Raw genomic sequence first — 55401 nt, 5'->3', positions numbered from 1 at the left:
TTGTCGTCGCCGCCGGACGTCGAACGGATCGTCGGGGCGGCCGAGTCGCGACGCAGCGGCGAACGAGGCCGACCGTCCGCTCCGTCGTCGATCAGTCGGAGCATATTCGCGGTATGGACGTGATAACAAATTGAATGAAGCCCAATGTGTGTGTATTCGGATCGCACTGCCACGGAGGAGGCGAGCAAACCGCTGTTGGATAACGAGACTATGTTATGAACACGACGGAGGAACTCACAAAGGACGAGGTATTCGAGGTGCTGAGCAGTTCGCGACGCCGGCGGATACTGTATCACCTCCACCGGCGTGGCGGAGCTGCCGACCTTCGAACGCTCGCTCGGGACACGGCAGTCGACGAGACGGGTGAATCGGTCGAAGACGACGTAGTAAAGCGGTTCTACATCTCGTTGTATCAGACGCACGTCCCGAAACTCGAGGAGGTCGGGATCGTGGAGTACGACAGCGACGACAAGTCGGTCTCGTTGACGGACCGCGTCGAGGAGATCGCCCGCGTTCTGAATCACGACGTCGGCCCCGACCGACAGTGGGCGTCGTACTACGGGGGGCTCGCGCTTCTCGGTGGACTCCTCGCGGTCGGGCAGATCGTCGGGGCGCTGCCGCCGGGGGCCAGCCTGCTGTTCGCGGGAGCCGTCCTGGCACTGGCGCTGTATCAGTACTACGAGACGCGGGTCAAAGCGAGAGAGTACTCGTTTCTCGAACACCTCATCAACGACTGATACTGAGTACTCTCGTCTCTTCCCGCCGAGCGCCACCCCCGTGTACGGCGCTCGGCGGTGAAAAGTGAGAGTACTCAGTATGAAGCGTAAGCGCGCGACCGGTGGTCCGACGGTCCTGACGGCGCGCAAAACGTCGCTCGATCGGGGACCGTCGCGCGATCGGATGGCAAGGAGTACGCGAACAGTCGCGAACGAAGAACGCGATCAGTCACGAACGCGACGACCGACGAACGCCCGCGCGCGCGTCACTGCAGGTACTGGATCCCGACGATGAAAGCGATCCCGGCGACGCTCACGAGCGTCCACCCCGTCGGCGGCACCGCCGAGAGCGGACCGACGCCGAACGTGCCCAGAGAGACGACGACGACGAGAAACGCGGCGACCGCCGGAACCGTCCAGCTCCACTCCAGGCCCTCGTCTTCCTCTACCGGTTCGATGTACTGAAGCAATTGGGCCACCGAGTCCTGGAGTTCGATCGTTCCGCGGTTCTTGTCGTACTCGACGACGCCGAGTTTGTCCATCTTCGGGAGGTGACACTGGTACAGACCGATGTACACGCGCTTTCGCTGATCGGAGGAGAGCTGTCTGACCGTCGTGTCGTTCTCCTCGGCCGCGATGTGTTCGGCGATGTCTTTCAGTTCCGCGTTGCCCCCGTGCTCTCTGAGATATCGAATCGTACTCCGCCGACGGCTGTTTTTCAACAAGTCGAAAATCTCGCCTTTATCCAGACTCGAACCGTTCGACCGGGAGGCCTGGCCGATCATCTCCAAGTTGGAATCGTCGTCGACGTCCGTTTCTCCCCCGTCCGTCGAGTTTCCTGTTCGAGCGAGCGAGCCCTCATCGATTGACCCCGATTTTCCCGCGCTCATAGAACCCCTTAATCATCCTACTACTATAGATATAACGAACTTAATGGCTGAGCAACAATTGAGAGATGTTCTCACACACTGAGAAGGGGGTCAGCAGAGTGCCCCGAGAACCGGAAGGCGTACGGCACTTTGGAGAAGGTAGGAGCCGATTAACGCCCGCAAGCCCCCGATCGGAGCGTGACCCGAGTCGTCGTAGCAGGGTTCCGACAGACGAGCGGGAGCCGCGCGACCGTTCAACCGGCGTTAGATCGAGTAAAGCGACGGTATCGGAAGCGTTCCGGCGTTAACGGGAGAGAAACCTCACCCGTGGTCGCTTCCGGGCCGCGCGCAGTCGTGGGCCGTGAGAGAACGCCACCGCCGCGGATGTCACACCGCGAACGTGAGCAGGGAGACGTCGTCCGTTTTCCCCTCGACCGGGGCGCGGTCGCGACGCCGGAGCGTTAGCAGACGTATACTATTCTTTCGACCCGAAGAGCATCCGACGATGACCTACCGTGTCGCGATAATCGGGACCGGACCGGATCCCGAGACCCAAGACCGTGGCGGATACGCGATGGCGTACCGACACGCCGCCGGCTACCAGCGGCTCGATTCCTGTTCGCTCGTCGCCTGCGCGGACATCGTCCCCGAGAACGCCCAGGCGTTCGCCGACCACCACGACCTCACGGCGGTCTACGAGGACCATGAGGCGATGCTCGAAGCCGTCGAACCGGACATCGTGAGCGTCTGTGTCCCCCCGGCGGTCCACGCCGACCTGGTCGTCGACAGTGCCGAGACCCCCTCCGTCGACGCCGTCCACTGCGAGAAGCCGATGGCGACCACGTGGGGCGACTGCCGCCGGATGGTCTCGACGTGTGACGCCGAGGGCGTCCAGTTGACGATCGACCACCAGCGACGGCTGTCCGAGCCCGTGCAACGCGCCAAGGGGCTCCTGAAAGGCGGCGAGATCGGCGGTCTCAAACGCCTGGAGTGGTCGGAGGTCAACCTCTTCGACGCCGGGTCGCACCTCTTCGATCTCTGTGATTACTTCGTCGGCGGCGCGCGCGCCGAGTGGGTGCTGGCCGGGATCGATTGCTCTCACGAGAACCGATGGTTCGGGGCGCTCAACGAGACGCGAGCCATCGCCCGGTGGCGGTACGCCGACGGAACCATCGGATTCGCGTCGACGGCGGAGGACGGCGAAACCGTCGTCGACGCGTACCTCCGAATCGTCGGGGAGGACGGCGTGATCGAGATTCAGTCCGAGGACGGGACGCCGCTCCGAATCCGTACGGACGGGGAGTGGACGGAGATCGACACCGACGAGAACGTCTACGGGCCGACGCCTGGCCTCCTCCATCGCGGACTCGACGAGGTTGCGAGTCTGATACCCGGAGCCCCGTCGCCCACACCGCCCCCGAACCACTACGAACGAGCGATCGAACATCTCGTCTCCTCTCTCCAGCGCGAGACCGAGCCCCTCTTTTCGGGTCGCCGGGTCCTCCGCGGAACGGAGCTGATCTTCGCCAGCTGGGAGTCCGCCCGACGGCGCGGCCGCGTTCATCTCCCGCTCGACGTCGAGGGGAATCCGCTCGAAGAGATGTACGAGGCCGGACAGCTCGGCGGGCTGAGAGAGCACGCGGAGACGACACCCACGCAGTAACAAGAGACGGCACCCGCGCAGCAGTCGACCACACCGCCCGCGGAAGCGGGGGACCGCCGACGAACGTATCGAGCTGAGAGACATTCACCAGTGGATGAACGTGTAAATTTCCAAATACTTATTGCGATTAATGTCGCATTAACGCTCGCATGGCACGCAAGCTGGCACACGATCGAAAGTCCGACGAAACCGAAGGGGAATCAAACGGGAGCGATCCGCCCGCGGCGCGAGGAGCCAGCGGGCGCACTCTGGAACGCCGAACGTACCTCCGTCTCGGCGGCACGGTGGTCGCAGCGGTCCTCTCCGCTGCTGGGGCCGTTCCGACGGCCGTAGCGGCCGCCGTCGGGAGCGACGACGACGGGCATCGCCTGCGGATCAGCGGCTCGGGGACCGCATCGACGTACAAACTTACCGTCGACGGGGAACTGACGCCCGGTGCGGACGCGAGTCGGGACGCCGAGGCCCGCATCTCCGAGTGCACGGCAGAAGGAGCGATCACGACCGGCGAGCGGCGGTATCGATTCAGCGGTGAACTCCGCGACCTGCAGGTTGATGGCAATGCCGCCGTCACGATCGACGGCGACAAGGTACGCCGTTCCATCGCTTCGAAAGGGGAGCGCCGGTGAGCGTCGGCAAGACAGGTGGGGCGAGGTCGGGTACGTCATCAGTCGCGGTACAGATTTCTCGCTCCAGAGCGGCTCATCGAGCGTCAGCCGACGTCATAGCGCACCGCAACTGATTCCGACTGATGACCAGCATCCCGACGACGATACCGAACGGGCGCGACGGCGTCAGCAGCACGTAGCTTCCTACTAACAATGACATAGAACACAGTACGGGAACCTAATGAATTCGCCTTCGAACGGCTTCCGGGATGGTAGAACGCCTCGGGGACTCGCGAACCGAATCCTCGATTGGACCGCGAGAGCGTCCGGTGGGAGCCCGCGGGCGACGGAGAACGCGAACGGCGTGACCGGCCCGGAGCACTCGCGGCAGGACGGCACGAGGGACCGACCCCGACTGGCCTTTTATATCCCGACCCTCTCGGTGGGGGGCGCAGAGCAGGTGACCGTCGACATCGTCAACGGTCTCGCGGCACGCGGCCAAGACGTCGAACTGATCATCTCGCACGCCACGGGTGAACTGCTGCCTAAGGTGTCCGACGAGGTGAGGGTAACGATACTTGGATCGACCCGATTGCCGGTGGTGGGTATCGCGGCGCACGTCCCCGCTCTCGCGCGCTACCTCCGTCGGGTCGAACCGGCGGCCATCTTCCCGCAGATGACGCACGCGAGCGTCACCTGCCTCGCCGCCCGCCGATTGGTGGACGTCGAGACGGCCGTCTTCCCGACGAAGCACTGCGCGTTCGGCGAGTCCAACGATGTGACGCTGAAGTCCGAAGCGCTCAGGCGCTTGGCGACAGCGCTCTTCCCGACGGCTGACGGCATCATCGGCGTCTCTCGGGGCGTCGCAGACAGCCTCATAGAGAAGATGGACCTCGACCCCGACCGGGTCAGCGTCCTGCACAATCCCGTCGAAATCGAGTCGATTCGGGAACGAGCGAACCAACCGGTCGATCACGAGTGGATTGAGGACGACGACGTCGACGTCGTGCTGTTCGTTGGACGGCTCGAACGGCAGAAGGACCTCGAGACGTGGCTCAGGACGTTCGCGCGCGTCCAGGAGCGGAATCCCGACACGAGGGGTGTCGTGGCCGGGAAGGGGTCCCAGCTCGAGGCGCTCCAATCTCTGGCCGCCGAACTCGGTATCGAAGACGTGGTGTCGATCCCGGGGTATGTCGAGAACCCCTACCGATTTATGCACAAGGCCGGGACCTTCCTCCTCACCTCGCGGTACGAAGGACTCCCGACGGTCATCATCGAAGCGCTCGCCTGCGGGTGCCCCGTAGTGGCGACGGACTGCCCCAGCGGGCCCCGCGAGATACTCGCCGACGGCGAGTACGGACGTTTGGCGGCAGTCGGCGACGTGGACGGACTCGCCGACGCTGTCGTCCAGACACTCGCGGATCCCCTTTCTGCCGCGGTTCTCAGAGGTCGGGCGGAAAACTTCGCGCCCGGCCCGATACTCGACGAATACGAGCGGTTCATCCGGACGCACGTCGTCGAGAAGCGTCCGGTGCCAGAAGCAGCGTGAGCAGATTCGAAACCGGCGACGGCGTCGGATCGAAAACGGATCGGAAATCGGTATCAGGCGGAGTCGGCCGCGCTACGCCAACTGCTCCAGTCGCGGTCCAGTTTCAGTACGTCGCCTTCGGTCTTCCCGAAGTTCTCGTCGAGCGGGACAGCGGGGCGTGCCAGTTGACCACCTCCGCTTCGGGCTGGACGTATCTGCCGTAAGTTCTTGACCGAAGCCCCGAGACAGCCGTACCGGACGACGGCTTGACGCAGATACCGAGGTGGGCGTCCGTCTGGCCGCTGACCTCCAGAAGTCTCGTCTTCGCCGGGCCGGCGTTAGAAGGTCAATCCGCCCTGATCCTCCGTGAGACGGATAGGAACCCGGTCATACTCCCCGATGAGGACGTCGTCCTCGTGGAGGTACACCGTCCCGTTCGGGGCAGCGGGGGCGATGGCCCGGTTTATCGCCTTCGTGTCGTCCATTCCATCGACAGTTGCGCCGTGGTCACGGATACCGACGACCATCAGCGACTCGTCCCTATCGCGGCGGCCCGCGCGGTTGGTTCTTCGTCTCGTCCCGTCTGCGGGGCGTCGTGTAGTTCCTCATCTCGTCCGGATCCGACACGTCCCTCCTCCGCAGTTTCGACCGAGGACAGCGATACTGACGCTTTTTTGCAGAAGGTGTGATTTGCTTCCCAGTTAGGTATCAAATAGTCGTGATTTGTTCTCCAATCGGCTACTAGGTAGTTATTTTATGTCCGAATTCGCGGGGAATCTGAGGAAGGAAAACGCACGTTACAACGTCTCGAACAGCCGTCGTCAGTTATTTTTCGAGTATTATGTGGCGTATTATTATCCACGTCGTCGACGAAGGCCGAGCGTATGAGTGGAATCTGCGGCGGCGAGATGGATTCGGGCGAACTCGCCGATACGGTCTCTCAACTCGACGGGTGGAACGCAGAGACGAGGTGGGAGTACGAATTCGACGACGACGCGCTCGCAACCACCAGCCCGTCCATCGATTCGAACGGCTACACGACGTGGAGCGACGGGAGGCACGCGGGCGTCGTCTACGGAACGGTCACGAACCTCGACGAACTCGGCTACGACGAGCGGGCGCTGTTCACCGCGGTGCTGTCGGACCCGGTGACGGTGGCGGCGGAACTCGAAGGCGAGTTCCTAATCGCCTGTTATGACGGGTCCGGGGACCGCCACGTCGTGGTAACCGACAAGTTGGGGGCTCGAACCTGTTTTTACACCGCCGACGGTCGTTTCCTGTACTCGACGTCGATGAATTCGCTGGTGCCCCTCCTCGAGGACCCGACCGTCGATATGCAGGCCGTGAACGATATGCTGCTGATGGGTCATATGTGGGGCGAACGGACGCTCCTCGGGAAAGTTCGGGCGATGCGGGCCGCCACCGTACTCGAAGTGGCCGACGGAGAGCGATCGGCGACCCGGTACTGGAAGCCGGATTACGAGGCGCACGGCGGCGACAGCGACGGCTACTTCGACGAACTGGCCGACCGCTACGAACAGGCCGCGAGGCGGGTGGCCGGGACACTCCCCGAAGAGGCCGGAATCTGGCTGTCCGGCGGGCTCGACAGTCGGACGACGGCGGCAGCTCTCCTCCAAAACGCCCCACCCGGCCACCTCGACCGCCTCCTCGCTTACGGGTACGATGCGAACCCGCCGACGGAGGACAACCCGAAGATAGCGTCGCAGATAGCCCGCGAGTTGGGCATCGAGTATTCGCAGATTCCGCTGACTGCAGAGACGTTCGCCGAGGACATCGAGCGAGTCATCGACGTGACCGACGGGATGCTCCAGTGGAACACGACGGCGAACCTCTCCCCGTCCTACCACATCGAACGCGACGTGCCGGTGCTGATGGAGGGCGTGCAGGGAGAACTTATCGGCGATCATCTCCTGCGGTATCACTTCGACGAATCCCGGTCCATCGTCGAGACCCAGTTCGCGAGCGAAGCGTCTGCCAGCAAGGAGCAGGTGAACAAACTGCTCACCGAAGACGTTGATCCGATGAGGACGTTCAAAGAGGAGGCAGAGAAGAGTCCCGAGACCACCCACCGCGGGAAGGTGCTCGATATCCACTACCAGAACTACTACGCTCGTGCCGGACTCGAAAGCAACCGGCTGATGCGCGACCGGACGGGGAGCCGTTCGATGCAGGTTGACGGCGGCTACCTCGAGTGGTGCGCGAAAATGCCCCGTTACTACCGGAAAGGGTCGTTTCCGCTATCGCACCACGTGTTCAAGTCCGACGCAGGCGGCGTTCCGTACGGGACGTCGATAGCGAAGTTGGAGCTGTGCCGGCGAGTATCGCCGAGCCTCTCCGAGATCCGGTACGAACGGACGAAGACGAAGCCGGCGCGGCCGTACCGGTTTCACGTCGCGGGATTCGTCGGCAACGTCGTCCTCAGCCGCCTCCAATCGAAAGCCACCTACGCGGGCGGGCAGCTACAGGACTTTTGGATTCGGGACACCGATACGTTCGTCCACGAGTGGGTGTCTCAGTACGTCGGCGACGCCACAGACCGGTCCTTCTTCGACGCCGACGCGGTCGAGTCGGTGTTTGAACGGCATATGAACGGCAGCAACAACGCCTCGATGCTTGCACGGATAACGACGCTGGAGTACTGGCTTCAAAATCACCTCGACTGAGTGCGAGAGAGAAGCGACCTACGCCGAGAGGTCGAACGCTCCGACGTACGCCCGCGTCGAACAGCCACCCAGTCCCTCCGTTGGCGACCTGTTCGGAAATTCCGCCGACACACTAAATGAGACGGGGTTGCACTCGCCGTCGCCTCGTCGATCGCCGTCGGCTACCCCTCGGAGTAACTGGGAAGGATGAACCACTATCGGACCGTACGGGACCCCGCTTCCAGAGGGCTCGGCCACGAGTCTCCGCTCGCCGTAGGCGGAGACGATGCCTACCGAATGGCGCTCTCGTGGCCGGTGGGATGCAGAAACTGAAACGCCGAAGAGACGCTTCAGGAGTTATTTACTGGACGTTACACCCCGAAAACTGGTTCAGGTAATTCGTCGGCGTCTGGACGTCTGCCTAACTTACCGAGACGAGGAAGAGACAGGCGCACGGGAGTCGACAGGCTATTATTCCTGCGAGCGCCTCACCTCCGTATGTGGCCCTGGGAGCACGTTTTTTTCGCGTACGTACTATTCTCGCTGTACGTGCACGGCCGTCACCGCGAGCGACCGACGGACGCGGCCGTGGTGGTGCTCGCGTTCGGGGCGGTGCTCCCGGATCTCATCGACAAGCCGCTCGCGTGGCAGTTCGGCCTGTTCGAGACGGGATACGCCGTCGCACACTCGGTGTTCGTCGTCGTTCCGGCGCTGTTCGGCCTCGCCCTTCTCGCGCGTCGGAGAGGGTCAGAGACCCTGACCGTCGCGTTCACCGTCGGCTATCTCCTCCATCTCGTCGGCGACGTTCTGCCCGCCTCGCTGTCCAGGCGAACGGTGGATCTCTCTCCGGTCCTGTGGCCGGTCTCGAATCGGCCCCCGATCGACGCGGGGGGAACGTTCGCCGAGAGCACGCTCACGCTACTGGTCCGGTACGTCGCACAGCTGCTCACCCTCGAGCTCACACTGGTCGTCGCGCTACAGCTCGGGTCGGTCCTCGTCGGGACCGTCTTGTGGCTTTCGGACGGCAGTCCGGGTCTCAGGGTACTCACGTCCCCGCTCCGATGGCTTCGCGAGGTGTGAAACGGCGATCTCGCGATTGGGGGAAGTCCTCGGACGGGAACCGCAAGCGAGCGGTACCCACTGCCTCGCCGGCTACCGGTCGAGTACCGAGCGACCGTGGTCGATCGCCGCCGCGGGATCCTCGGGGTCGTCGTCTTCGTAGACGAGCCAGCCGACGTCACTCCGGCGAGCGGCGTCGAGCACCCGGTCGAGATCGAGGATTCCCGTGCCGGGCGGGACAGACCGGTACGCCGGCGGGAACCGCTTCACGCGTCGAACGTCGGCGACGTGGATCAGCGGCATCCGATCGCCGAGACGCTCGAAGACCGCCACCGGATCGTAGCCACCGGCGGCGACCCAGCCGACGTCCACCTCGAACGTCAGCTCGTCCGTTCGGGAGACGAGTCGATCGAACGCCGTGACGTCGAGTGTGCGAGACGAGCCCCTGATCGTGAGATCGATCGTCTCGGCGGCGAGTCGCCAGACGATCCCCGGCGAGGGGAGGCGCGCGGGCGTCGCGAGGCCGTAGCGGTCGAGTAGCGGGAGAAACGGCTCTCGCGAGACGTGATAGGAGAGCTGGATGCCGTAGTTGTCGAGGCGCCCGGCGAGTTTTTCGAGACGGAGCGCGAGCGCGTCGACGTCGGCTTTCGACCGGAAGTGTCCGCCGCTGAGGTGCGGTATGATGACGTGTCGGCACCCGACGTGGCGCATCCGGTCCGCGAGGGCCTCGACGTCCGCCTCGATCCGCGCGAGGTCCACGTGGGCGGCCACGGGCGTCACGCCGGTGTCGTCGAGGGTCTCCCGGACGGCGTGCGGGTTCGTTTCGAGAAACGTCCCCGCGAACTCGACGCCCTCGAAACCGGCGTCGGCGACGCGCCGTATCCGCTCTGAGAGCGGGGCGTCCATATCACGAAGCGTGTGCAGTTGGATGGCTGCCCGGGGTCGCGACCCCGAGACAGAGCTCCTGGCGGTGACCTGAGCCATTACCGGCGGTTCGGTGGAACGCGAAGAGGTAATGAACCGCATATCCGGTCGGTAACCGCCGCCTATAGTCTCGACCGGGGCACCTTCGGGGTCGAACGACCGTGGTGCGAACCGGCCGAGACGCGAGCCGACTCACTCCACGTACACGTCGAGCAGGAGCTCACACGTTCGATCCCAGTTCAGGGCGCGAGCACGCTGGTAGTTCGCCCGACCCACCCGGTCGAGATCGGTCGACTCGTAGGCCTGTCGCAGCGCCCGGGTCAATCCGTCGGCGGCGGGGTCGTAGAGGAGGTCGTTCTCGGGCGGGACGGTCTCCGGGAGACAGCCGATCTTCGGGGCCACGATCGGCGTCGCGAAGGAGAGCCCCAGGTGCGCCGAACCGGAGTTGAGTATCTTCCGGTAGGGGAGAACGAGCACGTCCGCCGCGTTCAGGTAGTACTGGATGCGGTCGTCGGGGACGAACGCGAGCCTCGTCTCGATCCGCGGGTCCGACGCGGCGAGCGCCGTGACTTGGGCTTCGATGTCGTCGGTGTGCGGGCTCCCGACGATCCAGAGTTCCGCCTCGGGAAGATCGAGCGACGAGAACGCCTCGACGAGTTTTGGGACTCCCTTGTACGGTCGGATCTGCCCGAAGAACACGAACACGAAGGACTCCCCATCGATCCCGAGATCTGACCTGGCGGTCGCCCGCGAGACGTCGTTCTCGTACGCGTCGATGTAGTTTCCGTCCGGGACGACCGACAGCTCTTTCGCCTCGGGAACGCGATACGCGGCGGCGATCTCGTCGGCGGCCGCCGAGCACTTGACCGTGACGGCGTCGGCGACCCAGAACACGCACTCGCTGACGATCCGTTCGGTCCGGGGGTAGATCCCCTCGTGGCTCCGCTTGTTGTGAACCGTGCGTACGATCCGCACGTCAAACAGTGAGACGGCGAGGAGGTCGAAGAGGAACGCGGCCGCCCGCAGGAACGACACTAGGTCGTTCAGGCGCCGGGAGTCTAAGTCGTCCGTCGCGTAGTAGTCGTATATCCAGTCGAGTTGCATCACGTCGGCGTCGCGGTTCCGGAGCGCCGTCCGGGTGAGCGGGAAGAAGAGCAGGAGGTCCGGGGTTCGCACCTCGACCCCGTGGTCTCGGAGTGCCCTCGACAACAGCGTCATGTACGCGTTCCCCCCGTACCAGCTGCCGCTCATCAGTAGTACAGTGAGTTCGTCGGTGGGTTTCATCGGAGCGAGCGGTGGCCGAGAGCGAATCGTGACGATCGGGGACCGCTCTCGTCTTTCGGACCAGTTACTGCGCCGGTGCGTGCAGCGATCATCGTATGCCGGAGACGGATGAGAGCCGGATAATTATACCCTGAATACCGGAACTCGTGCGCCCTCGTTCCGGTCCGGGGCCGACTTAGTAACGACACTCGTCGGCTCGATCCGGCGATAGCGACCCGTATCGATGCGTTACCCACGGAATAACAATGCCCGCTTCCGTCGCTATGCGGAGTAATGGGAACTCGTGGAAGGGGCGTATCACCGATCGGTAATAGACGAATCACACGGAGATGAGAGACCGACTTCGGGAGTTCGTGAGACGCCTCGTTCCGTCCGGCTCCGTCGTCCAGCGGACGATGAAGAGCGGCATCTGGGTGTCGGTGACGACGGTCTCGGTCCGGTTCTCACAGATACTGATGCTCATCGTCCTCGCGCGGCTGCTCTCGCCGCGGGACTTCGGGCTGATGGGCATCGCGCTCCTGACGGTCTCCGCGACGAGGCGGTTCACCGACATCGGAATCAACGCCGCCCTCATTCAGGACGTCGAGGAAAACGTCGACAAGTATCTCAACACGACGTGGAGCCTGGAGGCCGGGCGCGGCCTCCTCATCTTCGCCGTGCTGTTCGTCGCGGCACCGTTCATCGCCGACCTGTTCAGCGAGCCCGGCGCGACGACGCTCATCCGGGTACTGGGACTCAGCCCGTTCCTGATCGGACTGCGGAACCCGGGCGTGGTGTACTTCCAGAAGGACCTCTCCTTTCACAAGAACTTCGTCTGGCAGAGCAGCGCCGCCCTGACGCAGTTCGTCGTCGGCGTCGCGTACGCCCTGTACTCGCCGACGGTCTGGGCGCTCGTGTTCGCCTCGCTGAGCCGGTCGTTCGTCAAGTTCGCCCTCTCGTACGTCCTCCACGACTACCGTCCCTGGCCCGCGTTCGAGATCGAGACCGCGCGGAAACTCATCGACTACGGGAAGTGGATCACCGGCGCGTCCATCGTGGGGTTCATTTACAGCGAGGGCGACGACGCCTTCGTCGGGTGGTTCCTCTCCGCGACGGCGCTTGGGTTCTACCAGTACGCCTACCGGCTGGCCGACACGCCCGCCTCGGAGTTCTCCGGGATCATCTCACAGATCACGTTCCCCGCGTACTCGCAGTTGCAGGACGACCTCGACGAGGTGCGGGAGGCACTCATTCAGACGACCCGTCTCACCGCGTTCGTCGCCTTCCCGCTCGCGTTCGGAATCGCGCTCGTCACGCCGAGTTTCGTCCCGGTCGTCTTGGGCGAGGAGTGGGAGCCGATGATCGTGACGATGCAGATCCTCGCGCTGTACGGACTGATGCACGCGATCACGCGCAACTTCGGTGCCGTCTGGAAGGCGCTCGGGCGGCCCGACTACATCGCGAAACTCGGGTTCCTGCGGGTTTGCTGCATCGCGCTCTTGATCTGGCCCGCCACGGCCAGGTGGGGCATCGAGGGAACGGCGCTCGTCGTCGTCGGCGTGTACATCCTCCCGATGTTACCGATCGACGTCTACCTCGCCGCGCGGATCGTGAACGGCCGGTCGATGCAACTCTACACCGAGTACGTGTACCCGCTCGTCGCCGCCACCGTGATGTTCGGATCGCTGCGGTATGCGACCTCCGTGACCGATCTCTCCCCGCTCGTCGAACTCGTCGTGCTCGTCCCGATCGGTGCCCTGCTGTACTTCGTCGTCGCCTACCTGCTCGAACGGCAGTTCGACTGGGGCATCGAGCACAACCTCCGGATGATCAGGGACGGACTCCGTGGGTGATACGTCAGTGCGGTCGTCCGAGTGGGTCCGAACCCGAAAGCCGACGCTCCGACCTCTCCTTGCAGCCGCATAGCTTGAAGTAGTCAGTTCGCGTATAGGACGGTATGAGCCGAGAAGTACACTTCAGCGACGTCAGCGAAGCCCTCGAAGAACTAGAGTACCCGATCGAGCGGTCGGAGGCCGGCGCGGAACTGGCCGACGTGACGCTCGTTCTGGCGGACGGGCGCGAGGACTTCGGTGACCTGATCAGCCAGACCAGCAGCGACGTCTTCGAGTCGGCCGAAGACCTCGAATCCGAACTGCACAACACGCTCCCGCGGGGGGCCGTTGGCGAACCCTTCCAGTCGGAGGGCGACGCCTGAGGTCCGCGACGCCAGCGGTCCACGGCGTCCGGAAAGCCTGCGCAACGCCGATCGGTGTCTAATCGAGCGTGTACCGACGGTACCGTCGGACGGCGTACCGGTAAGACCCGTAGGAGAGACCGACCGTCACCAGCAGATACAGGGAGAGTCCGCCGGCGACGAGCGGCGTCACGACCAGCCGCCCCGAGACGGCGAACCACGTCGCGAACAGCCCGACGACCGTCCCGCCGGAGACGACGAACAGGTAGGCCATCATCACCAGCGTGGAGGGCACGACCGTCTCCGCGCCCCAGAATTCGCGCTCCTCGTAGATCGGATACGAGGTTCCGAGCCCGACGGCGAAGAGCGACGCGGCGACGCACATCGGGAGGCCGACCCCGGCGAACGCCGCCGCCAGTTTCGGGGCGGTTCCCAGACCGAGAGCGGCCGTGGGGACGAGAACGGCGACCGGCGCGGCGATCGCGACGCCGGCGGCGATCCGACCGCGGACGAGGGTCCGGGGAGCCGTCCCGGTGAGGAGCACGAGCGGGAGTTGCGGCCGGTCGTCGCCGATCGGGTTCAGCCCGAACGTCGCGCCGGCGAGGTACGTCGCGAGACCGACGCCGGTCGCGGCCGCGAGCGGCCCGAGCGCGTCGCCGGAGGACTGCACGAAGGTGGTCCCGACCGGGCCGAGGAAGAAGACGATCATCACCAGGTGGCTGAACTCCTGTGGGTGGCGGACCGCGCGAACCAGGTGGCCCCACGCGATGCGTCCCGGTTTCGTCGCCGCGAAGGGAGGGGGCGCGGCGAACCCGCCGGTCGACTTCTCCGATCGCGTCGCTCGTTCCGGTCTCGACGCGTCGCCGAACCAGAGCGTCGTCGCCGAACGGGTGGCGACGGCGAGTCCGAGGGGTGTGAGCGCGACAGCCAGGAACAGGACGCCGAGACCAGTCGGCGAGAGTGGCTGGGCGAGCGGCGTGCCGACGAACGCGAGGGCGACGTACTCCGACAGCGGGGCGAGCGTGACCGCGTCCAGAATCCCCCGGGCGGAGAGCGACCCGTCGGCGACGAGGCGGCCGATCGACTGCGAGGCCAGGACGAGCGCGAGCATCCCGAGGAAGCCGCCGACCTTCACCGCACGACCGAGCGCCGGGAGCCGGCGGAAGAGGCGCAGGAGCCCGATCCCGATGGCGTACCCCCAGACGGCCGCCCAGCAGACGAGCGGGAGCACGACGACCGCGACCGTCAGCGGGAACGTCGCCGACCCGAGTCCGAGCGCGAACGCGGCGACGACCGCGGCGATCGGGATCCCGAACCACGCGAGCAGTCGAGCGATCTCCGCGCAGATCAGTCCGACGACGGCCGCACGCGGGTGGACGGTCGAGAGCAGGAGTTCCTCGGCCTCCGGACTCCCGATTCGCTCCAGCGTCCGCAGGGCGGCCAGCGAGAGGAGGAGAAACGGGAGCGCGGTCGCCGCGGGCCCGAGAAACGGAACCGCGTCCGCCGACCGAACCGTCCGCCCGAGCAGGTACGCCGTCGGGAGCGAGAAGACGAGGTTGCCGCCGAAGAACAGGACCGCCGCGGCGAGTCCGAGGAGTCGCCGCCGGTCGCGGGCGTACCCGCGGAGGCTGCGGACGAACTCGGCGCGGGCGATGCGAAGCCCGTATCGGAGGTCAGATCGAAGGCTCATGGCTCAGACGCGTTCGGACCGGTCTCGTCGCCGTCGGCGACGTCGTCTTCGCCGCCCGTGACCGCGAGGAAGGCGTCCTCCAGCGACCCGCTCTCGCCCGTCGCCGCGCGCGACGTCACCGCGTCCGGCGGGCCTTCGGCGACGAGTCGACCTTCGTAGAGGACGCCCACCTCGTCGGCGACGGCCTCGACGACCGGCAGGATGTGCGTCGAGAGGAAGACCGTCGTGCCAGCGTCGGCGAAGGCCAGTATCGACTCCCGGATCCGCCGCGCGGCGCGGGGATCGAGCCCCGAAGTCGGTTCGTCCAAAAAGAGCACGTCGGGGTCGTGGAGGACGCTCTGCACGAAGGCGGTCTTCTGTTTCATCCCCTTCGAGTACGCGTCGATGCGCCTGTCGGCGTCGTCGAGCAACTCGAACTGCGTCAGGTACCGCTCGATTCGCTCGGCGGCGACCTCGTCGGATACGTCTCTGAGGTCGGCGACGTACTCGAGTTGTTCGCGCGCGCTGAACTCCTCGTACAGCGGCGGGGTCTCGGGGAGGTAGCCGACGTGAGGAGTGAGCGCGCGGCGGTCGGAGACGTCGACGCCGCAGACCCGGACGGTCCCGCTCGACGGGCGCGAAAGCCCGGTGAGGAGCCGCATCGTCGTCGTCTTTCCAGCGCCGTTCGGCCCGAGAAACCCGTACACTGTCCCGGTCGGGATCGAGAGCGAGACGCCGTCGAGCGCGACCTCCGAGCCGTACCGTTTCCGGAGGTCGTCCGCTTCGATGGCGGCAGCGTTCGTGGAGGGCATCGCGTGGGTGAGCGTTCGGGGGCCATCGCCTAACGGTTGTGGATGACACGCCGTCCAACCCGACCGAAATTGTTATTTCGTTGTGAGTTAGCAGTGGACAGACGATGGCCCGGATTGGTCCCTCCCTCCGAGGACGTGCTCGAATCGATACCGGACGACGCGACCGCGGTGTCGACTCCGGCGATCCGCACCGAGACCGGCTCGATCACGGGCGAGCCGCGCGGGGGCGAAGCCGATGACGCTGTACGCCCTCGACGCGATCGACGACGCCCTCGACGCGGCGCGGGCGTTCCTCTGGCCGTTCGACCTCGGCCGGTGGGCGCGGCTCGCACTCGTGATGTTCTTCGTCGGTGGCGCCGGCGGAACGCCGCCGTTCCAGTTCGGCGGCGGCACGCCGAGCGGGACGGGGTCCCAGACGCCCGACGTCTCCGGGATACCCGGGACGATACCCTCGCCCGGCGGGACGGAACTCGCGGTGATCGCGGCGATATTCGGGATCGTGCTGGTCCTCGGCCTCGCGTTCCTGTTCGTCGGATCGGTGATGGAGTTCGTGTTCGTCGAATCGCTCCGGCGCGAGGCCGTGACGATCCGGCGGTACTGGGGCGAGCGCTGGCGGCAGGGCGCTCGGCTGTTCGGGTTCCGGATCGTCCTCGGAGCGCTCACGATCGGAATCGTCGGCGCCCTCCTGGCGGCGATCCTCTGGCCCGTACTCGTCGGCGAGGGCGCACTCTCGATCGGACTGCTGTTCCTCGCAATTCCGGTTTTCGTAGTCGTGAGCGTGATCAGCGGCCTGGTCGGCGGATTCACGACGATGTTCGTGGTGCCGGTGATGGTCGCCGAGGACAGGGCGTTGCTCTCGGCGTGGCGGCGGTTCTGGCCGACGCTGACCGGCCAGTGGAAGCAGTACGCGGCGTACGCCGTCTTGAGCTTCGTCCTCCAGTTGGTCGCCGGGATCCTCGCGAGCGTCGTGACGGTGCTCGCGGCGGTGGGAGTCGCCGTCCCGATCGGTCTGTTCGGACTCGTCGGCGTGGGGCTGTTGAGCGTCTCCGAACTCGCCGGCTGGGGACTCATCGGCCTGGCGGTAGCGCTCTTCGTCGTCGCCGTCATCGTCATCGGACTGGTCGTGGCCGTGCCGATCCAGACGTATCTCCGGTACTACGCGCTGCTCGTCCTCGGCGACACGGAGGCGGCGTTCGACCTGATTCCGGAGCGGCGAGCGGCGGTCCGAGAGTAAGCCCGGTCCGACCGGTCGCGTCCCGGCGATCCGGTGGTTCCAGCGGCGTGGGAACGTCCGGGAGTTACAGGACCCCGGACGCCGAACTCCCGACCGGACAGATGAGTTCCGCACGCCGATTCGAAGACCGGACCGAGGCAGGTGAACGGCTCGGAGAGACGCTTCGAGAGCGGGAGATCGCTGCGGATATCGTGCTCGCGATCCCCCGTGGCGGCCTGCCCCTCGGACGGGCCGTCGCGGACGCACTCGACGCACCGCTCGACGTCGTCGTCGCGTCGAAAATCGGCGCGCCGGGGAACCCGGAGTACGCCATCGGTGCCGTCGCCGCCGACGGGAGCGTCTGGCGTAACGAGCGGGCCTTCGAGGGGGCCGGTGCCGACGAGGAGTACTTCGAGCGGGAGCGGAAGCGAGAAGCGGAGAACGCCCGCGAGAAGGCCGAACGGTACCGAAGCGGACGGTCGGAGCCGGATCTGACGGGGAAGGACGTCGTGGTCGTCGACGACGGCGTCGCGACGGGATCGACCGTCAGAGCGTGTCTCCGGACGCTCGCCGACGCGGGTGCCGAACGGATCGTACTGGCGGTGCCAGTCGGCCCGCCCGACACGATTGCGGAGTTGCGATCGATGGCCGACGAGGTGGTCTGTCTGCAAACGCCGGGGGACTTCAGGGGCGTCGGCCAGTTCTACGACCGGTTCGATCAGGTGTCCGACGAGGAGGCGATGACGTACCTGGATGAGCATCCGTGACCGCGGCGGGGAGCCACGCCGGCCGCGCCCGATCGGCCGCTCGCCGATACCGACACCTCGATCACCGTCTGACGTTTTCGAGAGTTGAGAATCGTTGACAGGAATTATCACGTCGGTCGTCGTACCTCCAGACACAGATGACCGACCGAAAAAACCCGTTCCGCGAGCTCGACCGGCTGTTCGAACAGATGCAGGAGAACGTCGAGGAGGCCAGTCGGTGGTGGGAGTCGGAACCGCTCGTGCGGAGCGACGACGGGTCGTCGCCGATGCGGGTCGACCTCAGAGACGCCGGCGACGAGTTCGTCCTGACGGCCGAACTCCCCGGATTCGAGAAGGGGGACATCGACGTCCGGCTCACCGACCGGAACCTCCGGGTGTCCGCCGAACGCGAGGAGGAAGAACGATCGGAGGACGGAGAGTACATCCACCGGGAGCGACACCGGGCGTCGGTCAGCCGATCGATCCCGCTCCGGGAAGCGGTGGAGACCGACGGCGTCTCGGCCACCTACGACAACGGGGTGTTGACCGTGCGGATGCCGAAGACCGAGCCGAGTGCGGAGAGCACCGAAATCGACGTGAGCTGAGGGGGAGTGTCGTAGAGATTCACAGATGTTGCATCCGAATCGAAGACGGCGGCCGGCCGGCCGGGGGTCCGTGGACCGCCGGTCGGCTACGATAACCGCTATGAGATCCGCGGCCGCGACACCGGACAGAGCGGAGTCGAGAGGTCGATGCCTGCGGCCGGCCGGTCGACGTGGGGGGCGTCGAACGCAGTCCGAGAAGGGCCCGCGCCGGTGTTCGACCGGCCACACACCGTCGGCAAGAACAGTTATGTGTTCACAGCCCAATTCTGTCCTATGGAACGGAACGTCGGCCAGACGGACAGCATCGTTCGGATCGCACTCGGGGCGATCGCGGGAGTGATCTCACTCGGTATCCTCGGCGACGCCGTTTCCGCCCCGGCGATCCTCTCACCGGTACTCGGAATCGTCGCGATACTGATGCTGGCGACGGGCGCGACGGGTCGCTGCGGTCTCTACTCTGTGATCGGGGTCGACACCTGCAAGGCCCGCTGAGCGCCTCCCCGACCCCGACTCCCCGAGCGAAGCGAATCCCCCCTCTCGAATCGGGCGGTCGACCGCGCTGCCGTGAAATGTGCGTAGAGAACATCTGGGACGCAGAGAACATCCGGATAGTTCTCTAATGAACACATTTAATGAATGTATCTAGTGAACATATATAGTGAACACATCTAATGAAGCTATTTAGTGAATAGAAATAGACGGAGGGCTCGGAGAGCGACGGGGCCCTCCAGCGGGAGGGAACGTCGTTCCCGAGGGACGAAGTGGCAGGTACAACTAAACGGCCGTCGCGTGTCCTGACACGTATGACCGACGCGAACCGCGCGTCGCGGATCAGCGAGGCCGCCCGGCGGGAACCGACGGCCGTAGAGCTGGAGGAACTCGGCGCGTGCCTCGACGCCGACTCGCGTGCGGCGCGGGGACACGCAGCAGAAGCGCTCGGCCGCCTCGCGCTGGCGGGCCGGGACGTCGAGCCGTACGCCGATCGGCTCGGCGGACTCCTGGCGGACACCGAGCTACTGGACGCGGGAGTACGGTTGTCCGTCGATCCGGACGCCGAGGGGTGGTTCCAGCCGCGCGTCGTGGCGTTCGCCGCGGCGGCGCTCGTCCTCACGGGATCGGTGGAGCGAGCGGACACTATCGAATCAGCCGTCCGCGCCTACGAGCGGTCCCACCCGGAGTTCGACGCGGAGACGCGGACGGTCACGGCGGTACGGGAGGTCGGGTGGGCGCTCGCGTCGGTCGTGATTTACACCGACGGCTACGTGGACGTGCTCGTCTCGCTCACCGAGCGGGACGACGACCTCGTCCGGCGGGTCGCCGCGTCGGCGCTGTCGGACGTCGCCGAGGAGTATCCGCCGATCCGCGACGCGTTCCCGGACGAGACGCCTCGGCTCGTCGCCGTCGCCGCGGAGTCGCTCGCGTCGGATCCGCACCCGCGGGTCAGGTACCACGCGGCGTTCGCGCTCTACGAGTACGCGCTGGGGCGGCCCGAACTCGTCCGCGGTCGACGCGACGTGCTGGTGGCGGCCCTCGAGGACGAGTCGGAACTCGTCCGCAAGGACGCCGCGGGAACGCTCGGGCTCGTCGGCGCGACCGACGCGGTTCCCGCGCTGCGTGAACTGGCCGAATCCGACCCCGCAGACCGGGTCCGCGGGTCGGCGGCCGACGCGCTCGAATCCCTCGGGGAGCCCGAATAGCGTCACGAACGGCGAACAGCGTCCCGGACGACGAATAACGCCGCGAACGGCGAATATCGGTGTCACCGACGGGCGCGGACCCCGGCACCGCCTACGACGTGGACCCCGACCGAAAACCAAAGTTCGTATATCAACGGCATCGCGTAGGGACGTACAAGATGATCGACGTGAGCGTAATCGGCTGTGGGAACATGGGCGGCGCCCTGATAACGGGGCTCGCCCAGGCCGGAAACTACGACATCACCGCCTACGACGTGGACCCCGACGCCTTCGAGGCGATCGAGGAATACGCGGATCGGACGACGACCGACCTCGAGGACGTTCGGGACTCCGCGGTCGTCGTCCTCGCGGTGAAGCCGGACATCGTGCCGCTGGTGCTCGAAGACCTCGATCTCCGAGCGGAGCAGACGCTCGTCACGATCGCGGCGGGCGTCTCGACCGACGTCGTCGCGAGCGAGACCGACGCGTCGGTCGTCCGCGTGATGCCGAACCTCGCGGCCAGAACGCGGAACATGGCCGCCGCCGTCTCGTGGGCGGAACCCGACGAGAACGTCAAGGCGATGCTCTCGGACCTCGGCGAGTTCGTCGTCGTCGACGAGGACCTGATGGACGTCGCCACGGCGCTGAACGGGAGCGGTCCGGCGTTCGTGTTCTACCTGATCGGCGCGATGCAGCAGCGCGCCGCCGAGGAGGGACTCGACGCCGACGACGCCCGCGTGCTGGCGGCGCAGACGTTCAAGGGCGCGGCGGAGACGGTCCTCCGCTCCGAGGAGTCGATCGAGGACCTGATCGACGCCGTCTGCTCGCCGGGCGGGACGACGATCGAGGGGATGGAGGTCCTGTGGGACAGCAGCGTGGAGTCGGACGTCGGCGACGCCCTGAGCGCCGCGCGGCGACGCTCCGCCGAACTGGCCGAGGAAGCCGAAAAATGAGCGGGGCCGTCGCCGCGGCGGAGCTCAAAGAGGCACGGCGGCTCGCCGCCGAGGCCGGCCGGGTCGTCGTCAAGGCCGGCACGAACTCGCTCACCGACGAGGAGTCGAACCTCGACGACGGCAAGCTCGACAAGCTCGTCGACGACGTGGCCGACCTCGTCGAGCGCGACAAGGAGGTCATCCTCGTCTCCTCGGGCGCGATCGGCGCCGGCAAGGGCCGGATCGGGTTCGACCCCGACGACACCGTCGAGGAGTCCCAGGCGCTGTCGACGATCGGCCAGAGCCACCTGATGCGCCGGTACACGGAGAGCTTCGAGCGCTACGGCCTGACGGTCGCGCAGATCCTCGTGACCGAGCACGACCTCGAGGACACCGACCGGTTCACCAACTTCAAGAACACGGTCGAGACGCTCTTAGAGTGGGGCGTCGTCCCCATCGTCAACGAGAACGACGCCGTCGCGACCGAGGAGATCCGCATCGGCGACAACGACATGATCTCCTCGTCGATCGCGATCGGCGTCGACGCCGACCTGCTCGTCACGCTCACCGACGTCGGCGGCGTCTACACCGGAAACCCGAAGGAGGACGCGGAGGCGACGCTCATCGAGGCGGTCGGCCGCAACTACGACGAGGTCGAACGGATCGTCGAGTCGACGGCGAGCGGCTCGTTCGGCGGCATCCGGACGAAGGTCCAGGGCGCCCGGAGAGTGAGCGAACACGGACGGCCGGCGATCATCGCCCGCTCGACGGAGCCGGACGTCCTCGAACGGATCGCCACCGAACAACCCGTGGGAACTATTTTCGTCCCGATCAACGGTCACGTATGACAGAACGCAGCACGACGGCCGAGAAGTCGGCCGACACGAAAGTGACGGAAGCACAGTCCGCAGCGCTGCAGCTGGCGAACCTCTCGGAGTCGGCCCGGAACGAGGCGCTCCACGCCATCGCCGACGGCATCGAGGCCAGAAGCGAGGAGATCCTCGAGGCCAACGCGAAGGACGTCGCGGCTGGCGAGGAGATGCTGGAGGCGGGCGAGTACACCCAGGCGTTCGTCGACCGGCTGAAGCTCTCGGAGTCGAAGTTAGAGAGCATCGCCGAGATGGTCAGAAGCGTCGCCGGCCAGGAGGACCCCCTCGGCCGGACGCTCGAAGCCCGACGGCTCGACGACGACCTCGAACTGTACAAGGTCGCCGTCCCGATCGGCGTGCTCGGGACCGTCTTCGAGTCGCGGCCGGACGCGCTGGTGCAGATCGCCGCGCTCAGCCTCAAGTCGGGCAACGCCGTCGTCCTGAAGGGCGGCAGCGAGGCCGCGCACTCGAATCGGGTCCTCTACGACGTGATCCGCGACGCGACGGCGGAGATCCCCGACGGGTGGGCACAGCTCATCGAGGCCCGCGAGGACGTCGAAACGCTCCTCGAACGCGACGACGCCGTCGACCTCCTCATGCCGCGGGGCAGTTCGGAGTTCGTCAGTTACGTCCAGGACAACACGAAGATCCCGGTGCTCGGCCACACCGAGGGGATCTGTCACGTCTACGCCGACGAGGACGCGGACCTCGAGATGGCCGCCGACGTCGCCTTCGACGCGAAGGTGCAGTACCCGGCGGTCTGTAACGCCGTCGAGACGCTTCTCGTCCACGAGTCGGTCGCCGAGGACCTGCTGCCCGACCTCGCCGCCCGCTACCGCGAGGCGGACGTCGAACTCCGCGGCGACGAGCGCGCTCGGGAGGTCGTCGAGATGGACGCCGCGAGCGAGGCGGACTGGTCGACCGAGTACGGCGACCTGATCCTCGCGGTGAAGATCGTCGACTCGCTGGAGGACGCCATCGACCACGTCAACACCTACGGCTCGAAGCACACCGAGTCGATCGTCACCGAGACCGCGGAACACGCCGAGCAGTTTATGCGGCAGATCGACGCCGCGAGCGTCTTCCACAACGCGTCGACGCGGTTCGCCGACGGCTACCGCTTCGGCCTGGGCGCGGAGGTCGGGATCAGCACCGGCAAGACCCACGCCCGCGGGCCGGTCGGCCTGGAGGGGCTGACGACCTACAAGTACCACCTGGAGGGCGACGGCCAGCTCGTCGCGACGTACGCCGGCGAGAACGCGAAGCCGTACCTCCACGAGGACTTCGAGGGCGAGTGGAACCCGGGCCGGCTGTCGACCGAGTGACGGCGACGTGATCGACCGCGTGCGGCTCCCTCGCAACGTGGTCGAGGTCGTTCGAACCCCCTTCGGACCGAAGAGCGCGATATTCGGAGCGACCCGAGAACGGCGCGGACGCAACCCGGGTGCGGACCGAGGCTGTGGCCCGTCACGGGCATTCGAGTGCCGACTCGAACGCGACCGTCGGGGAACCGGACGAACACTCTATACGACGGGGCGTGACAGGGGACCTATGCACCAGGTGCTCGCGGCGTTGTTACGGGGCAACTCGACACACGCGAGGGGGCTGCAGTCCCGATTCGACGACGTCCAGGACGCGCAGTGGCCCGAGGCGGTCACCGTCTGTTGCTCTGACTCCCGCGTCCTCCAGGATCACATGTGGGGCAACGACGTTCCGGGGCGGCTGTTCACCTGCAGCAACATCGGAAACCGAGTCGTCCAGCGAACCGATCGCGGGGAGGTCGTCTCGGGAGACGTCCTCTATCCGATCGTCCACGCGGACACGGGGCTCGTTATCGTTACCGGACACACCGGGTGTGGCGCAGTCACGGCGGCCTACGACGGGCTGACCGGCGACGAGTCCGAACCGGCGGGCATCAGCCACTGCCTCGGGCTGCTGCGGTCCCACCTAACGGCGGGGGTCGAACTGCTCCCCGACGGCGCCGACCGAACGGAGAGTATCAACTACCTCGTCGAATACAACGTCGACCGACAGATCGACCGCCTGAGAGCGAGCGACGAGGTCCCTCCCGAGACCACCGTTGTCGGAGCCGTCTACGATTTTCAAGACGTGTACTCGGGACGCCGCGGCGAGATCCACGTCGTCAACGTCGACGGCGAAACGACCGTCGAGGGACTCAAAGCCGACCATCCGGAGATCGCCTCCCGGATCGAGCGTCTCTGGGAGTACTGAGAGGGAGTGTCGCAGCCGACCGGCGGTCCACAGACCCTCGGCCGGCCGCGGTATTCGATTCGGATCGAACCGAACCGATGGGTTGCTACGATACTCTCTACGGGAGAGCGACGCCTCGGCCCGACAGGTTCCGGAACCGCACCGAGAGAGAGATCAGGCGTCCGCGCGGACGCGCTCGGCGAACTTCTCGCGGACCTTCTCGACCTTCGGCCGGGCGTGCATCCGACAGTAGGCGTCTGAGGGGTTCTTCTCGAAGTAGTCTTGGTGGTGCTCTTCGGCCGGCCAGAAGCGTTCCAGTTCCGCGATCTCGGTGACGACCTCGTCGTCGTACTCGCCGTCGAGCGCGTCGACGTACGCCTCGACCTGCCGCCGCTGGTCGTCGTCGTGATACAGCACGATCGAGCGGTACTGCGTGCCGACGTCGGGGCCCTGTCGGTTCAGCTGGGTCGGGTCGTGCGTGGCGAAGAACACCTCCAGGAGGTCGGCGTAGTCGATCACGTCCGGATCGTACGCCACCTGTACGACCTCCGCGTGTCCGGTCGTGCCGGCACAGACCTCCCGGTAGGTCGGGTCGTCGGTGTCGCCGCCAGCGTAGCCCGACGTCACCGACTCGACGCCGGCCAGTTCCTTCATCGCCGCCTCGGTACACCAGAAGCACCCGCCGCCGAACGTGGCCGTTTCGGTCGTCATCGGTGTTCCTTGGGCGTGGAATCCTATGTAGCTGACGCGCGTGGGACACCGGCGATGCCGACTGCCGCGTTCGGCTTGCGGGGGCGACAGTTCATATACCAGGACGGGGCCAGGGGGCGTATGACTTGAGCGAGGCCCCACGTCGGGTCGCGGTCGTTCGGCACGTCGACGTGGGAGGAGGCGGCGGTTCCGACCGGTCCGTCGTCGACTGTGTGCCGACTGTTCGCCATCGCGACCCGCCGTCCCGAGAGGCGGGAGTGATCGGTATCAGCCCGCCGAGCGTCGAATCCACTCCTCCAGCGTGAAGCCCTCCCACTCCGCGGACGATTCCAGCCGCCACTCCGACTCCTCCCAGGCGGGATACCGGACGTCGCCCTCGTACTCGCCGGGGACGCGACTCAGCACCATCCGGTCGACGTGCGGCTGAAACAGTTCGTAGATCGTCGCGCCGCCGAGAACGTAGGCGACCTCGGCGCCGAGCGACTCCGCGACGGCGACGACCTCCGAGACGTCGCCCGCGTGAAACGCGGTGTCGACCCCGTACTCGCGTTCGCTCCGGCTCAACACGATCTGGTGACTGCCGGGGAGGTCGTCCCGCATCGAGTCGAAGGTCCGTCGCCCGAGGACGACGGGCGCGTTCGCGACCCGCCGTCGGTACTGTCGCTTGTCGGCCGGGATGCTCTCCCAGGGGAGTTCGCCGTCGCGGCCGATGACGCCGTTCTCGGCGACGGCGGCGACTGAAACGAGTTCCATAGCGGCCGGATACGCGCGGGAGATACAAAACGGGACCGCCGAGTGGCCCGAGTCACGCGAAACCGCCGAGCGGTCCGAAATCAGTTTGTGCGGGGAGCCAGTACGCTGGAGGGATGACTGTCGACGAGATCAGCCCCGAGGAACTCAAACGGAAGCTCGACGGCGACGAGCCCGTACAGGTGATCGACATCCGCTCGCCGGCGGAGTTCGCCTCCGGACACGTTCCGGGGGCGGAGAACGTCCCGATGCACGAACTGCCGAGCCGCGTCGACGACATCGAGTGGGCCGAGGAGGTCGTCGTCGCCTGTCCGATCGGCCAGTCGTCGATACAGGCCGCCCGGCTCATCGGGAGTTACGAGGGCGTCGGCGAGGAGACGAACGTGAAGAGTATGGCCGGCGGCTACCAGGCCTGGACGTACGAACTCGAAGCCGACGACGAGTAACGCAGCCCGGTCGATCCGGAGAGAGAAAGCGGGGCGCTCGCTGGGCGTGCTGGCGCCGAAGGCCTCACGAAAGCCGCGGATCGCTGCCTTCTAATCCCGGAGCCGACACGTCTCCGTACTGATGAACGGACGACGCGGGGGCGATCGGTCGGGCGGTACCCCGACGGGGGAGACGAGTGGCCGCGACTGGCGGACCGTCGGTCTCGTCGCGGGAGCGACGCTGATATCGACCGGACTGGCGGCCTACGAGATCGTGCCGGCGAGCGTGACGCCGCTGATCCGCGACTCCCTGGGCGTCGGGTCGTCGGCGGCGGGCCTCCTCGTCGGAGTCATGTTCGGCACCGCAGTCGTGACGAGCCTCCCCGCCGGGGCGGTCCTCGACCGGACCGACACCCGACGGATGATGACCCTCGCCGTGCTCGCGCTGTTCGTCGCCGGCGTCTGGGGGTGGATCGCGGGACGGAGCGGGAGCTACTGGTCTGTGATCACCTCTCGCGCGGTCGGCGGCGTCGCCTACGTCGTCGTCTGGAACGCCGGCATCGACATCGTCAGCCGCGCCGTGAGCGCCGGCAGCCGGGCGACGGCCGTGGGGATCTTCACCGCCAGCGGGCCGGTCGGATTCGCCATCGGACAGGGGACGGGACCGCTCGTCGCCGCGCGGTTCGGGTGGCCGGCGATATTCCTGGCGTTCACCGGCGTCCCGCTCCTCGGACTCCTCGTCTTTCTGCCCGCGAGTCGCGGGCTGGGCGGGGCTCGCGGCGACGCGCCCTCGCTGGCCGAGTTCGGGACCGTCCTCCGCAACCGGACCGTCTGGCTCGCCGGAGCGCTCGGCTTTCTCAGCTACGCGCTGTATCTGTTCATCAACAGCTGGGGGTCGTCGTACCTGACCGGGGAGATCGGGCTCTCGCTGGCGGCGAGCGGCCTCTTGGTGTCGGTGTTCCCCGCCGTCGGCCTCGTCTCCAGGATCAGCAGCGGGCTCCTCTCCGACCGCGTCTTCGACGGTCGGCGACGGCCGGTCCTTCTCGGATCCTTCCTGATCGCGGCGCCCCTGATGCTCGTGTTCACCCGGCTCGGATCGATCCCGCTTCTCGTCGCGGTGTTGCTCCTCTCGGGCTTCGCGATCCAGCTCACGCTCGGCCTCTCGTTCACCTACGTCAGAGAGGTGGTCGAGTCCCACGTCGCCGCCACGGCGGTGGCGTTCCAGACGAGCGTCGGCCTCGCGGGGGCGTTCCTCTCGCCGATCGCCGGCGGGGCGGTCGTCGACGCCGCGGGCTTCGACGTCGCGTTCCTCCTCTTCGGTGCGCTCGCCCTCGGGGGCATCGCGCTCGCGTGGCGCGCGCCGGAACCGGTGGCCGGCTGACCGGCGTCGAATCGAACGGGCGAGAACGCGAGACGCCGACGCCCTGCCGCGGGTCAGACGATAGCGTCCGCGAGCGCCTCGACCGGGTGCGGCGGCTCTTCTTCCCCCTCGCGGTCGCCGAGCTGTGACCGGCAGGACGCGCCGGGCGCGACGACGGTCTCGCCCGCGGAGGCGTCGATCTGCTCGAAGAGGGTGCTCGCGACCGCCTGCGACATCGAGTAGTGTTCGGCCTCGTAGCCGAAGGAGCCGGCCATCCCGCAGCAGCTCGAATCGAGCGCGTCGACCTCGTAGCCCGCCCGGCGCAGGACGCCGACCGCGTGGTGGTCCTTCTTCGTCGACTTCTGGTGACAGTGTCCGTGGTAGGCCAGCGACCGCGACGGAGCGGCAGCGGCCACGCCGTCGCGTTCCAGCAGGCGGAACGTGTCGAAGTACTCCATCACGCCGTAGGTGTTGTCGGCCAGCCGCTCGGCGTCCGCCCCCGACAGCAGGTCCAGGTAGTCGTGCTGGAGCATCACGGCGTCGGACGGCTCGACGACGACGACGTCCCACTCGCCGTCGACGAGCGGAGCCAGCGCGTCGACGTTCCGCCGCGCCTTGTCGCGAGCCAGGTCGACGAACCCCTTCGAGTGCGGCGGCCGGCCGGAGCCGGTGACGCCGTCGGGAACCGCGACGTGGACGTTCGCCGCCTCCAGCGCCCGGACCGCGGCCTTGCCGGCCTCCGGGTGGTTGTAGTTCGTGTACGTGTCGGGGAAGAGGTAGACCTTCGAGTCGGCTTCGGACTCGCTCACGGCAGCCGTTCCGCGCGAATCGAACCAGTCCTCCAGGGAGGTGCGGTGGAACTGCGGCAACTCGCGTTGCCTGGCGATGCCGAGCGTCTTCTCCATCGCGAGGCGGGCACCGGGGAGTTCCGGGAGGAGGTTCGAGAGCGGCGCGAACGCGCTCCCGAGCTTCGAGAGGGTCCCCACGTTGGCGAAGACCTTGTCGCGGAGGCTCGATCCGTTCCGCTGGTGGTACTCGTGGGTCACCTCGGCCTTCAGCTTCGCCATATCGACGCCGCTGGGGCAGTCCTTCAGACAGCCCTTACAGCCGATACAGAGGTCCAGCACCTCCTCGACGAACTCGTCTTCGAACTGTTCGCCCTCGGGGAGGCCGCCGCTCATCGCCTGTCTGAGCATGTTCGCCCGGCCCCGCGTCGACTGGATCTCCTCCTCGGCGGCCCGGTAGGTCGGACACATCACGCCGCCGGTCGTCTCCTGCGGGCCGCGACAGCCCGCACAGCCGTGACAGAGTTCCGCCATCCCCCGGAACCCGTTCTCGTTGTCCCACTCCATCGCCGGGTCGAAGCCGGCGTCGAACTCGTAGTCCGGAGAGAACCGCAGGTCTGCGGTCATCTCGTGGGCCGACGTCGCGGCCGCGTCGTCGGACCGCACCTCGTCGGGGGCGTAGCCGCAGACGTTGCCGGGATTGAGCAGCCAGTCGGGATCGAACGCGGTCTTGAGATCGCGGAACGCGGACCAGAGTTCGTCGCCGTAGAGCTTCCGGTTCCACTGGGTTCGCGCCCGACCGTCGCCGTGCTCGCCCGAGACCGACCCGCCGTACTTCACGACGAGGTCCGTCACCGCGTCGGCGATGGCCTCGAACGTCTCGACGCCCTCGACCGTCTTCGTGTTGACGAGCGGACGGATGTGGAGGACGCCGGGGCCGGCGTGGGCGTAGTAGGAGGCGAAGGTGTCGTGGTCGTCGAGGATCTCCTGGAAGTCCGCCACGTACGCCGGGAGGTTCGCCGCCGGGATCGCGGTGTCCTCGATGTAGGCGATGTGCTTCTCGTCCGTGGTCCGCGACAGCAGGATCGGGAGCCCCGACTTCCGCATCTTCCAGAACTTCGCGCGCGTCTCGGCGTCGTGGGCCGCCATCGCGTCGACCGCGGTTCGCGGCTCTTCGGTCGTCACCGCGCCCTCGCTCGGATCGGTACCCGCCGACGCGTCCGGGACCCTATCGGCGACGAGATCGGCCACCTGCCGGCGGCCGTGATCGTCGTCCTCGGCGTAGAACTCCACGAGCAGCACCGAGTCCGTCCCGTCGGGGAGCGCCCCGACGACGTCGGCGAACTCCGCCGTGTCGCGGGCGAGGTCCAAGAGCACGTCGTCCATCACCTCCACGGCCGCGGGGTCGTGTTCGAGGATCGGCGCGACGTCCTCCATCGCGTCGAGGACGTCATCGTACGTCAGGAGCGCGACGGAGGCCGTGTTCGGAATCGGCTCGAGCGACACCGTCGCCTCGGTGACGATCCCGAGCGTTCCCTCCGAGCCGGCGAGGAGCCGCGCGAGGTTGACCGTCCCCGGTTCGCTGTCGGGGTCGACGCCGGAGTCGTCCGGCAGGCGGCGCTCGCCGCGCATCTCGTCGACGAGCATATCGAGGTTGTACCCCGAGACGTTGCGCTTCAGGTCGGGATACCGCTCTGTGATCTCGTCGGCCTCCTCGTCGAGGATGCGATAGACGGCGGCGTAGATCCGCTCTTCGAGCGTCCCGTCGGGGTCGCCCTCCTCGCGGAGGGTGTCGACGGAGATCTCCCCGAACGTGGTGACGCTTCCGTCGGCGAGGACCACCTCCGCGGATTCGAGGTAGTAGTCCGTCTTGCCGTAGCGGAGCGAGTGGGCGCCCGTCGAGTTGTTGCCGATCGCGCCGCCGAGCGCCGATTTGTCGCCCCACGCCGGATCGGGCGCGAACTTCAGGTCGTGCGGTTCCAGCGCCGCGTTCAGGTCGCCGAGTCGGATGCCGGCCTGCGCCGTCGCCGTCCCGGCGTCGGGATTGACCTCGACCAGCGAGCCCATCTCCGGCATCAGGTCGAGGACGACGGCCTCGTTCACCGTCTGTCCGGCCAGACTGGTGCCGCCGCCGCGGGGGAGCACCGGAATCCCCTCGGCGGCGCAGTACTCCATCGCGTTCGCGACGTCGGCGGTCGACGTCGGCATCACGACGCCGATCGGCGTCCGTTCGTACGCGGAGGCGTCGGTGGCGTAGAGCTGTCTGGAGTACGTGTCGAACCGGACGTCGCCCTCGACGACGGATTCGAGGTCCGAGACTAGGTCCGGACGCTCGACGTCGTCGCCGACGTAGTCGTAGTTTCCCGCCGTAGCGGGATCAGTAGCGTGTTCGCGGGAGTTCGAAGCCATGTTGTGAGTCTCTCGTTGGGGTGGGAACCGCGTCGGTCGCGGTCATCCTCGAAATCGGAAGCGGTCGGTCGTGAGGCAATACGACTGGACGCCGCCTGGATCAGAAGACGCCCGGGAACAGCACGTAGCTGAACAGCAGCGTCAGCAGCCCGGTCGCCGTCCCGTAGTAGAGAAGCGGGATCAGTTCCAGGCGGATGACCCGGCCCTCCTCGCCGACGAGGCCGACGACCGCGAGCGCGGCGACGACGTTGTGGACGGCGATGAGGTTGCCGATGGCCCCGCCGACCGCCTGCGCCCCGAGCATCAGGGTGCGGGAGGTGCCGATCTGGTCTGCGACGCCGTACTGGAAGGTCCCGAACAGGATGTCCGAGACCGTGTTCGAGCCGGCGAGGAACGCGCCGAACGCGCCGACGAACGCGGCGAAGAACGGGTAGGCGCCGCCGGCGACGCCGGCCATCCCCTCCGAGAGGACGATGAGCATGCTGTCGGTGCCGGTCGCCGATCCCGACTGGAGCATGATCTGGACCGTCGCGACCGCGAAGAGCAGCGCGACGACCGCCGGCGCGACCTTCTCGATCGTCTCGGCCCACGCGGCCTTGATCTCCGTCCCGTCCATCCCGTGCAGCGGGATCGTCACGAGGTGGACGGCGACGAACACCGCGCCCGGCAGGTACAGCAGCGCGAAGTCGTTCGTGAGTCCCGTCCCGAGGATGGTCTCCCGGACGAACGGCAGGGCCGCGAGGTCGCTCCAGGCCAGCGTGAACACGTCCATCGTGACGAACGACTGGACGGGGTCGACGACGCGTGTAACCACGAGCAGGAGCGCCACGAGGGCGTAGGGCGTCCAGGCCTTCCAGAGCGCCATACCGCCCGTGGGGACGCTGGACTGCACCGACCCGCCGTCGGCGGCGACAGCGACGTCGTCGCTCGTCGACTCGCCGGGCTGGATCTCGCCGATCCAGTGGTCCGGCCACGCCTCCTGCGGTGCGAAGTCCCACTCCTCGTCGGGGTGGAAGAAGCCGGCCTTGAGCGCGCTGACGGTGACGAGCAGACCGACCATCGACCCGAGCAGGCCGGGGAACTCCGGCCCGAGGAAGTACGCGGTCAGGAAGTACGGCACCGAGAACGACGCCCACGCAAAGAGCGTGAGGGGCAGCACTTCCAGCGCCGGGCGGATCGACCGCTCCTCGCCGAAGAAGCGAGTCATCATCGCGACGCCGATGAACGGGAGCGCGATACCCACGATCACGTGGTAGCTCGCGGCCCACAGCGCGATGTCCGCCACCCAGGTCGCGATGTCCGGGTACGTCCCGCCGGCGACGACGTCGGTCGTGATCGTCTCGACGCTCTCGAAGATGTCGATCATCCCGATGATGAGCGGCGTGCCGACCGCGCCGAACGTGATCGCCATCAGGTTGCCCGTGAGCGCGACGACGACCGCCGCCAGCGGCGGGAAGCCGAGTCCCACGAGCAGCGGGCCGACGATGGCCGCGGGCGTTCCGAACCCGGCGGCGGCCTCGATGAACGACCCCATCAGGAAGACGAGAAGCACCACCTGCACGCGGCGGTCCTCGCTGACGGAGGCGAAGCCCGCGTTGATCGCGTCGAACGCGCCCGTCTGCTTGAGCGTGTACAGCAACAGGATCGCGCCGAAGACGATGTAGAGGATGTTGGCCGCGGTGATGAAGCCGTTTATCGTCGCGGCGGCGATCCACGTCGCGTTCATTCCCCAGCCGACGACGCCGGCGGCGATCGCGACCACCCAGGCCACCGGCATCGTCCGCGTCGCGGGCCAGTAGAAGCCCACCATGAGGACCGCGATGGTCAAGAGCGGGAGCAGCGCGACCAGTACGTCGACCGCGCTAGCCATGTCGCTCAACCCCGTGATCTATGCCAGTCGATTTCGTTCCAGGATCGTTCCTGTTTCCGTGCATCGTGGCCTATCCGACCCAACTATTGTTATATATAGCTATCGTTTATCGGGGTTGCCACCGACGCGGACGGCGTGAGACGCCAGCCACTTCAGTCGTGTGAAGTACCCATTGAATCTGGGCCTCAAACGCCATTAAACGCCGTTTCAGATGGGATCTTTTCGCTTCGTCGAATGTCCGGAATCCACTCCGAAAGGGTCGGATCGGAAGTCCAATATACACGTGTGAACAGGGTGTGCGCACGTGTGTCGTGGCACCTCTCACGAGTGCAAAGGCTTATGCTCTCGTGTGAAGAGGTCGAATCGTGACCGACGACGCCCGCGCGCGCACCAGAAACGAACACGGGCAGTACGTCGACCGGATTCCGCTGGAGCGCGTCCTGGCGGTCTTCGAGGCGCGCGAGGACCGCGCGAGGCCGCTGACGGCCTCGGACGTGATGGAGGCGCTCGACTGCTCCAGGCGGACCGCCCACAACAAACTCAACGAACTCGAAGAGCGGGGCGACCTCGAAACCCGGAAGGTCGGGGCGCGCTCGCGGGTCTGGTGGATCCCGATGCCGACCGACCCGTCGCCGCCGGAATCGCCCGCCGACGGCGACACGGCGTCCGCCGGTCCCGACGCGGGGAGCGACGGCGCAACCGTCGAGGGGCGCCCGGCCGTCTCCGACGCGATCGCCGACGCCGACCTCCCGGGGAGCGGTCCGATGCTCGACGCGCGCCGGGAGGCGCTGTCGGCGGCCTACGAGTACCTCTCGGAACATCCGGAGGCGAAGAAGGCCGACTTCCTGCGGGACGTCTACCACGAGTATCCGGCGGGGTTCGAGTCCGCGGAGGGGTGGTGGAACGCGATCCAGCCCGCGCTGAAGCAGCTCCCCGGCGTCAACCCCCCGAAAGAGCGCGGCCACATCTGGCACTTCCTCGGCGGCTAGTCCCGACGCACCGCGGCGTCCCGCACTCGGCCGGCAGCCACGGCATTTATCATCGGTTGGGTCGGAGTACCGATCGACACACCGATGGATCCCGATCCGAGCGACGACGATCGGTCCGCCGCTCCGTCCGGAGGCGATCCGTCGCAGTGGGGTGATTCGGGAACGACGGGCGGCCGGGCGGGAGACGAGGGAGCCGACTCGGGACCGAGAAGCGACCGGATCGCGGACGACGGCGACAACTCCGAAGCGGATCGCGACGACGACGGACCCGGCTCGAACCGCGAGGGTACAGGTCCCGACTCGGATCGCGAGGGTACCGATCCCGACCCGGATCGCGACGACACCGACGCCCGGGACGGCCCCGTCACGACGTCCGACGGCGACGAGGTGTTCGCTCCCGAGGTGGAGGGTCGACAGTACAGGGGGACGTGGTATCTCCCCCTGCGCTACGACGAACTGAAGCGGGCGGGCGACACCGACGATCACCCCGATCGGGGCGAGGGCGGCGCGTTTCGGCTCACGGACCTGCCGCGGGTGCCCCGCGTCGGTCACATCGTCGGGCCGTCGGCCATCATGCTCGGCGCGTCGCTGGGGAGCGGCGAGACGCTCTTCTGGCCGGTTCTGAGCTCACAGTACGGGTGGACCCTCCTGTGGGCGTTCGCCGTCGGCGTGCTGACGCAGTTCGTGATCAACACCGAACTGCAGCGGTGGACGCTGGCGACGGGCGAGAGCGTCTTCCGCGCGTTCGCCCGCGTGGCGAACTACTGGCCGTGGCTGTTCCTGGCGGGCGGGCTGATCAGCCTCGGCTGGCCGGGGTGGGCGGCCGGTGCGGCGCGGGTCGGGACGGCCGCGCTCGGGTTGAGCGGCCCCGTCAGCCTCCTCGGGACCTCGCTCGCGACGTGGAAGCTCGTCGCCGTCGGGCTGATGGTCCTCATCTGGCTCTCCTATCAGGTGTCGTCGGTGATGTACACCGCCGTCGAGGTGTTCCAGATCGGCCTGCTCTTCGTCTCCATCGTCGCCGCCGTGCTGCTGGTGGCCGTCGCGGGGTCGTGGGTCGAGTTCGCGGACCTCCCGACGGCGGCTGCGTCCGTCGGGACGCTGCCCTCGGACCTCGGCATCGCCGTGTTCCTCGGCGGGCTCGCCTTCGCCGGCGCGGGCGGGTACCTCAACCTCTCACAGAGCCTCTGGGCCCGCGAGAAGGGCTACGGGATGGGGAACTACCAGGGGCGCGTGAAGAACCCGTTCCACGGCGAGGACCCCGAGCCGATCGAGCGCGACGGGTTCAGCTTCCCGCCGACGACGACGAACCTGAAGCGGTGGCGCGAGTGGTGGCGGGTCGTCCAACTGGAGCACTTCCTGACGTTCGTCGTCGGCCTGTTCGTGGTCGCGCCCGCGCTGATGAGCGTCGCCATCCGCTACGCTCCGGGGACCACCTCCGACGCCCTGCAGATGTGGCTCACCGACGTCGCGCCCGCGCTGGGGCCGATCGGGACCGTCCTCGTCTTCCTGGTGCTCTTCGTCGCGCTTTTCACCACCGAGTACGCCATCGTGGAGTCGTTCGTCCGAAACAGCGTCGACGCCATCTACGAGGCGTACGGCCGCGAGGCCGGCTGGGACCTCGAAACGCTCTTCTGGCGCGTCCTGACGGGCTTTTGTCTGTGGGGCATCGTCATCATCCTCGCGTTCACCTCGCCCTTCGAGGGGCGGGAGCCGTTCTTCTTCCTCGTCGTCGGCGCGGCGATGTCGGGCGTGATGATGTGGCCCTACACCGCCCTCGTCCTCGTGATGAACACGACGCGGCTGCCCGAGCACCTCCAACCGGGGTGGGCGCGCGTCGTCGCGCTGTGGTGGGCGTCGGGCTTCTACGGCTACTTCAGCGTCCTGCTGGTCGCCGACACGCTCGTCGAGTTCGGGCTGCCCGGGTTCGACGCCGCGGCGCTCGTCGCGGGGAGCGGCGTCGGCGGATACGCGCTGTGGGCCGTCTTCTTCGCGGTCCAGTCCTACGCCATCGCGGTGTCCGCGGGCGCGAAACGGCGCGCCGCGGGCACCGTCGAGAACGCCGAGTTGGCCGCCGGCCGGTTCTCGTAGCCGGTGACCGCCTCGGTTGTCCCGCCGTGCCGTCGGCCGCCGGACGGCAGCAACGAGACGGCCACCGAGAGAGAATGCGTCGGGCCCGGCCCGACCCTCGGGGTTTTGACGGTTCGACGCGTACCCGCGGTATGCTCGCGATCGCGCGCGGAGCGTACGACGAGATCGTTCACCGGGGGTACGAGGGCGGTGAGGAGGAGGTCTGTGGCGTGCTCGCGGGGAAGCACGGCGAGGAGAGTCGCGTCAGCGACGTCTTCGCCGTCGAGAACGTCGCCGAAGCGCCGCGGATCCGGTACGCGATGGATCCGGAGGCGCTGCTGGCGACCATCGACCGCGTCGAGGCCGACGGGATGGAGGTCGTCGGGTTCTATCACAGCCACCCGACGGGACCGCCGCACCCGAGCGAGACCGACGCCGAACGGGCGACGTGGCCGGGGTACTCCTACGCGATCTGCGCCCTCGACGGGTACCCGTACCTGGGCTCCTGGCGGTGGCGCGGCGACGAGTTCGAACGCGAGACCGTCGTCGTCGAAGCGTGAGCGGTTCGGAGAGGTGAGCCGCGGTTCGGAGAGGCGGGCCGCGGTTCGGGACGGACTGAACGTGGCGGCACGGAGAGAGCGACGGGGCCGGCGGACCGCCGAGGGCAGCCGTCAGCCGGCGCGGAACAGGAGCGCGGCCGCGACGAGCAGACAGACGACGAAGCCGCCGAAGGCGGCGTCGTAGCTGCCGTAGGTCGCGACGATCCCCACGTAGGCGGGGCCGATCGCGTTCGCGCTGAGGAAGATCGCCCGCGCGGCCCCGAGGTCCGCGCCCATCCCCTCCGCCGGCGCGCCGTCGAGGATGATCGCGTCCGCCAGCGGGAAGCCGGTCTTGTAGCCCAGCGCCAGCAGCCCGACCGCCAGCCAGATGGCGACGTTCGACCCGGCGGCGACGAGGGCGACGAGCGCGGCCGCCGCGACGAGCAGCCCGGTGACGGCGATACCGCGCCGAGAGAAGCGATCGCCCAGCGTGCCGGCGACCGGTTTCACCGCGAAGCCGACGGCGAACACGATAGCGAACGTCAGGCCGGCGAGGCTCTCGGAGAACCCCTTCGCCTGGGCCAGATACGTCGGCGCGAAGTTGATGAACCCGCCGACCATAAAGTAAAACAGCGAGAAGGCGACGAGCGTCTCGCGTTGCCGGCTGCTCTGAACCAGCCGCCCGACCGTGCTTCGGAGTTCGAGCGTCGGGCTCCCGACGCGGTATCCCTCGCGGGTCAGCGAGGCGTAGACCAGCGTGATCGCCGCGAGCGCGACGGCGACCGGAAAGAAGGGCGTCCGCCAGGTCGCGTAGGTCAGTGCGAGCACGGCGATACCGGACGAGAGGAGGCCGCCGAGGTCGGTTCCGGCGGCGTAGATCCCCAGGGCGCGGCCGCGCCGCTCGGTGAAGAGATCCGAGAGCAGCGCCCGCGAGGGGATCGCGAACAGCCCCTTTCCGACCCCGACGACGGTCGCGGCGACGAGAAACGTCGCCAGCCCGGTCGCCAGGCCGAAGAGCGCGAACCCGACCGCGAGGACGACGAGTCCGGGTACGATGAGCGTCGTCCGGTTCCACCGATCGGAGTACTCGCCGCCGGGGTACTGCACGAGCGCGTACGCCCCGCCGAAGATCGAGAGCGCGATGCCGGCCATCGCCTCGGAGATGCCGAGGTCGGCGATGATCGTCGGCAGAAGCGGCGAGAGCAGGAACCGGCCGGTCTGCAACAGCGCCCACCCGAGCGAGACCGTCACGAGCATCCGACGGGCGTACGGCGACGTTTCGGTCGACGACTCGGTCACGACTCGGGTTCGGCGACGGACGGTAAGGTGCGTTGCGATTCTCGTCTCACGATTCGCCCCGTGGGGAGGTCCGACGGGGGGCTACGAACGCCAGAAGGACGGCGTCAGAAGCACCAGGACGGGGATGATCTCGATCCGGCCGATCCACATCAGCAGCGTCATCGCGAACTTCGTCGTGGGCGGGAACGGCTCGTAACTCGCGAGCGGGCCGGCGATCCCGAAGGCGGGGCCGACGTTGAAGAACGTCGCCGCGACCGCGCTCATCGCCTCGAACTCCGTGACGGCGACCTGAACGCGGGAGGCGTCGATCACGACGAAGACGGTCCCGAGGATGAAGAACACGAGGCTGACGAGCGTGTAGGCGTAGATGTCTCGGACCGTCTCCTCGTCGACGACGTTCCCGCTCAGTCGGACCGGGCGGATCGCGCTCGGCGTCGTCGCCACGAACAGGTCCCGGCGGAACGCCTTGATCACGACCAGCCAGCGCAGCGCCTTGATCGAACAGGTCGTGCTGCCGGCCATCCCGCCGATGAACATCCCCACGAAGAGCAGGTGCTTCGCCGCCGGCGACCAGAGGTCGAAGTCGACGCTCGCATAGCCCGTGGTCGTGACGATGGAGACGACCTGAAACAGCGAGTGACGGACCGTCTCTTCGACGGTCAGCGCCGCCGCCGCGTCGGTGGACAGGACGGCCGCGGTCGCGACGGTGAACAGCGTGAGAGTACCGACGTAGAAGCGGAACTCGTCGCTCTCGCGGAGGCGGGAGAAGTCCCCCTGCAGAACGAAGTACAGGAGCACGAAACTGGTCGCCCCGAGAGCCATAAACGGAATCACCGCCCACTGGACCGCCGGAGAGAACGTCGCGATGCTGTCTCCGCGCGGCGAGAACCCGCTCGTCGAGACCGCGGTGAACGCGTGGGCGACGGCGTCGAAGAGGGTCATCTCCGGGGCGAGGCCGACGACTCCGAGCAGCGAGAGGACGACGATCATCAGCGCGGTCAGCCCGACGTAGAGCTTCCACAGCAGCGCCGCCGTCTCGGAGATCCGCGGGGTGAGTTTGTTGACGTCCTGGGTCTGCGTCTCGGTCTCCATCAGTTGCGCGCCGCCGACCGAGAGCTGCGAGAGCAGCGCCGTCGCCAGCACCAGGATGCCGAGGCCGCCGAGCCACTGCAGCGTCGACCGCCACAGGTGGATCGCCCGGGAGTGCGCCCCGAAGTCGACGACGACGGTCGCGCCGGTCGTCGTGATCCCGCTCATGCTCTCGAAGAGCGCGTTGACCGGCGTCGCGAGCGTGCCGTTCCCGGCCAGCAGGAAGGGGACCGTTCCGACCAGCGCGATGCTCAGCCAGGTGAGCGCGACCATCAGGAAGGCCTCTCTGGCCCGTAAGTCCCGCGTCTCTGGGAGCCGTTCGAGCCCCGCGCCGACCAGCAGCGTGCCGACCATCGGGACGAGAAACGGAACGATCGGCGTGCCGTCGTAGAGCGCCAGCGCGAACGGGAGCGCGAGCGGCACCCACAGCCACTTGAGGATCGTTCCGACGAGTCCGACGCTGACGCGCCAGTCGACGCGGAGCGTCACGGAGACCGCCTCCGGCCCGTCGACGGTGCCGCTTGCCGCCGGTCCGCACCGTCGGTCATAGGTTCGACGCGCTGGCCCCGCCGTCGATCGGGAGGGCGACTCCCGAGATAAACGACGAGACGGGAGACGAGAGGAACGCCACCGTGCGGCCCAGTTCCATCGGATCGCCGATGCGGCCGACGGGGATCTCCCCGGCCCAGTCGTCGAGCCCCGCCTCGTAGGAGTCGTACTCGCCCTCCCGAACCCCTCGCTCGACCAGTTCCTCGACGCGCGCGGTCTCGTGGGTCCCCGGGAGCACGGCGTTGGCGCGGACGTCGGGAGCGAGTTCCGTCGAGAGCGTCTTCTCCAGGCCGACGACGCCCGCTCGAACCGAGTTCGAGAGCACGAGGTCGTCGACGGCCTCCTTGACGCTGATCGAGGCGATGGTCACGATCGTCCCGCCGTCGCCCGCGCGGAGGTGCGGTTCGGCCGCCCGGACCGACCGCACGACGCTCTTCACGAGGAGGTCGAAGGCGTCGTCCCACTCCTCGTCGGTCGTTTCGAGGAACGGCTTCGCGGGCGGGCCGCCGGCGGACGTGACGAGGTGGTCGAGGCCGCCGAACTCGTCGACGGGGCGCCGGACGAGCGCTTCGACCGCGTCGGCGTCGGTCAGGTCCGCGGCGTGACCGAGCACGGTCGCGTCGGCGGCGGCGTCCCCCCGGACGTCCTCGACGGCCGCCGCGAGGAGCTCCTCGTCGCGACCGTTCAGCACCACGTTCGCCCCCTCGGCGGCGAGTGCCCGCGCGGAGGCCTTCCCGAGACCGCTGCTGGAGGCGGTCACGAGGGCGGCGTCGCCGGCGAGTTGCAGGTCCATACGAGTGCGTGCGGCGGCGGGGACAAAAGCGTTGACAGAAGCGCCGCACCCCCCTCCACGAGATATTTATCCCTGGACCGTCTCACCGTCGGCACGCAATGAGCGATTCAGACAAGGTCGACGAGGCGCTCGAACGCGTCCGCACCGCCTTCGACGACGCCGCGAACGAGGCAGAGGAGATGACCGAAGAGGCCCGCGCGGAGGTCGACGAGGCCATCGACAGCCTCGAAGAGCGGATCGAGAAGCTCCGAAGCTGAAACGCGTCGCTCGTTGCGGGTCGATCACGACCCACCGTCGTCAGGCGCGGTGGAGGCGTCGTTTTTCGACTCCACCGAGCCTTCGTCCGTGGAGAACACCGCGCCCGAGGCGTGTCGGCGGACCGTCCCGATCAGGTTGACCGCGAAGAGGCCGAAGCCGACGGTCGAGGCCGTCCCGGCGAGAAGGAGCGCCGTCGAGACGTCGGTCACCGCTCCCACGGCCAAGAGCCCCTCGGCGAGGACCAACGCCGTGGTCCCCCCGAGGAGCGCCGCCAAGTCCGCCCGCGCCAGTCGGTCGTCGTAGAGGTCGTCGATCATTGGCACGGCCTCAAGGCCGAGGCGGTCGCTGTAGCGGTGGACCCACACGATGAACGGGACGACGTGATAGAGCGTCCCGGCGACGACGAACCCGACGACCCCGAACAGCAGGAGGTGCGTCCCCGCCGGCGACCCGAACGTCGCGCGCGGGTCAAGCGGTGAGGCGTACCAGGCGGGGACCGTCAGGACGGCCCAGGCGACCATCGCGGCCGCGGCGACGGCGTACCGGCGGAGCATCGGGTTCCACGCAACCGCGGTCTCGACGAGTCGACGACCGAGGACGACCCCCATCGCTCCGACGCCGGCGGCGACGAGTATCGCCCCGAGCCGGCCGACGGCGACGGCGTCGAACAGCCGCCCGCCGGCCAGCAGGAGGACCCCGATCGGATACCCCGCCTCCTCGAACCGCCTGAGGTGGCGATCGGTCCCGTGGAGTTCGGTCTGGGTGAACATCGTCCCGAGTTGATACAGCGCGCCGAACACCGTCGTCAGGACCGCCCCGAAGACCGCAAGCGTCGCGTGCGAGCCCCGAAGGGCGCCCCGCGAGACCGGAAGCCCCGCGAGTAGCGGTCGCGTGTACCCGATCGCCAGGACGAGGCCGAAGGTCGTCACCAGCAGGAAAAACCCGAGCGCGAGCGCGAAGTGTCGCTCCGTCACGTCCCAGGGTCGAACCCCGAGGAGCGTCCGGCCGACGTTGTAGACGAAGGTCCAGAAGCCGACGAGCAGCAGGACGCCGAAGAGGGGGAGCCACGCGTAGCGGCCGCCGAGGAGGCTGACGGCGAACCCCGCGAGGCCGCCGGTCACGGCCCAGAGCTGAACTCTCGATAGCAGGCGCGAGTGGAGGGTCGTCCCGGACCACACCGGGACGAACTGCGTCATCGCGCCCATAATCGTGACGCAGACCCACCCCGCCAGGAGCAGGTGGACGTGCGCGAGCGTGATCGCGCCCGGGAGCACTCCCAGCGGGTCGAGGGTCCCGGCGAGTGCCCCCGCGAGGAGGAACGCCAGCCCGACGAGGAAGTGCCGCAGCGGGATCGCCATCGGGGGTTGCGTGTCCGTCTCGATGTCGCCCGGTATCGCGCTCATACGAGCGAGTTGCGGGCGGATCACCCTGGGCCTGCACGCGAATATGTTCGCCTGTAGGGTTAGGCGGACGGCCGACCACTCCCCGACGATGAGCGATTCCCAGGTCGACGAGGAGGGCGAGAGAGAGGCGACGCTCCGGAGACTCGCCGCGCGAGCGTGCGATCACGACGCCGTGGCAAACGCGTTCGTCGCGAAGAGTTTCACCGACCTGCTCGTGGTCGTCGACCTCGAGCCCGACGAGAGCGGCGTCCCGACGGAGACAGTCGACCTGTTGGAGTCCCACGGCTGTCGCGGTGCGAACGAGGTGTACGACCGGGCGGCCGAGGACCGCTCTTCGGTCGGCGAGTCCGACGGGGCCGCCCGACACCAGTTCGTGGACACCGAGACGCGCGGCGAGCACCGGTCGTACGTCGTGGACTGACCGTCGCCGGCGACGACGCACCGGCCAGCCACGGGTCGGCCGTGACCGCCGGAGGCGCGGCGCGAACATATTCGTGCCAACGGCGAACAGTGCGGAGGGCGACCGTCCGGACGATGCCACGAATCGACATCGCGGACGCGCGGACGTACGACGAGGACGCCTTCTCGGCGACCGGCGTGTTCCGCACCGAGCGCGCGAAGGTCGTCTACGCCTGCTTCGAGCCGGGGCAGTTCATCCCGGTGCACGCGCCCGACAGCGACGTCGTCGTCGACGTCCGATCGGGACGCGGTCTGGTTCGCGAGGCCGAGACCGACCACCGGGTCGAACCGGGCGACGTCGTCGCCGTCGAGGCCGGGATGGAGCGCGGAGTCCTGGCCGACGAGGGCGAACGCCTGGAGGCGCTCCTGGTGACCGCGCCGCCGCCCACCGACGCCGAGCACGACCCGGTCCGACGCGGTCTGCGCCGGGGGGAGTTCCGGCCGCCGCTGTCGGGCGAGCGGTCCGGCGATGCGTCGGCGGACGGATCGGAGGGATCGCGATGACGAGAGTGGTGCGCCTGTCCGAACTGGAGGCCAGTCCACACGCGAACGTGTTTCCGGAAGCGGAACCGAAGACCGTGCTACTGTCGCTGGAGGCGGGCGAGCGCGTCGCCTCCCACACTCACCCCGGTCGCGACGTCGTCCTGCACCTCCTCGACGGCGCGGTCGAACTCGATCTCGACGACGAGACGCGCGCCCTCGAATCCGGCGACGTCGTGCGGTTCGAGGGCGAGCGAGAGATCTCGCCGGCCGCGACGGAACCGAGTACGGCGCTTATCGTTCTGGCGCGCCGGACGGACGGGTGAGTCGGTTACCGGCGCCGCTCGGCCGTGTCCGGAATGCGGACGCTGGTGAGCCCGACCAGTAGTTCGCCGGTCATCTGAGCGAACGTCGCGACGACCGCGACGGCGAACGTGCCGACGGCGACCGCCACGAGCGGTTGGCTGCCGAGCAGTTCTCCACCGAGCGCGGCGAGGATCGCGGCGATCTGCACCGCGAACAGGAGGTTCAGTCGTGTCATGTTCTTACCGGGAGTTACGTCTCGACGGTAATAGGCCGTGCGCGAGACGTGTCGGCAGGGGGTCTGGTGCCGTGGCTTACGGTGCCAAGAGCCACGAGGGTGAACCGAAGCGGGTCAGCCCGAAACCGAACGTACCGGCGAGCGGCCGGAACGACCGTCCGAAGCGGAGCCTACGCCGGGTCCGGGTCGAAGATCTCGGGGCGCTCCTCGCCCTCGGCGCGAACGACGGCCATACAGCCCTTGCGGGCGACCCGCGACAGCGAGTGGTCGACGAGCTTGAAGTCGCCCGGCACCGGGGAGTTCATCGTCGCGATCGCCGTGCTCCCCGGCGGCACCTCGCGCGTCTGGATGTGCGTCTGCGGCTCCGTGCTGAGCGAGCCGTCGGGGTAGAGTTCCTCCCAGACGCTCCCGATCGGGTGGAAGCTGCTCGCGAGGTTCGGCCCGCCGTCGACGAAGAACACCCGGACGGTCTCGTCGGTGCCGGCGGTCACCGCGGGGCCGCGACCGGCGGGCGTCCACGCGTACTTCTCGCCGTTCATCAGGACGTAGGTCGGCTCCTCGCTGCGCATCGACGCCATATCGAACTCGTGGTGGCCCTCCTCGCCGGCGGACTCGTTCGTGTAGAGTTCGTGCTGGCCGATGTAGATCTCGTGGTCGACCTCCGGCATCCCTTCCGGCGGCTCGACGAGGATGAGGCCGAACATCCCCGCGCTGATGTGCATGTCCATGTTCGCGACCGCGCAGTGGTAGATGTACGCACCGGGGTAGGTGGCCTGGAACCGCAGATCGGCGGACTCTCCGGGGGCCGTCGTCGTCGCCTCCGCGCCGCCGCCCGGACCGGCGACCGCGTGGAAGTCGACGTTGTGCGGCAGCGAGTTCGACTCGGCGTTCTCGAACGTCAGGTTCACCGTATCGCCCTGACGAACGCGGATGAACGGTCCGGGAACCCGGCCGTTGTACGTCATGTACGTGAAGGTGACGCCCTCTTCGACCTCCGCGACGACCTCCTCGGTTCGAAGCGTCACGTCCACCTCCGCGGGCGAGTCCCGGTCGATGGGGTCGGGGATGTCCGTCGGGTCCGCGGCGATCCGGTCCGTATCGACCGGCTTCGGGGTCGTCGTTTGTTCGGGCGCGTCCGTCGCCGTCGATCCCTCAGCCGTCGGGGCGTTGCTCGCACAGCCGGCGAGCGATGCCGCGCCGCCGAGGCCGAGCGCCTGAAGCGTCCGTCGTCGAGTGGTTGCAAACATCTTCCTTCATCCTCCAGTTGGGCGAACGGCCCCCTATCGGGTATAACCGAGAGACGGTTACTTCATCGGTGTACACCGGACGAACATATTCCCAGCCGTCCGTTAAGGTAATTCCATACACAGTGGACGGATGGGAATGGAGGTACCTTTGTGACGGACGGCGCCGACCCCGTCGATTCGAGACGGGACAGCCGACGGGAGCGACCGCTCGCGAGGCGGTCTCGTGTGCGGCACCGACGCCGAAGGAAGCGGCGCGGCGACTACGAGGACGGCCGCCACATCGCGGTGACGACGCCGTCGTCGGTTTCGACCGTCTCGTAGGCGATCCCCTGGTCGTCGAGCTTCGGGAAGAGAAACTGCGGGACGCGGTCGTTGAGCTGGACGAACACGGTCGACTCGTCGAGGTCGGCGAGGCGGTTCATCGTCTGTTGTAGGGGCTCCGGCGGCGGGAGTTCGCGCGCGTCGAGGAAGTCGACGGCGCGGTCCGACGACACGTCGACGTCCGCCAGGTAGGCTTCGGGGTCCATACTCTGAACGAGGGGGGCGACCGGTACGTAATCGACGCCGAATATGTTCTCTCGACGAGGGGCGTCGACGGCCGAACGTGTTCGGCGCATCATCCTGGGTGGCGGCGGCGCTACCGTGACGCACGATGACTCGACCGAACCACGCCGGACCGCCGAACGCCGGACTGGACCCGCGTTCGATAGACACCGACGACCGGCCGTTCGTCCTCATCTGGGAGGTCACGCAGGCGTGCGACCTCGCCTGCGATCACTGCCGCGCGGACGCGAAGCCGGCCCGACACCCCGAGGAGCTGACCACCGCGGAGGGAAAGCGGCTGCTCGATCAGGCGCGGGAGTTCGGCGAGAGGCAACTCGTGGTCCTCTCCGGCGGCGACCCGCTGGCGCGACCCGACCTGCTCGAACTGATCGAGTACGGCACGGAGATCGGACTCCGGATGACGCTGACGCCGAGCGGGACGTCGTCGCTCACGCCGTCGGTCGTCGATGACCTCGCCGACGCGGGCGTCAGGCGGATGGCGCTGAGCCTCGACGGCGCGTCGGCCGAGAGCCACGACGAGTTCCGCGGGGAGTCGGGGAGCTTCGAGCAGACGATCGAAGCCGCGGAGGCGGCGCGGGAGGCCGGGCTCCCGCTGCAGATCAACACGACCGTCTGCGCGTCGACCGCCGGGGAACTGCCGGCGCTCCGCGACCGCGTCTCCGACCTCGGTGCAGTTCTCTGGTCGGTGTTCTTCCTCGTTCCCGTCGGCCGGGGACGGCTGCTGGACCCGGTCTCCCCCGAGCGCGCCGAGGGGATACTCGCGTGGCTCTCGGAAGTGAGCGAGGAGGCCGACTTCGGGGTGAAGACGACCGAGGCCCCGCACTACCGACGCGTCGCGATCCAGCGGCGTCGCGACGCGAGCGAGGCGCCGGCGGCGGACGGCATCGGTCGTCGGCTGGGGATCACCGCCGGCGACGGCTTCGCGTTCGTGAGCCACACCGGAGAGCTGTACCCCTCGGGGTTCCTGCCGGCGTCGGCGGGGTCCGTCCGCGAGGGAGAGCTGACCGAACTGTACCGCGACAGCGACCTCTTCCGGTCGCTCCGGGACCCGGACGCGCTGGGCGGGAAGTGCGGCGCGTGCGAGTTCCGGCACGTCTGCGGCGGGAGTCGGTCGCGAGCGTACGCGCACACGGGCGATCCGACGGCGAGCGACCCGCTGTGCGCGTACGTTCCCGAGGGATACGAGGGTCCGATGCCGGCCGGCCGGGCGGACTGAGAGCGTCGTCGCCGGCGAGCGTGTCGGAGCGAGGATGTCGTCGACGTAGGCGACGGAGGTGGAGCGGCCTGGGGCGAGCAGTCGGCACAGGACGGTCGATGCCGTCGGACGCCTCCGACGCATCGGTCCGATTCCCCACGTCGGCGTGCCGAGCAACCGCGGCCCGACGCGGGGCGTCTCTCAGATCACACCGCGAGTGGTCCCGCGTTCCTATATAAATGCTCGCGGCGGCGACGTCAGCGACGAACCGTTCGAGGATTCGGGCGTCGCCCTGACTCGTTCCCGCCGCGCGCTCGCGAGCAGAAGCCGCCGGATGATCGACGTTCCAGCGTATGCCGCCAGGGGGCGATGTTTTAGCGACGCCGCCTGGTTCGAGGCGCCAATTCGCACGCGACCCGGGAGCGCATCTGTACGATTAAGTCGGTGGGGCGGTCGAGAAGGCGTATGGACGTCTTCAGCGCGGACACGCCGATCATCGGGATGGTTCACTTGCCGCCGCTTCCGGGGTCTCCCGGTTTCGAGGGAGACCGAGGCGATATTCGCGAGCGGCTACGCCGCGATGCGTCCGCTCTGGAATCGGGCGGTGTCGACGGGATAATGCTCGAGAACTTCGGCGACGCGCCCTTCTATCCGGACCGCGTGCCCCGGCACGTCGTCGCCGACATCGCGGCGCTCGCGGCCGCGCTTCGCGATCGGGTGTCGGTGCCTTTCGGCGTGAACGTCCTCAGGAACGACGTGCAGAGCGCGCTCGGAATCGCCGCCGCGACCGGCGGTTCGTTCGTCCGGGTGAACGTCCACACGGGCGCCCGTCTGACCGACCAGGGCCTCATCGAGGGCACGGCCCACGAGACGCTGCGACTCCGCGATCGACTCGACGCCGACGTCGCCGTTCTCGCCGACATCGACGTGAAGCACTCCGCGCCGCTGGCCGACCGCGCCTACGAGGAGGTGGTCGGCGAGCTCGTCGAACGCGGCGGTGCCGACGCGCTGGTCGTGAGCGGTGCCGGCACGGGAGAGACCGTCGACACGACCGTCCTCGAACGAGTGGTGGCGTCCCGCGACGCGCGCGGCCTCGACGCGCCGGTCCTGATCGGGAGCGGGGTGACGCCCGAGACGGCCCCCGAACTGCTCTCGCTCGCCGACGGCGCGATCGTCGGAACGGCGCTCAAGCGCGGGTCCGAGACGACGAACCCCGTCGACGAGGCGGCGGTCGAGCGTCTGGTCGAATCCGTCCCTCAGTGAGTCTCGACGAACGCCCGAACCTCCGATTCGGACGGGAGGTTGCCGCGTGCGCCCGTCGCAGTGCAGTTGAGCGCGGCCGCCGCAGCGGCGAACCGTCCCGCGTCCCTCGCCGAGTGGTCCTCGAGTATCCACGACCGGATCAGCCCCGCGGTGAAGGCGTCGCCGGCGCCCGTCGTGTCTTCCACGTCCACGTCGAAGGCCGGAACGTCGATCACCGCCTCACCGTCGAGGAGGAATGCTCCCTTGCTCCCCTGTGTGACCGCCGCACGTGAGACGTCTCGCCGAGCGAGCGCGGCGACGGTTGCCTCGGCCTCGGTGCCGAAATACGACCGCGCGGCGACCGCGCCGACCACGAACAGGTCGGCGACCGAGAGCACGCGGTCGATCGTCGCGGGCTTCGTCCCCCGCCCTTCGAGTTCCGAGAGCGGACCGGCGAGGTCGAAGACGAGCGTCGAGATCTCACCGCGCTCACGCGCGCGAACGAGCCTCGAGACCGCTTCGTCGGGAGCGTAGGCGCTTGTGAAGACCGCGCTGGCCTCACCCGCGTACTCGATGTCGCGGTCGTCGAGTCGGAGGTTCGGCACGCTCTGCCCACCGGCGACGATCATTCGCTCGCCGTCCGGCCCGCGCAGGATCAGCGTGTAGGACGACTCCTCGGGCCCGGAGCGAACCCGGGTGCAGTCGATCCCGCGTGCCCGGAGGTCGTCCTCGATCTCGGGAGCGGCCTCGGCACCGAGGCGGGTGACGATTCCCGTTTCGGTCCCGAACTCGGCGAGCCCCGAAGCGACGTTCGCCGCGACGCCGCCCACGTCGGTCGCGTGTTCGCGGACGAACGCACCGCCGTCCGGTTCCGGCAGGTTCGAGAGGGAGTAGACGTGGTCGACGACGGCACTTCCGACCGCGACGACGTCGGGCGACGACATTACGTCTACGCTGACGCCGGATCTCCTTGAACCTACAGAATGCGTCTCGACCGTCCGCCCGGGGAGTGGCGTGTGGCCGATCGGGACTCGCTGTCACCGGATCGTCGACGCCTCCGCTCGATCAGTCGTCGCTCAGCACGCCCTCAGCCACGGCCATATCGTCGACGGAGGGGTCGTCCTCGGAGCGCCGGAGGACGAACCGCTTTCTGACCAGGTCGGCGGCGTAGATCGCCGTCCCGACGATGATGAGCGTGTCACCGGGGAGCCGCGCCCAGAAGAGGTTCTGGACGATCGGCTGGTTGTAGAACGCCAGGCTCCGGCCCGCGGCGTACCCCTGCGTGAACACGGCTTCCAACTGGAGGAACCCGACCGGGAGGACGGAGACGAACACCATCAGCGCGAGGCCGACGTTCCAGCACCAGAACGCCGCGCGGAGCCAGGAGCCGTCCCAGCGCGCGGGGTCGATCGAGAGCTGGAGCATGTACGTCACCATCCCCAGCGCCAGGAAGCCGAACGCGCCGAACATCGCGGCGTGGGCGTGGCCGACGGTGAGGTAGGTCCCGTGCTCGTAGTAGTTGATGAGCGGGAGGTTGATGAAGAACCCGAGCACGCCGGCGCCGACGAAGTTCCAGACCCCGCTGGCGACGATGAACAGGAACGGGAGCCGGTAGGGGAACTCGTCGACGGTCATCGCGCTGTACTGACCCAGCGCCTCGTAGAGGATGAACACCAGCGGGATGAGCTCCAGCGTCGAGAAGACGCTCCCGATCGGCACCCACATGTCGGGCATCCCGATCCACCAGTAGTGGTGGGAGACGCCGATGACGCCGGTGCCCATCACGAGCAGCGCCTGCAGCATCACCGCCTTCTCCGCGCTGCGGCGCGACAGGAGGTTCATCGAGACGAGCGTCAGCCCGATGATGGCGACGATGAAGAACTCGAAGGCGCCCTCGACCCACATATGGACGACCCACCAGCGCCAGAACTCCGTGACGGCGATGTTCGTCGAGGGCGTGAAGAGGAACCCGGCGGTGAAGAGCAGCGCGATCGACCCGCCGGCGTAGAGGATCATATGCGCCAGCCCGTAGATCGGCTCGCGGTCGAGCAGCGGCTTCAGGCCCCGGACGGCCAGCACCGCCCAGATGAGGAACCCGAGGAGGATGCCGCCCTGCCAGACCTTGCCGACCTCCAGGTATTCGAGCCCCTCGTTGCCGAGCAGCCACCAGAGCTGATCGCCGATGTAGCCGTTCGACCCGAGCCAGATGCCGGCCAGACCGCCGACCACGACGACGACGATGGCGACCAGCAGACCGTTCACGTACGTCGACTGTCGCTTCGGTTCGTGGCCGGTCAGGAGCGGCGGGAGGAACAGCCCCGCGCCGAGCCACGTCGCCGCGATCCAGAGGATCCCGAGGTCGATGTGCCAGGTCTTCGCGATGGCGAACGGGAGCAGCTGCAGGATGTGCACGCCGAAGATCTCCTCGATCCCGAAGAAGCCGGCGCGTTCGATGTAGAAGTGCGCGAGCAGGCCGCCTAAGAGCACCTGCGCGAGGAACAGCCCCGCGGCGACCGGAACGAACCGGAGCGCGGCGCGCTGGCTCGGGAAGACGCTCACGTCGCCGGGCTCGGGGACCGAGAGTCCAGCAGCCTCCGGTTCGGGGAGTTCGACGGAGCGGTAGAGCCAGATGCCGGCCCCCGCGCCGGCGACGAGCAGCACCATCGCGATGACGCTCCAGGTCATCGCGGCGGGGGTGGCATCGTTACCCGCGCCGGGCTGATACGGCCAGTCGTTGGTGTAAGAGTGGGTACTCCCCGGCCGGTCGGTGTGTGAGAACCACGCGGTCCACATCGCGAAGTCCGCGAACTGGCGGGCGTCGGCCGCGGTGTCGATCATCCCCTCGCCCACCCCGCGCTCGTGGGAGCCCTCGTGGTACCGCTTTACGTACTCCTCGCGGACCTGCTCGTGGGCGTACAGCTCCGCTTCGGAGTAACGGATGTCGCCGCCCTCGTAGGACTGATCGAGGTCCTGCTGCACCACGTCGGCGATGGCCGCCTGACGCTCGGAGCTGAGGTCGGCGTAGGCGTCGCCGTAGCGCTCCTCCGCGTAGTAGTTCCGCATGTGTTGCACTTTCAACTCCAGGGCGTCGGCGGTGTAGTCCGCGCCGTAGTACGCGCCGTTACCCAGGATCGATCCGTGGTTCATCAGCCCGTTGCGCTGGAACGTGCGCTTGCCGTCGCGGATCTCCTCGCCCGTGACGACGACGTCGCCGTCGGGGCCGACCACCTGCTCGGGGATCGGTGGCGCCTCCTCGTAGGCGAACCACGCGCCCGTGCCCATCACAACGAGATTGAAGACGAACACCGCCGCGATCACTTTCGCGATCGTCTTGCGTCGTATCTGCATACACGGAGACGTTCGAGAGTACCCCAAACAAAAAGCGCGCCCGTTCCCGAAGCGGTCGAGACGGGGCGAACATATTCGGCCTCGTGGGCCGCCGGGTTCACACTCGCTCTCGAAGCCGCCACTCGGATGACGCCCGCCCGTCTTCACCGCCGAACGCCTACACCTCGTACCCCGCGTACTCCATCAACTGCGCGAAGATGTCCGTGTCCATCGCGTCCTCGTAGACGACGCCGCCGAGCATCCCGCCGGGGTAGAAGCCGCCGTTCATCACGTGGTTCACCTTGTGGCAGTGCAGCAGGTAGATGCCGGGTTCGGCGTCCGCCGTGAAGTCGATGGTGTGTCGCTCGGCGGGGGCGACGTTCGTGACGTCCATCTCGTGGCGCGCCGCCTCCGGAATCTGTCCCCCGTCTTTCTCCACGCGCTCGAAGCGGTGGTTGTGGATGTGGATCGGGTGGCTCATATAGCCGTTGTTGGCGAGGTGGAGCCGGACCCGCTCGCCCTCGCTGACGATGATCGGCGAGCCGTCCTCCGGGTGGAGCGTCCGCGGCGCGCTCTTGCCGTTGATCGTGAAGACGTCGGGGTTGCGGTTCCGCGGGTCGTAGCGCGCGTCTTCGCCGGCCATCTGCCGCGGGAGCCGGGAGTCCCAGTCCTTCAGCGTCATAAAGTACTCCCGGTCGGCGGGCTCGTAGCCCTCGGGATCGACTCTGAAGATCCCGTACATCCCCATCTCGATGTGTCGGTGGGTCTGGTAGTGGCAGTGATACAGGTGCGTGCCCGGCACGTTCGCGGGGATGGTGTAGGTGTGCGTCTCGCCGGGGTCGACTCTGATCCCCGTCGTCGTCGGGACGCCGTCGTCCTTCCAGGCCTTCCGGACGCCGTGGAAGTGGAGCGTGTGGGGCCGCTTCCCCTCCGTGTTGTCCAGGGTCACCTCCATGTCGTTGCCCTCGGTCGTGCGGAGGATCGGTCCCGGGACGCTCGGGTCGCCGTCGTCGGCCTGGAAGGCCCACACCTGCGGGAGTTCGACGGGGCCGCCCATCGACTCCAGCGGGTGCGCGGAGTGCCGCGCCGGCAGCGACTTCAGCGTCACCGACCCGCCCCGCTCGTCGACGTTGACGACCTCCGGCGGGCTGGTCGAGGGGAGCGATCCCTGCTGGGTCGCCGCGGTCTCCGCACCCTCTTCCAGCGCGGCCTCCGCCCGCTCGTTCGTCGGCGCGGTACAGCCGGCGAGTCCGAGAACGCCCGCTCCGCCGGTGGCGGCCAGGAACTCGCGGCGAGACATCGTCGAACCGGGTGCGCCTACGTAGTTGCTCATTACACTCGCCGCTGGGGGCGTGACGGTCGTATAAGGTCGACGCGGTTCCAGCGCTGTCGGAGAGAATCGAACATATTCGGGGGAGAGCGGAACCCCGGCGAACCGCTACGGTCACCGTGCGACGGAATCGAGCGAGCGCAGCGTTTAGAACGGTCCGTCGCCGAACGACGGATACGACGCCGGACCGTCGGGAGGAAGCTAACAGGACGAATGTCTTCGAATCCACTGTCTGACGCGCTGGAACCGGACTTCGACACCGTCTTCGGCGCACTGACGAGCGAGCAGTGCTGGGACGTCCTTCGAACCCTGGATCAGCCGAGGACGGCCGCGGAGATCGCCGGCGCCTGCGATCTCCCCCGGTCGACGGCGTACGCGAAACTCGAATCGATGGTCGAGGCGGGGCTGCTGCGGAAACAGGCCGGCGAGGACGCCGCCCGCTACGCGATCGACTTCGAGGAAGTGGTCGTGACGTGTCCGAACGGGGACCTCGAACTCGACGTCAAGCCACCCGCCCGGTCCGCGTCCGATCAGCTCTCGGAGCTGTGGGGCGAGGTCAGAGCCGAGACGAGCACCGATTAGAGGGGAGAGCGGCGTCGGCGTCGGGAGTCACTTCTCGCCGCGCTCTCTAAACCAGAGGAACGCACCGAAGAGTCCGGGGGAGGCGAGCGCGGCGGCGAAGACCCCGCCGAGGGCGAGACCGCCGGCGTTTCTCGCGCCCGCATCGCCGAACGGCGCGGCGATTCCGGCGCCCCCGCCGCCGCTTTCGCCGTCACCGCCGCCCGCGCCCCCGCCGCTCCCGTCGACGACGACGGCGCCCTTCATCCCGAGAGTCTCGTGCGGCACGCACGAGTACGTGTAGGTGCCCTCGCTCTCGAACGTGTGCTCGAACGTGTAGTCGGTCGACTCGACGAGGTCGGACTCGAAGTTCCCCTCGGTGTGGACGACGTTGTGCGACCCGCCCTTGCCGTTCCACTCCCAGGTGACGGTCGTCCCCGGCGAGACCCGGATCGCCGCGGGCCCGAAGCCGAACGCGCCCTGGTTGGCCTCGACGCCGACCTCCACGGTCACCGCGTCGCTGCCGGTCCGGTCGACGACGCCGTCGTAGTTCGAGGTGTCCTCCAGCCAGGCGTCGACGTCGCCGGCGGACTGCGCCTGCGCGCCCGAGGCGGCGGTGCCGAGCGTCGCGCCGGCGGCGGCGACGCCCCCGAGGGCCCGGAGCGCCGCTCGGCGGGAGACCGGACGGTCGACGCCGTGCTCGGTCGTGTTAGCGTCACCGGAGGCTCGTTCCGCCACTCCAGCGTCGCTGACGGATCGTTGGGCCGCCTCGTCGTCGCTGACGGTCTGCCCGGCAGCGTCGTTCTCACTGACGTGCCGGTCGGTCGGATCGGCGTCCGTAGCGGTCATAGTACAGTCGGAGGGACGACCCCGCCGAAGAAAACGGACCCCGGCGGTTCCCGAGACGGTGCGTCGGGACGAACATATTCGCCCGTACTTATGTTCCTCCGCTCGAAAAACGTCACATCAACGATGCCCCGAGCGACGCTCTCTCTTCAGATTCCCGAACAGGTGTGGGTCTCGGCGCTCTCGAAGCAGTACCCCGACGCCGAGTTCACCGTGCTCGCGGCGATGCCCGCCGACGAGACCGGCGTCGGCCTCGTCGAGATCACCGCCGACGACATCGAACCGATCGTGACGACGATCGACGGCTACGACACCGTCGTCTCCGTGACGATCCTCGAAGCGCAGGCCGACCGCGCGCTGGTGCAGTTCGAGACCACGGAACCGCTCCTGATCCGCTCGCTGAGCGAGGCGGGGATCCCGCTGGAACTCCCGATCACCATCGTCGACGGCGAGGTGACGCTCGAACTGACCGCGCCCCGTGAGAAGCTCTCGGAGCTGGGGGAGCTCTTAGAGCAGTTCGGAATCCCGTTCGACCTGCTGTCGATCACCCAGTCGATCGACACCCAGTCGCTCCTGACCGACGAGCAGTACGAACTCCTCGAGACGGCGATCGACCGCGGCTACTACGACACGCCGCGGACCTGTACGCTCACCGAACTGGCCGACGCCGTCGGCCTCGCGAAGTCGACCACGAGCGAGAAGCTCCACCGCGCCGAGGGGAAGGTGATAAAGGAGTTCGCCACGGGCGAAGACGGCAGCCTCGAGTGAGGACGGGCCGGCGCCGGATCGATCGACGCGGCCGACCCCCGTGGCGTTTTTGCTACCGCGCAACCGCCCCGAACACCTTCGGCAGGATAGCCAGGGTGACCCGCCGTGTAACGACGGCTACGATGACGAGAGGACTCGGCACCGCGCCGGAGGGAGGGAGAGACAGATGAGCGTCACGATGACCGCCGTCGCGCTGAAGACGATCACGCTCCTCCTGGGCGGGTCGATCACCTTCTACTCGCTCCGGGCGTACAGACGGACGCGCTCGTCGGCCCTCCGCGCGCTGACGGTCGGGTTCGGGACGGTCACGGTCGGGGCGCTGGTCGCCGGCGTCGTCGATCAGTTCTCGCCGCTGGATCCGAGCGTCGCGCTCGTCGTCGAGAGCCTGTTCACGACGATCGGGTTCGCGGTGATCCTCTACTCGCTGTACGTTGAGTAGGGGGTCATAATGCTTACTCTCACTTTGTACCGCCGAGCGCCACCCCTGTTTACGGCGCTCGGCGGGAAGAGACGGAGAGGAATCAGTATGAGAACTCTCCGTGACCCCGATCGAGGGGCGTAGGGGTCGCCCGACTACTCCCCGCCGTCGTCGGTACCGGCGGGGTCGTCCACGGGGCTCGCAGCACCGCTCCCGGTACCGCCGTTGCCAGTATAGTCGTCTTCGGCGTCGCCAGCGGGGTCGTTTCTGCCATTTCCAGCGGGGTCGTTTCCGCCGTTCCCAGCGGGGTCGGGACCACCGCCGCCGACGTGCTCGGTGCCGCCGTCGACGAGCGCCGTCTGCCGAGTGTCCGCGAACCACTGCCACTCGTTCGTCAGCAGGCCGTCTCTCGCGAGGTTCCAGGGGTCCCCGTCGTCGATCTCGGCCCCTTCGAGCCACGAGGAGACCAGGTTCCAGACGAAGATCAGTTGCCCGACCGCGAGGACGAACACGCCGAGCGTCGCGAGCCGGTGGAGGTCCGCGAAGTACGCGACCGGCCCCACGGTGAGGTCGTAGCCGGCGTAGCGGCGGGGCATCCCGCCGTAGCCCAGGAAGATCATCGGGAAGAAGGTGAGGTTGGTCCCGACCATCGACAGCCAGAAGTGCCACTTGCCGAGCGTCCGCTGGTACATCCGACCGGTGTACAGCGGGAACCAGTAGTAGATCCCGGCGAAGACCGCGAACGCGATGCCGCCCATGATGACGTAGTGGAAGTGCGCGATGACGTGGTAGGTGTCGTGCAGCACCAGATCGATCGGGATCGCCGCCTCGAAGACGCCGGTGACGCCGCCGATGATGAAGTTCGCGATGAACCCGACGCAGAAGAGCATCGGCGTCGTGAGCCGGACGCGAC

53 protein-coding genes (1 of these 53 only partly in view) are annotated in these 55401 nt (G+C 67.7%); 31 read left to right on the top strand and 22 right to left on the bottom strand.

Annotation, left to right across the window (positions count from 1 at the left end):
• Positions 1–215 precede the first annotated feature (215 nt).
• Positions 216–737: a DUF7344 domain-containing protein gene (locus DV707_RS16135; RefSeq protein WP_103992437.1), complete on the top strand. Its 522-nt coding sequence runs from the start codon at positions 216–218 to the stop codon at positions 735–737.
• 245 nt (positions 738–982) lie between these two features.
• Here DV707_RS16135 and DV707_RS16130 read toward each other — a convergent pair whose 3' ends face one another.
• Positions 983–1606: a DUF7344 domain-containing protein gene (locus DV707_RS16130; protein ID WP_235010812.1), complete on the bottom strand. Its 624-nt coding sequence runs from the start codon at positions 1604–1606 to the stop codon at positions 983–985.
• Between the two features lie 484 nt (positions 1607–2090).
• On the opposite strand from DV707_RS16130, the gene DV707_RS16125 reads away from it, so the two are divergent.
• The 3 genes from DV707_RS16125 to DV707_RS16115 all read left to right on the top strand — a co-directional run bounded on the left by DV707_RS16125 (position 2091) and on the right by DV707_RS16115 (position 5402).
• Positions 2091–3248 carry a Gfo/Idh/MocA family protein gene (locus DV707_RS16125; protein ID WP_103992436.1) on the top strand — a complete coding sequence of 386 codons (1158 nt, stop codon included), beginning with the start codon at positions 2091–2093 and terminating at the stop codon, positions 3246–3248.
• Positions 3249–3397: 149 nt separating this feature from the next.
• Complete coding sequence (locus tag DV707_RS16120; protein ID WP_136361908.1) at positions 3398–3874, top strand: hypothetical protein; 477 nt, start codon at positions 3398–3400, stop codon at positions 3872–3874.
• A gap of 220 nt (positions 3875–4094) precedes the next feature.
• Positions 4095–5402 carry a glycosyltransferase gene (locus tag DV707_RS16115; protein WP_103992434.1) on the top strand — a complete coding sequence of 436 codons (1308 nt, stop codon included), beginning with the start codon at positions 4095–4097 and terminating at the stop codon, positions 5400–5402.
• Between the two features lie 317 nt (positions 5403–5719).
• Here the strand turns inward: DV707_RS16115 and DV707_RS16110 are convergent, their stop codons facing one another.
• A complete protein-coding gene (locus DV707_RS16110; RefSeq protein ID WP_136361907.1) occupies positions 5720–5908 on the bottom strand; it encodes a hypothetical protein in 189 nt (62 codons plus the stop codon).
• Positions 5909–6265: 357 nt separating this feature from the next.
• Here DV707_RS16110 and DV707_RS16105 point away from each other — a divergent pair, with 357 nt between their 5' ends.
• Together DV707_RS16105 and DV707_RS16100 are read left to right on the top strand one after the other, a co-directional pair.
• The gene (locus tag DV707_RS16105; RefSeq protein ID WP_103992433.1) at positions 6266–8065 is read left to right on the top strand and encodes an asparagine synthase-related protein; all 1800 of its coding nucleotides are present in this window, start codon (positions 6266–6268) and stop codon (positions 8063–8065) included.
• A 477-nt stretch (positions 8066–8542) separates the two neighbouring features.
• Complete coding sequence (locus DV707_RS16100; RefSeq protein ID WP_103992432.1) at positions 8543–9124, top strand: metal-dependent hydrolase; 582 nt, start codon at positions 8543–8545, stop codon at positions 9122–9124.
• A gap of 72 nt (positions 9125–9196) precedes the next feature.
• Here DV707_RS16100 and DV707_RS16095 read toward each other — a convergent pair whose 3' ends face one another.
• Both DV707_RS16095 and DV707_RS16090 read right to left on the bottom strand, forming a co-directional pair.
• The gene (locus DV707_RS16095; protein ID WP_103992431.1) at positions 9197–10087 is read right to left on the bottom strand and encodes a sugar phosphate isomerase/epimerase family protein; all 891 of its coding nucleotides are present in this window, start codon (positions 10085–10087) and stop codon (positions 9197–9199) included.
• 132 nt (positions 10088–10219) lie between these two features.
• The gene (locus DV707_RS16090; RefSeq protein ID WP_103992430.1) at positions 10220–11311 is read right to left on the bottom strand and encodes a glycosyltransferase family 4 protein; all 1092 of its coding nucleotides are present in this window, start codon (positions 11309–11311) and stop codon (positions 10220–10222) included.
• Between the two features lie 329 nt (positions 11312–11640).
• Between DV707_RS16090 and DV707_RS16085 the strand changes: the two genes are divergently transcribed.
• Both DV707_RS16085 and DV707_RS16080 read left to right on the top strand, forming a co-directional pair.
• Positions 11641–13143, top strand: coding sequence for a lipopolysaccharide biosynthesis protein (locus tag DV707_RS16085; protein WP_103992429.1), 1503 nt, complete (start codon positions 11641–11643; stop codon positions 13141–13143).
• A gap of 104 nt (positions 13144–13247) precedes the next feature.
• Entirely contained in the window at positions 13248–13505 is a 258-nt protein-coding gene (locus DV707_RS16080; RefSeq protein WP_103992428.1) for a DUF5789 family protein, read from the top strand.
• Positions 13506–13563: 58 nt separating this feature from the next.
• On the opposite strand, the gene DV707_RS16075 is transcribed toward DV707_RS16080, so the two are convergent.
• Both DV707_RS16075 and DV707_RS16070 read right to left on the bottom strand, forming a co-directional pair.
• On the bottom strand, positions 13564–15174 hold the full coding sequence (locus tag DV707_RS16075; protein WP_103992427.1) for a hypothetical protein: 1611 nt from the start codon (positions 15172–15174) through the stop codon (positions 13564–13566).
• The gene (locus DV707_RS16070) at positions 15171–15965 is read right to left on the bottom strand and encodes an ABC transporter ATP-binding protein (protein ID WP_103992426.1); all 795 of its coding nucleotides are present in this window, start codon (positions 15963–15965) and stop codon (positions 15171–15173) included. Before DV707_RS16070 ends, DV707_RS16075 begins: the two co-directional genes overlap by 4 nt.
• Positions 15966–16200: 235 nt before the next feature.
• Here DV707_RS16070 and DV707_RS16065 point away from each other — a divergent pair, with 235 nt between their 5' ends.
• The 9 genes from DV707_RS16065 to DV707_RS16025 all read left to right on the top strand — a co-directional run bounded on the left by DV707_RS16065 (position 16201) and on the right by DV707_RS16025 (position 24238).
• The gene (locus DV707_RS16065) at positions 16201–17199 is read left to right on the top strand and encodes a DUF7544 domain-containing protein (RefSeq protein WP_103992425.1); all 999 of its coding nucleotides are present in this window, start codon (positions 16201–16203) and stop codon (positions 17197–17199) included.
• Between the two features lie 101 nt (positions 17200–17300).
• The gene (locus DV707_RS16060) at positions 17301–17945 is read left to right on the top strand and encodes a phosphoribosyltransferase (RefSeq protein ID WP_103992548.1); all 645 of its coding nucleotides are present in this window, start codon (positions 17301–17303) and stop codon (positions 17943–17945) included.
• Between the two features lie 137 nt (positions 17946–18082).
• A complete protein-coding gene (locus DV707_RS16055; protein ID WP_103992424.1) occupies positions 18083–18529 on the top strand; it encodes an Hsp20/alpha crystallin family protein in 447 nt (148 codons plus the stop codon).
• A 273-nt stretch (positions 18530–18802) separates the two neighbouring features.
• Positions 18803–19021 carry a YgaP family membrane protein gene (locus DV707_RS16050; RefSeq protein ID WP_103992423.1) on the top strand — a complete coding sequence of 73 codons (219 nt, stop codon included), beginning with the start codon at positions 18803–18805 and terminating at the stop codon, positions 19019–19021.
• A 311-nt stretch (positions 19022–19332) separates the two neighbouring features.
• Entirely contained in the window at positions 19333–20226 is an 894-nt protein-coding gene (locus DV707_RS16045; protein WP_103992422.1) for a HEAT repeat domain-containing protein, read from the top strand.
• A 158-nt stretch (positions 20227–20384) separates the two neighbouring features.
• Entirely contained in the window at positions 20385–21158 is a 774-nt protein-coding gene (proC, locus tag DV707_RS16040; protein WP_103992421.1) for a pyrroline-5-carboxylate reductase, read from the top strand.
• On the top strand, positions 21155–21985 hold the full coding sequence (proB, locus tag DV707_RS16035; protein ID WP_103992420.1) for a glutamate 5-kinase: 831 nt from the start codon (positions 21155–21157) through the stop codon (positions 21983–21985). Before proC ends, proB begins: the two co-directional genes overlap by 4 nt.
• Positions 21982–23331: a glutamate-5-semialdehyde dehydrogenase gene (locus tag DV707_RS16030; protein WP_103992419.1), complete on the top strand. Its 1350-nt coding sequence runs from the start codon at positions 21982–21984 to the stop codon at positions 23329–23331. Before proB ends, DV707_RS16030 begins: the two co-directional genes overlap by 4 nt.
• A gap of 226 nt (positions 23332–23557) precedes the next feature.
• Positions 23558–24238, top strand: coding sequence for a carbonic anhydrase (locus DV707_RS16025; protein ID WP_103992418.1), 681 nt, complete (start codon positions 23558–23560; stop codon positions 24236–24238).
• Between the two features lie 153 nt (positions 24239–24391).
• Here DV707_RS16025 and msrA read toward each other — a convergent pair whose 3' ends face one another.
• Both msrA and DV707_RS16015 read right to left on the bottom strand, forming a co-directional pair.
• On the bottom strand, positions 24392–24928 hold the full coding sequence (gene msrA / locus DV707_RS16020; protein ID WP_103992417.1) for a peptide-methionine (S)-S-oxide reductase MsrA: 537 nt from the start codon (positions 24926–24928) through the stop codon (positions 24392–24394).
• A 267-nt stretch (positions 24929–25195) separates the two neighbouring features.
• Positions 25196–25681: a dihydrofolate reductase gene (locus DV707_RS16015; protein WP_103992416.1), complete on the bottom strand. Its 486-nt coding sequence runs from the start codon at positions 25679–25681 to the stop codon at positions 25196–25198.
• A 113-nt stretch (positions 25682–25794) separates the two neighbouring features.
• Between DV707_RS16015 and DV707_RS16010 the strand changes: the two genes are divergently transcribed.
• Positions 25795–26124, top strand: a complete 330-nt coding sequence (locus DV707_RS16010; RefSeq protein WP_103992415.1) for a rhodanese-like domain-containing protein — start codon at positions 25795–25797, stop codon at positions 26122–26124.
• Positions 26125–26245: 121 nt separating this feature from the next.
• Positions 26246–27484, top strand: coding sequence for an MFS transporter (locus DV707_RS16005; RefSeq protein WP_103992414.1), 1239 nt, complete (start codon positions 26246–26248; stop codon positions 27482–27484).
• Between the two features lie 53 nt (positions 27485–27537).
• On the opposite strand, the gene DV707_RS16000 is transcribed toward DV707_RS16005, so the two are convergent.
• Positions 27538–30657, bottom strand: a complete 3120-nt coding sequence (locus DV707_RS16000) for an FAD-binding and (Fe-S)-binding domain-containing protein (protein ID WP_103992413.1) — start codon at positions 30655–30657, stop codon at positions 27538–27540.
• Positions 30658–30757: 100 nt separating this feature from the next.
• Complete coding sequence (locus DV707_RS15995; protein ID WP_103992412.1) at positions 30758–32527, bottom strand: L-lactate permease; 1770 nt, start codon at positions 32525–32527, stop codon at positions 30758–30760.
• A gap of 365 nt (positions 32528–32892) precedes the next feature.
• Between DV707_RS15995 and DV707_RS15990 the strand changes: the two genes are divergently transcribed.
• From DV707_RS15990 to DV707_RS15980, 3 genes are all read left to right on the top strand, one after another.
• A complete protein-coding gene (locus DV707_RS15990) occupies positions 32893–33516 on the top strand; it encodes a helix-turn-helix domain-containing protein (protein WP_103992411.1) in 624 nt (207 codons plus the stop codon).
• A gap of 84 nt (positions 33517–33600) precedes the next feature.
• On the top strand, positions 33601–35604 hold the full coding sequence (locus DV707_RS15985) for an Nramp family divalent metal transporter (protein ID WP_235010809.1): 2004 nt from the start codon (positions 33601–33603) through the stop codon (positions 35602–35604).
• A 131-nt stretch (positions 35605–35735) separates the two neighbouring features.
• The gene (locus tag DV707_RS15980; protein WP_103992410.1) at positions 35736–36143 is read left to right on the top strand and encodes a desampylase; all 408 of its coding nucleotides are present in this window, start codon (positions 35736–35738) and stop codon (positions 36141–36143) included.
• A 111-nt stretch (positions 36144–36254) separates the two neighbouring features.
• Here the strand turns inward: DV707_RS15980 and DV707_RS15975 are convergent, their stop codons facing one another.
• The 3 genes from DV707_RS15975 to DV707_RS15965 all read right to left on the bottom strand — a co-directional run bounded on the left by DV707_RS15975 (position 36255) and on the right by DV707_RS15965 (position 39852).
• Positions 36255–37379 carry an MFS transporter gene (locus DV707_RS15975; protein ID WP_103992546.1) on the bottom strand — a complete coding sequence of 375 codons (1125 nt, stop codon included), beginning with the start codon at positions 37377–37379 and terminating at the stop codon, positions 36255–36257.
• Positions 37380–37502: 123 nt separating this feature from the next.
• The gene (locus DV707_RS15970) at positions 37503–38999 is read right to left on the bottom strand and encodes a TrkH family potassium uptake protein (RefSeq protein WP_103992409.1); all 1497 of its coding nucleotides are present in this window, start codon (positions 38997–38999) and stop codon (positions 37503–37505) included.
• Between the two features lie 55 nt (positions 39000–39054).
• Positions 39055–39852, bottom strand: a complete 798-nt coding sequence (locus DV707_RS15965; protein ID WP_103992408.1) for an SDR family oxidoreductase — start codon at positions 39850–39852, stop codon at positions 39055–39057.
• 98 nt (positions 39853–39950) lie between these two features.
• On the opposite strand from DV707_RS15965, the gene DV707_RS18695 reads away from it, so the two are divergent.
• The gene (locus DV707_RS18695; RefSeq protein ID WP_170216875.1) at positions 39951–40109 is read left to right on the top strand and encodes a hypothetical protein; all 159 of its coding nucleotides are present in this window, start codon (positions 39951–39953) and stop codon (positions 40107–40109) included.
• Positions 40110–40133: 24 nt separating this feature from the next.
• Here DV707_RS18695 and DV707_RS15960 read toward each other — a convergent pair whose 3' ends face one another.
• Positions 40134–41513 (bottom strand): heme-copper oxidase family protein, encoded by a 1380-nt coding sequence (locus DV707_RS15960; protein ID WP_103992407.1) that lies wholly within the window; start codon positions 41511–41513, stop codon positions 40134–40136.
• Between the two features lie 88 nt (positions 41514–41601).
• On the opposite strand from DV707_RS15960, the gene DV707_RS15955 reads away from it, so the two are divergent.
• The 3 genes from DV707_RS15955 (at position 41602) to DV707_RS15945 (ending at position 42778) form a co-directional block, all read left to right on the top strand.
• On the top strand, positions 41602–41934 hold the full coding sequence (locus DV707_RS15955; RefSeq protein ID WP_103992406.1) for a hypothetical protein: 333 nt from the start codon (positions 41602–41604) through the stop codon (positions 41932–41934).
• Positions 41935–42047: 113 nt separating this feature from the next.
• Positions 42048–42476, top strand: a complete 429-nt coding sequence (locus DV707_RS15950) for a cupin domain-containing protein (protein ID WP_103992405.1) — start codon at positions 42048–42050, stop codon at positions 42474–42476.
• Positions 42473–42778, top strand: coding sequence for a cupin domain-containing protein (locus DV707_RS15945; protein WP_103992404.1), 306 nt, complete (start codon positions 42473–42475; stop codon positions 42776–42778). The genes DV707_RS15950 and DV707_RS15945 overlap by 4 nt, the downstream gene beginning before the upstream one ends.
• A gap of 5 nt (positions 42779–42783) precedes the next feature.
• On the opposite strand, the gene DV707_RS15940 is transcribed toward DV707_RS15945, so the two are convergent.
• The 3 genes from DV707_RS15940 to DV707_RS15930 form a co-directional block, all read right to left on the bottom strand.
• Positions 42784–42993, bottom strand: coding sequence for a hypothetical protein (locus DV707_RS15940; protein ID WP_103992403.1), 210 nt, complete (start codon positions 42991–42993; stop codon positions 42784–42786).
• A 170-nt stretch (positions 42994–43163) separates the two neighbouring features.
• On the bottom strand, positions 43164–44240 hold the full coding sequence (gene nirK / locus DV707_RS15935; RefSeq protein WP_103992402.1) for a copper-containing nitrite reductase: 1077 nt from the start codon (positions 44238–44240) through the stop codon (positions 43164–43166).
• Positions 44241–44500: 260 nt separating this feature from the next.
• Positions 44501–44767, bottom strand: a complete 267-nt coding sequence (locus tag DV707_RS15930) for a DUF2249 domain-containing protein (RefSeq protein ID WP_103992401.1) — start codon at positions 44765–44767, stop codon at positions 44501–44503.
• Positions 44768–44892: 125 nt separating this feature from the next.
• Here DV707_RS15930 and DV707_RS15925 point away from each other — a divergent pair, with 125 nt between their 5' ends.
• Positions 44893–46020 (top strand): TIGR04053 family radical SAM/SPASM domain-containing protein, encoded by a 1128-nt coding sequence (locus tag DV707_RS15925; protein ID WP_103992400.1) that lies wholly within the window; start codon positions 44893–44895, stop codon positions 46018–46020.
• Between the two features lie 444 nt (positions 46021–46464).
• Complete coding sequence (locus DV707_RS15920) at positions 46465–47262, top strand: BtpA/SgcQ family protein (RefSeq protein WP_103992399.1); 798 nt, start codon at positions 46465–46467, stop codon at positions 47260–47262.
• Here the strand turns inward: DV707_RS15920 and DV707_RS15915 are convergent.
• The 3 genes from DV707_RS15915 to DV707_RS15905 all read right to left on the bottom strand — a co-directional run bounded on the left by DV707_RS15915 (position 47256) and on the right by DV707_RS15905 (position 51901).
• A complete protein-coding gene (locus DV707_RS15915; RefSeq protein ID WP_103992398.1) occupies positions 47256–48185 on the bottom strand; it encodes a carbohydrate kinase family protein in 930 nt (309 codons plus the stop codon). The genes DV707_RS15920 and DV707_RS15915 overlap by 7 nt on opposite strands.
• 121 nt (positions 48186–48306) lie before the next feature.
• Complete coding sequence (locus DV707_RS15910) at positions 48307–50589, bottom strand: nitric-oxide reductase large subunit (protein ID WP_103992397.1); 2283 nt, start codon at positions 50587–50589, stop codon at positions 48307–48309.
• A 157-nt stretch (positions 50590–50746) separates the two neighbouring features.
• Complete coding sequence (locus DV707_RS15905) at positions 50747–51901, bottom strand: multicopper oxidase domain-containing protein (protein WP_103992396.1); 1155 nt, start codon at positions 51899–51901, stop codon at positions 50747–50749.
• Positions 51902–52111: 210 nt separating this feature from the next.
• Here DV707_RS15905 and DV707_RS15900 point away from each other — a divergent pair, with 210 nt between their 5' ends.
• The gene (locus tag DV707_RS15900; RefSeq protein WP_103992395.1) at positions 52112–52480 is read left to right on the top strand and encodes a winged helix-turn-helix domain-containing protein; all 369 of its coding nucleotides are present in this window, start codon (positions 52112–52114) and stop codon (positions 52478–52480) included.
• 27 nt (positions 52481–52507) lie between these two features.
• On the opposite strand, the gene DV707_RS15895 is transcribed toward DV707_RS15900, so the two are convergent.
• Positions 52508–53305 carry a halocyanin domain-containing protein gene (locus DV707_RS15895; protein WP_103992394.1) on the bottom strand — a complete coding sequence of 266 codons (798 nt, stop codon included), beginning with the start codon at positions 53303–53305 and terminating at the stop codon, positions 52508–52510.
• A 123-nt stretch (positions 53306–53428) separates the two neighbouring features.
• On the opposite strand from DV707_RS15895, the gene DV707_RS15890 reads away from it, so the two are divergent.
• Positions 53429–54070, top strand: a complete 642-nt coding sequence (locus tag DV707_RS15890; protein ID WP_103992545.1) for a helix-turn-helix domain-containing protein — start codon at positions 53429–53431, stop codon at positions 54068–54070.
• 166 nt (positions 54071–54236) lie between these two features.
• Positions 54237–54509 (top strand): DUF7521 family protein, encoded by a 273-nt coding sequence (locus DV707_RS15885; protein ID WP_103992393.1) that lies wholly within the window; start codon positions 54237–54239, stop codon positions 54507–54509.
• Between the two features lie 134 nt (positions 54510–54643).
• Here DV707_RS15885 and DV707_RS15880 read toward each other — a convergent pair whose 3' ends face one another.
• Positions 54644–55401: the final stretch of a cbb3-type cytochrome c oxidase subunit I gene (locus DV707_RS15880; RefSeq protein ID WP_103992544.1), read on the bottom strand. It continues 1111 nt past the right edge of the window; the window shows 758 of its 1869 coding nt (coding positions 1112–1869); its start codon lies beyond the right edge, outside the window — the gene reads right to left on this strand; its stop codon occupies positions 54644–54646.

Origin of the sequence: Halobellus limi, assembly GCF_004799685.1 — an archaeon.
In the GTDB taxonomy this organism is placed as follows: Archaea; Halobacteriota; Halobacteria; order Halobacteriales; family Haloferacaceae; genus Haloquadratum; species Haloquadratum limi.
The sequence above is the reverse complement of the archived record's forward strand: the minus strand, read 5'-3'. Positions and strand labels throughout refer to the sequence as shown.

What these genes read in the sequence shown, in the direction of transcription:
- DV707_RS16090 (WP_103992430.1), bottom strand. Translation starts at nt 11,311, where the DNA reads ATGAAACCCACCGACGAACTCACTGTACTACTGATGAGCGGCAGCTGG.
- DV707_RS15980 (WP_103992410.1), top strand. Translation starts at nt 35,736, where the DNA reads ATGCTCGCGATCGCGCGCGGAGCGTACGACGAGATCGTTCACCGGGGG.
- nirK (WP_103992402.1), bottom strand. Translation starts at nt 44,240, where the DNA reads ATGTTTGCAACCACTCGACGACGGACGCTTCAGGCGCTCGGCCTCGGC.
- DV707_RS16010 (WP_103992415.1), top strand. Translation starts at nt 25,795, where the DNA reads ATGACTGTCGACGAGATCAGCCCCGAGGAACTCAAACGGAAGCTCGAC.
- DV707_RS15975 (WP_103992546.1), bottom strand. Translation starts at nt 37,379, where the DNA reads ATGCTCGTGACGGTCTCGCTCGGGTGGGCGCTGTTGCAGACCGGCCGG.
- DV707_RS16135 (WP_103992437.1), top strand. Translation starts at nt 216, where the DNA reads ATGAACACGACGGAGGAACTCACAAAGGACGAGGTATTCGAGGTGCTG.
- DV707_RS16015 (WP_103992416.1), bottom strand. Translation starts at nt 25,681, where the DNA reads ATGGAACTCGTTTCAGTCGCCGCCGTCGCCGAGAACGGCGTCATCGGC.
- DV707_RS16095 (WP_103992431.1), bottom strand. Translation starts at nt 10,087, where the DNA reads ATGGCTCAGGTCACCGCCAGGAGCTCTGTCTCGGGGTCGCGACCCCGG.
- DV707_RS15905 (WP_103992396.1), bottom strand. Translation starts at nt 51,901, where the DNA reads ATGAGCAACTACGTAGGCGCACCCGGTTCGACGATGTCTCGCCGCGAG.
- DV707_RS16120 (WP_136361908.1), top strand. Translation starts at nt 3,398, where the DNA reads ATGGCACGCAAGCTGGCACACGATCGAAAGTCCGACGAAACCGAAGGG.
- DV707_RS16025 (WP_103992418.1), top strand. Translation starts at nt 23,558, where the DNA reads ATGCACCAGGTGCTCGCGGCGTTGTTACGGGGCAACTCGACACACGCG.
- DV707_RS15955 (WP_103992406.1), top strand. Translation starts at nt 41,602, where the DNA reads ATGAGCGATTCCCAGGTCGACGAGGAGGGCGAGAGAGAGGCGACGCTC.
- DV707_RS18695 (WP_170216875.1), top strand. Translation starts at nt 39,951, where the DNA reads ATGAGCGATTCAGACAAGGTCGACGAGGCGCTCGAACGCGTCCGCACC.
- DV707_RS16080 (WP_103992428.1), top strand. Translation starts at nt 13,248, where the DNA reads ATGAGCCGAGAAGTACACTTCAGCGACGTCAGCGAAGCCCTCGAAGAA.
- DV707_RS15885 (WP_103992393.1), top strand. Translation starts at nt 54,237, where the DNA reads ATGAGCGTCACGATGACCGCCGTCGCGCTGAAGACGATCACGCTCCTC.
- DV707_RS15890 (WP_103992545.1), top strand. Translation starts at nt 53,429, where the DNA reads ATGCCCCGAGCGACGCTCTCTCTTCAGATTCCCGAACAGGTGTGGGTC.
- DV707_RS16005 (WP_103992414.1), top strand. Translation starts at nt 26,246, where the DNA reads ATGAACGGACGACGCGGGGGCGATCGGTCGGGCGGTACCCCGACGGGG.
- DV707_RS15945 (WP_103992404.1), top strand. Translation starts at nt 42,473, where the DNA reads ATGACGAGAGTGGTGCGCCTGTCCGAACTGGAGGCCAGTCCACACGCG.
- DV707_RS15960 (WP_103992407.1), bottom strand. Translation starts at nt 41,513, where the DNA reads ATGAGCGCGATACCGGGCGACATCGAGACGGACACGCAACCCCCGATG.
- DV707_RS15930 (WP_103992401.1), bottom strand. Translation starts at nt 44,767, where the DNA reads ATGGACCCCGAAGCCTACCTGGCGGACGTCGACGTGTCGTCGGACCGC.
- DV707_RS15925 (WP_103992400.1), top strand. Translation starts at nt 44,893, where the DNA reads ATGACTCGACCGAACCACGCCGGACCGCCGAACGCCGGACTGGACCCG.
- DV707_RS16060 (WP_103992548.1), top strand. Translation starts at nt 17,301, where the DNA reads ATGAGTTCCGCACGCCGATTCGAAGACCGGACCGAGGCAGGTGAACGG.
- DV707_RS16100 (WP_103992432.1), top strand. Translation starts at nt 8,543, where the DNA reads ATGTGGCCCTGGGAGCACGTTTTTTTCGCGTACGTACTATTCTCGCTG.
- DV707_RS16075 (WP_103992427.1), bottom strand. Translation starts at nt 15,174, where the DNA reads ATGAGCCTTCGATCTGACCTCCGATACGGGCTTCGCATCGCCCGCGCC.
- DV707_RS15965 (WP_103992408.1), bottom strand. Translation starts at nt 39,852, where the DNA reads ATGGACCTGCAACTCGCCGGCGACGCCGCCCTCGTGACCGCCTCCAGC.
- DV707_RS16115 (WP_103992434.1), top strand. Translation starts at nt 4,095, where the DNA reads ATGAATTCGCCTTCGAACGGCTTCCGGGATGGTAGAACGCCTCGGGGA.
- DV707_RS15995 (WP_103992412.1), bottom strand. Translation starts at nt 32,527, where the DNA reads ATGGCTAGCGCGGTCGACGTACTGGTCGCGCTGCTCCCGCTCTTGACC.
- proB (WP_103992420.1), top strand. Translation starts at nt 21,155, where the DNA reads ATGAGCGGGGCCGTCGCCGCGGCGGAGCTCAAAGAGGCACGGCGGCTC.
- proC (WP_103992421.1), top strand. Translation starts at nt 20,385, where the DNA reads ATGATCGACGTGAGCGTAATCGGCTGTGGGAACATGGGCGGCGCCCTG.
- DV707_RS16030 (WP_103992419.1), top strand. Translation starts at nt 21,982, where the DNA reads ATGACAGAACGCAGCACGACGGCCGAGAAGTCGGCCGACACGAAAGTG.
- DV707_RS16125 (WP_103992436.1), top strand. Translation starts at nt 2,091, where the DNA reads ATGACCTACCGTGTCGCGATAATCGGGACCGGACCGGATCCCGAGACC.
- DV707_RS15915 (WP_103992398.1), bottom strand. Translation starts at nt 48,185, where the DNA reads ATGTCGTCGCCCGACGTCGTCGCGGTCGGAAGTGCCGTCGTCGACCAC.
- DV707_RS16045 (WP_103992422.1), top strand. Translation starts at nt 19,333, where the DNA reads ATGACCGACGCGAACCGCGCGTCGCGGATCAGCGAGGCCGCCCGGCGG.
- DV707_RS15985 (WP_235010809.1), top strand. Translation starts at nt 33,601, where the DNA reads ATGGATCCCGATCCGAGCGACGACGATCGGTCCGCCGCTCCGTCCGGA.
- msrA (WP_103992417.1), bottom strand. Translation starts at nt 24,928, where the DNA reads ATGACGACCGAAACGGCCACGTTCGGCGGCGGGTGCTTCTGGTGTACC.
- DV707_RS15920 (WP_103992399.1), top strand. Translation starts at nt 46,465, where the DNA reads ATGGACGTCTTCAGCGCGGACACGCCGATCATCGGGATGGTTCACTTG.
- DV707_RS16050 (WP_103992423.1), top strand. Translation starts at nt 18,803, where the DNA reads ATGGAACGGAACGTCGGCCAGACGGACAGCATCGTTCGGATCGCACTC.
- DV707_RS16070 (WP_103992426.1), bottom strand. Translation starts at nt 15,965, where the DNA reads ATGCCCTCCACGAACGCTGCCGCCATCGAAGCGGACGACCTCCGGAAA.
- DV707_RS15950 (WP_103992405.1), top strand. Translation starts at nt 42,048, where the DNA reads ATGCCACGAATCGACATCGCGGACGCGCGGACGTACGACGAGGACGCC.
- DV707_RS16105 (WP_103992433.1), top strand. Translation starts at nt 6,266, where the DNA reads ATGAGTGGAATCTGCGGCGGCGAGATGGATTCGGGCGAACTCGCCGAT.
- DV707_RS15895 (WP_103992394.1), bottom strand. Translation starts at nt 53,305, where the DNA reads ATGACCGCTACGGACGCCGATCCGACCGACCGGCACGTCAGTGAGAAC.
- DV707_RS16055 (WP_103992424.1), top strand. Translation starts at nt 18,083, where the DNA reads ATGACCGACCGAAAAAACCCGTTCCGCGAGCTCGACCGGCTGTTCGAA.
- DV707_RS16065 (WP_103992425.1), top strand. Translation starts at nt 16,201, where the DNA reads ATGACGCTGTACGCCCTCGACGCGATCGACGACGCCCTCGACGCGGCG.
- DV707_RS16130 (WP_235010812.1), bottom strand. Translation starts at nt 1,606, where the DNA reads ATGAGCGCGGGAAAATCGGGGTCAATCGATGAGGGCTCGCTCGCTCGA.
- DV707_RS15900 (WP_103992395.1), top strand. Translation starts at nt 52,112, where the DNA reads ATGTCTTCGAATCCACTGTCTGACGCGCTGGAACCGGACTTCGACACC.
- DV707_RS15940 (WP_103992403.1), bottom strand. Translation starts at nt 42,993, where the DNA reads ATGACACGACTGAACCTCCTGTTCGCGGTGCAGATCGCCGCGATCCTC.
- DV707_RS15910 (WP_103992397.1), bottom strand. Translation starts at nt 50,589, where the DNA reads ATGCAGATACGACGCAAGACGATCGCGAAAGTGATCGCGGCGGTGTTC.
- DV707_RS16085 (WP_103992429.1), top strand. Translation starts at nt 11,641, where the DNA reads ATGAGAGACCGACTTCGGGAGTTCGTGAGACGCCTCGTTCCGTCCGGC.
- DV707_RS16110 (WP_136361907.1), bottom strand. Translation starts at nt 5,908, where the DNA reads ATGGTCGTCGGTATCCGTGACCACGGCGCAACTGTCGATGGAATGGAC.
- DV707_RS16000 (WP_103992413.1), bottom strand. Translation starts at nt 30,657, where the DNA reads ATGGCTTCGAACTCCCGCGAACACGCTACTGATCCCGCTACGGCGGGA.